The organism is Nitratidesulfovibrio sp. SRB-5 (assembly GCF_019931275.1).
GTDB lineage: Bacteria > Desulfobacterota > Desulfovibrionia > Desulfovibrionales > Desulfovibrionaceae > Cupidesulfovibrio.
Genome location: NZ_JAIOTY010000006.1, coordinates 1 through 57,671 on the forward strand (window position 1 = coordinate 1; position 57,671 = coordinate 57,671).

Sequence of the window (57,671 nt, forward strand, 5' to 3'; positions counted from 1 at the left end):
TTGAGGCACCCGTACGATTGATTACTATCGTAAAGGCTGATTCCTTCCCGACTCGCTATTTACTTGTCAAAGAACCGCAGCCTTGCGACCGTCGGCCGGGCCAGTGCCCGAACCATTCTGCCGTACACGCTGTGCGTGCGGGCGGACTTTCAGCTATGCTCCTTTCGGAGACATCCGTCAACACCCTTTCGCGTTTTTTTTCGCGATGGCCGTGTCGACCTTTTGCCCGCCCGGTCCTGCGCAGCCCCTTTGCAGAAGGCGTTGCCGGTTCCGTTCGGCGCGGAGGTGGTTTCTACGCGAAACCCGGATGAAGTCAACACCGTTTTTTCATTTTCTTGAAATTAACATACAACACACCGATAATTCAGACATAAAATCAGGCATGCATTACATCGGAATGTCCCCTTCCGGGGGCGCTCATGCCCATGCGGCGTTCGTGGTCGCCTTCGGGACCACCTGCAAGGGATGCTTTTCACCTTCGCACCGGGACATTCGAGCGGTCCCTGCCGTGCCATCTTCTTCTCGGCTCGCCACCCGCTTGCCGGTCCGCTGGCGCATTCACGCTACCCAATCCGTTTTGCCGACCGCGTCCTGCTTGGCGCTGCCCCTGCCCCCTATATATGTATGCACCAACGAAACGCCCCTTTCATCTCCCCCCCCCGGCTTTGGCGTGCATGCCCGTGCCGGACGTGCCGCCCCTGCCCTCCGGCCTTTCCGTCCTGCCCTGCCGTCCTGAATGGCCTGACTGGCCCGACTACTCCGGCTGGTCCGACTACTCCGGCTGCCTTGGCCGGCCCGCTCATCCTGACAGCCTTGCCCATCCTGGTTGTCCCGCCATCCCTGTTGGTCCGCCATCCTGACTGCCCCGGTTGCCCCGTCCGTCCCGTCCTGCGCACCATGGGGCACGGGGTGGCGCGCCACGGCAAGATAGGCTAGGTATGTGCCCAATCCGCAACCAAGGGAGACACCAATGGGTTTTCTTAACGCCAGCAGCAGCTTCACCCGGTTCCGCATCGCGGACCCGGTGCCCGCCACCCTCTGGCCCACCCTGCCCGACAAGCTGAAGCAGTTCTGCTTCCGCGACATCGACAACACTTCCGACGAACGTTCCTGGGGCTGGGTGTGCTTCGACGACATGCTCGACACGGCCTGGCGCACCGCACCGCCCGAAAAGGGCGGATACATTGCCTTTTCGCTGCGCCAGGACACCAGGCGCATTCCCGCCGCCGTGCTGAAGAAGCACCTGTCCCTTGCCCTGCGCGAGGAAGAGGCCCGCAACAAGGAACAGGGCAAGAAGTTCATCTCGCGCGAGCGCAAGAAGGAACTGAAGGAACAGACCCGGTTGCGCCTGATGTCGCGGTTTCTGCCCATCCCCGCGGAATTCAACGTGCTGTGGGCCATCGACACGGGCATCATCTATTTTGCGTCCACGCAGTCGAAAATGATCGACCTGTTCTCCGACTATTTCACGCTGACCTTCGACCTGCACCTGGAACCGCTGACGCCTTACGCGCTGGCCGCCTCCATGCTGGACGAGGCCGCCATGACCCGCCTGGACACGCTGGAACCCACCCGGTTCGCCGGGTAGGCGCGCCGGACAAGGACATACGATGAGCGACACCCCCTATCTCGGCCAGACCACCGACGTGATCCTGGGCCAGGAATTCCTGACCTGGCTGTGGTACCGCAGCGAAACCGCGCCCGGTTCGTTCCGCATGCCGGACGGCAGCCCCTTTGGCGTGCACATGGAACAGCGCATTTCGGTGCAGGGCGGCGAAGGCGAAAGCCTGGAAACCGCCACCGTCTCCGGCTCCATGTCGCCCCTGCGCGAAGCGCGCATGGGCCTGACCACCGGCAAGAAGGTGACTCGCGCCCTGCTGCGTTTCGAGCGCGAGGCCGATTCGTGGCAGGTCAGCCTGCGGGCCGAGGACTTTTCCCTCAACAGCCTGAAGACCCCCACCGTGGAAAAGGATGGCGAGGGCGGCGACGACGATCCCGACGCCCGTCTGCTGGAAAAGATCTACCTGATCGAAACCTGCCTTGGCTTCCTGGACGAGGTATACCGCCAGTTCATGGAGGTGCGCCTTTCGAAGCGCTGGGCAGAGGAAGTGCGCGACCTGCGCGGGTGGATGGAGCACGAGGCGTAGGGACGGCCCCCGCCCCCCGCCACCACAAGGCTTCAAGGACAATGACGACGTGACCAGCGATCTTCGCGATACCCCGCCAGCGCCGCCCGCCACCACAGACACCCCGGCGGACGGCCACCGCCATGCCGCGCCGCGCCCCGGCCGCATGGCCGCCATGCTGCGTCGCATGGCCCGCAAGCTGGCGTGGATGCTCTTCGTGTTCTGGGGCATCACGATCATCAGCTTCTGGGTCATCCATCTGGCCCCGGGTTCGCCCACGGACATGCAGACCACCATGAACCCGCTGGCCGGGGCGGAAACGCGCAAGCGGCTGGAAGCCCTGTACGGGCTCGATAAGCCGCTGCACGTGCAGTACGTGCAGTGGCTGGGGCGCCTGTCCCGGCTGGACTTCGGCAATTCCATGTCCAGCGACCCGCGCCCGGTGTGGGACAAGATCAAGGAACGGCTGCCGCTTACCGTGGGCATGAACGTGGCCTCGCTGGTGCTCACCCTGCTCTGCGCCATTCCCATCGGGGTGGCGTCCGCCCATTGGCAGGGCAGGCTGTTCGACCGGGCCATGACGGTGCTGGTATTCATAGGCTTTGCCATGCCCGGCTTCTGGCTGGCGCTGCTGCTGATGCTGCTGTTCGGCATCCACCTGCAATGGCTGCCGCTTTCCGGCCTTACATCGCTGGACCATGCCGCCATGTCGCCCTTGGGCAAGGCATGGGACATCATGGCGCACCTGGCCATGCCCATCTTCATTTACACCTTCGGCAGCCTTGCCGGGCTTTCGCGGTTCATGCGCGCCTCCATGCTGGAGGTGCTGCGGCAGGACTACATCCTTACCGCGCGGGCCAAGGGGCTGCCGGTGCGCACGGTGATCTTCCGCCATGCGCTGCGCAACGCGCTGCTGCCGGTCATCACCATCCTGGGGCTTTCGCTGCCGGGGCTCATCGGCGGCAGCGTGATCATCGAATCCATCTTCGCCCTGCCCGGCCTGGGGCAGCTGTTCTACCAGGCGGTCATGGCGCGCGACTACCCGCTGATCATGGGCAACCTGGTGCTGGGCGCGGTGCTGACGCTGGTCGGCAACCTGTTGGCGGACCTGTGCTACGGCCTGGCCGACCCGCGCATCCGGCTCACCGGAGGCTCGGGCGGTGACGGCGCGGGGAACGGCGACGGGGGCAACGCATGAGCGCCGCCGACCTGATCTCACCCCGCCGCTGGCTGCTTTTCTGGACGCGCCACCCCATGCTGGCCACCGGCCTGTCGCTGGTGCTGGCCATGTCCGCGGCGGCCCTGCTGGCCCCGTGGATAGCCCCGCACGACCCCACCGCGCTGAACCTGACGGCCATCCTGCAACCGCCGTCTTCCGCGCACCCGCTGGGCACCGACGCCCTGGGCCGCGACGTGCTTTCGCGCATGCTGCACGGGGCGCGGGTATCGTTGTGGGTGGGCTTCGTCTCGGTGGGCATCTCCGTTGCCATCGGCCTCGCGCTGGGGCTGGCGGCGGGCTATTTCGGCGGGTTGGCGGACGAACTTATCATGCGCTGCGTGGACATCATGCTGTGCTTTCCCTCGTTCTTCCTGATCCTTGCGGTCATCGCCTTCCTGGAGCCCAGCCTGCTGAACATCATGGCGGTGATCGGGCTCACCTCGTGGATGGGCGTGGCCCGGCTGGTGCGCGCGGAAACCCTGTCCCTGCGCGAGCGCGACTTCATCGCCGCCGCCCGGCTGGCCGGGGCGGGGCCCGTGCGCATCCTTTGCCTGCACGTGCTGCCCAACGCCGTGGCCCCGGTGCTGGTTTCCGCCACGCTGGGCGTGGCCGGGGCCATCCTGACCGAATCGGCCCTGAGCTTTCTGGGGCTTGGCGTGCAGCCGCCCATGCCCAGCTGGGGCAACATGCTGCTGGAGGGCAAGGACGTGCTGGAAATAGCCCCGTGGCTGTCGGTGTTTCCCGGTTGCGCCATCCTGCTCACCGTGCTCGGCTACAATCTGCTGGGTGAAAGCCTGCGCGACCTGCTGGACCCGCGCCTGAAGCGCTAGGCCATGCGCATCGCCTGCGTCGGCACGCACCTGGCCGCCAGCTTCCGGCGCATGGGGCACGAGGTGCTGGACCTGCACCCGCCCGGCGGCATCGTGGACATCGCCGCCCTGCTGGATGCGCACGGCTTCGCGCCCGATCTGCTGGTGCAGCAGGAAACGCTGGGCGCTCGGGTGATCCTGGCCGAGCTGGAAACCCTGCGCTGCCGCAAGGCGTACTGGGCCATCGACAGCCATCTGAACATGCACTGGCATCGCCACTACGCGCGGCTGTTCGACGTGCTGTTCACCCCCCACCTTTCGCTGTTCCGGGCGCTGCCGCCGCAGTGGCGCCATCCGCAGGCCGTGCACCTGGCCATGAGCGGGCACGCCCGCCCGTGGCAGCCCCACGCCGGGCGCGGCCACGACGTCTCCATGGTGGGCGTGCTGGACAAGCACCGCCCCCTGCGCGGCTGGCTGGCCGAACTTCTGCGGGGCCGGTTCGGCGTGCAGGCCCGACAGGGCGTGCCCTTTGCCGAAATGCTGGCCCTCTACGGCGATACGCGCATCATTCCCAATGAATCCATCGGGTTCGAGGTCAATTTTCGCCTCACTGAAGGGGCCTCGTGCGGGGCCTGCGTGCTCACGCCAGACGTGGGGCCGGACCAGGATGCGCTGTTCGACGACGGGCACGAAATGGTGGTCTACGCCGACGGTCTGGACCTGTTGGAAAAACTGCGCTTCCTGCTGCGCAGGCCGGATGTGGCCGAGCGCATTGGCCGGGCCGCCTGGGAACGGGTGCAGGCGCAACATTTGCCGGACCACCGGGCCGCCACCATGCTGGAGGCCGTAGGTTCGACGCCGGGCAATGCCGCCACCGGCATGGCGGGTGCCGAAGCCCTGTGGCTGACGCTGTTCCACCGCATGCGCACCGACGTGCTGGACCTGCCCCCGGACGCGGTGCCCAACGCCCTGGACGACTTGCCCGAAACGCCGGAAAGCATGGCCGCGCGGCTGCGTGCCGTGGCGGAACCGCCCAGAGGACAGACGCCGCTGCCGGTGCGCGAAACACCGGCCCTGGCCGACGTGCTCGACCGGCTGCTGGCCACCGGTGCCCACGCGGAGGATCTGGACGTCAACGTTGCCGCCGCCGGGGCAGCCCTGGTACGCGGCGACCTGAAGGCCGCCAAACCCTTCTGGTACCGCCTGCACCAGGCCCGGCAACTGCGCCAGCCGGACAAACCGCAGTCCGTCTACCACGCCTGCCTGCTGTGGGCGGAACTGCTGCGCCGCGAAGGCCGCGACGCCCAGCCGGGCTTCACCTATGATCCGGAGCGCCACTGCCCGGAAGCCGCCTTCGAGATGCTGGTGCTGGCGCAACGCCACAACGGCGGCGACCTTGAATGGATGCGGGGGGTTGAGCGCTTGACTTCGCGCCGCAAGGCGCTCACTTTTTACAGGCTCGGCATTCTGGCGCGCCTTGCGCTGGAACCCGGCGCGCCGTGGCGCACCCAGGCGGAGTACGGTCTGACCTGCCTGCGCGCCTACCGCGTCGAGCAGGGACTGCACGAACTGGCCGAGGCCGGACGCCGCGCCACGGCGGAAGGGCAGCAACGGGCCTTCCTGCGCCTGCTGGACGGGTACGCCCCCGGCGGGCACCTGCGCCGGGGACTGGATGTGGCCCCCGCCGCATCGCCGGCCATGCCATCCGCCACGCCACCGGACGCCGAAGCCGACATTTCACCGGACGCCATCGCCGCCCCCCCGGCGGACGGCGGCGACCGGACCTGAGCAAGGACACCTCATGCTGGAATACCTGCGCATTCGGGACCTCGCGCTCATCGAGGACATGGAACTGGATTTCGCCCCCGGCCTCAACGCCCTTACCGGCGAAACGGGCGCGGGCAAAAGCTTCATCCTCAAGGCGCTCAATTTTCTCATCGGCGACCGGCTTGCCTCGGACATGGTCCGCCCCGGCAAGGAAAAGGCCCACGTGGAGGCCCTGTTCGCCCTGCCCGACGGCGACATGGTGCTGCGCCGCGAACTGACGGCGGACACGGGCCGCAGCCGCCTGTTCATCAACGACCGGCTCAGCTCGCAGGACGCGGTGCGCGACATGCGCGCCTCGCTGGTGGTGCACACCAGCCAGCACGGTCAGCAGAAGCTGCTGCAACCCGCCTTCCAGGCCCGGTTGCTGGACGAATTCCTGAACCGGCCCGATCTGCTGGCCGCTCGCGACGATGCGGTGAAGGGGCTGCGCGAGGTGGCCGCCAGACGCGAGGAACTGGCCGCCCGCGCCCGCTCGCTGGAAGACCGGCGCGACGTGCTGGAATTCCAGCAGCGCGAGATCGACAAGGTGGCCCCCGAGGCGGGCGAGGAAGACCGGCTGGAAGAACGCCGCCGCGCCCTGCGCGACGTGGCATCTGCCCAGCAGGCGCAGGAACGCGCCCTGGCCGTGCTGCGCGGCGAGGACGGCCCCGGCGTGGCCGAGGCCCTGGGCCTGCTGGAACGGGCGCTGGACGGTCTGGCCCGCCTGCACGGCTCGGGCAGCGGCGACGCCACCACCGGGTCCGGCGACGCCTCCGGCTGGGCTGGCGACGTGGCCACCATCTCCGCCTTCCGGCAGGGGCTGTCCGACCTGGAACGCCGCCTGCGCCGCCGCCCCGCCCCCGCCGCGTCCGATGGCGACGACGACATGGACGTGGAAGCCATCGAAAAACGGCTCTACGAACTTGCCCAGCTGAAACGCAAACTTCGCCGCACCCTGGACGAAATCGTGGACCTGCGGCGCGAGATCGAGGAAAATCTTTCGTTTCTCGATGCATGCCGTCTGGACCTGCGCACCCTGGAGCGCGAGGAAGAGGCCCGGAAGGAAGAGCTGTGCGCCGTGCTGGCTGAACTGAATCCCGCCCGGCAAGAAGCCGCGATCCGGCTGGCCCAGGCGCTGGAGGGCGAACTGGCGGGCCTGGGCTTTTCCGAACATGTGCGCGTGACCTTCGACTTCACCCCGCACGAGCCGTGGCCCGGCTGCGTGGAGGACCGGGCGCGCCTGATGTGGGTGCCCAACCCCGGCCAGCCGCCGCAGCCGCTGGACCGCATAGCCTCCGGCGGCGAACTTTCGCGCTTTCTGCTGGCGGTGGTGGGGCTGATGGCCCGCGACGAAACCGCCACCCTGATTTTCGACGAAGTGGATTCCGGCGTGGGCGGGCTGACCCTGAACCGCGTCTCCGAGCGGCTGGCCGCGCTGGCCGGACGCAGGCAGGTGATCCTGATCACCCACTGGCCGCAACTGGCCGCCCGCGCTGGCCGTCACTTCCAGGTCAGCAAGGAGGTGGCGGACAATGCCACCTTCACCCTGTGCCGCAGGCTGGATGGCGAGGACATCCGCAAGGAGCTGGCACGCATGGCCGGGGGCGGCGGACAGGGCGAAGCCATGGCCCGGGAGCTGATTTCATGATATCGCTCGGCCATTAAGGCCATGATATCCGGTTGACAAGCCGCCCGCCAACGGACAGAGACGTGAACACCCCCACGTGCGAATGGGGGATTACACCCAGTTTCGTCCCCCCGCAGAATGCCGCCCGCAGGAACCTGCCATGACCGACGCGCGAAACCATGAACCGACGCAAGGCCTGCCGCCCGACGAGCGCCTGGCCGCCTACGTGGCCTGCCTTGCCGCCACCAAGGACCGCCGCGCCGTGCGCGAGGTGGTGGAGCGTGAGGTGCTGCTCTGCCTCATCCGCACCAACAGCGACCGCATCAACGAATACCCGCTGCTGGAAACGCAGCAGCGGTCCATCATCGAAATAATGGCCGCCCGCGGCGCCGTGGACCCGCTGCACGGGCACATCCGCAAGCTGGTGGGCGAATTCGTGGCCCAGTTGGGGCAGTATGCCAAGCCGGGCGGTGGCGATTCCAGCCAGGTGCGCACGCGGCTGGTGAACACCGAAACCCAGTTGCTGAAATGCGTGCAGGGCGTGGTGTACACCACGGCCCTGTGCACCGACAATTTCATCGAAACCCTGGTTCGCGCCTACGGCGAAGATGCCCTTGGCCCCTCGGACGCGGTGACAGAATCCACCGAACTGGACGAGCAGTTCTGGCGCAAGCACTTCGAGCATTTCGTGGTGCGCATGGTGGACGAGGCCTATGACGCCATCATGACGCAGGAAGCGTTCACCCTGTCCAAGGAACGTTCGCTGCTGGTCATCCGCTACCCCTTCGACGCCCTGCTGGAACGGCTGTGCCGCACGCCGAAACCGCTGGACAAGACGCGCGTGCAGACCCTGTTCGAGTTCGAGACGCGCGACTTCGCCAGCCGCAAGGCGCGCAAGCTGGTGCACGACATCCTGCAAGGCATGGCCGCCAGGCCCGACTATTCCTTTGCCTCGGGCGACATCGATTTCATCAGCCAGATCGTGTGCATAGACCCCGCAGCCCGGGAAATGGAAAAGCTGCAAACGCTCCTGCTGTCTGGCGGCCTGCCGGGTGACGCCACGAGCGGCGCGCCGGGCGAGGCCCCCGGCACGGAAGGCGAGGCCCCCGCGACACCCGCGCCAGAGGTCAACGCCGAGCAGGTGCAGTTCCTGCGTGAACAGGTGGTGGGCATGGCTTGCAGCGTGGCCATCACCCTGAACCTGCTGCGCGAGGACTTCTTGCGCGCGCTGGACGGTTTTTCGCCCAAGGAAACGGCCATAGTGCGCCGCACCCTGGGTGATTTTTCGCTGCCGTGCCTGGGCAGGGCCCTGCAATCGCTGCTGGAATTCCAGTTCGTCACCCTGTTGCGCCGCCGCGCGGGCGAGGACATGGGCAAGATCCACATCCGCACCCGCAAGGAACGGCGCACCTCGGTGGCAGCCGTGGAGACCCTGTTCGATTCCGGGCTGACGCGCATCCGGCGCAACAAATTGTGGCAGCCGGACCCCGGCAGGCCCACCATGCAGTTGTTCCGCCCGCAGACGGCCACGGAACTGGAATCGCTGCTGCACCTGTTGCAGATAGAGCCGCAACTGGCCCGTGAAATTGGTTCGCTGTGGACCGACGCCTCGTTCCGGGTGGAATTTGCCCTGTACATCAGCCTGGACCTGCTGTCGCGCTCCACCACAAACCTGAACCAGCGCCTGGCCGAACTGCTGTCCCGCTTCGGCATCACCCGGTTGTAGCCGGGCCATGGCGGCAGCCCGCCGCGCCCGGCATCCGCCCCCTTCCGCCCATTCCGCAATGCAATGCCGCCCCGGAGGTTTCCCTCCGGGGCGGCTGCTGTTCATGTCCGGGGACAAACGCGATCACGCGTTGCCGCTGCTCTCGGTGCCCTTTCCGGCCTTCCCGGATTTGGCGGGCTTGGCGGGCTTGGCGTCGCCCGTCTTCTTCGGAGCGGCCTTGGCCGCGCCGCGCTTTTCGGCTGCGGCGGCCTTGCCGGGCTTGGCGGTCGTATCGGATTTGGTGACCGTATCGGATTTGGCCGTCTGGCCGGAAGGCTTTTCCTTCGTGGGGGCATTGCCCTTGCCAGGCGTGGCGTTGCCGGTCTTGCCTTCCTTCGCCTTGGGGGATTTGCCCGGCGTGGCGGCCTTTTCCTCTCCCGCCTTCTTCGGGGCGGAGGTCTTTTTGGCGGAGGGCTTCGAGGCAGCGGGCTTCGGGGCCGCCCCCTTGCGGGTGGCGGGCTTTGCGCCTGCCTTGCCGCCCCGCCCCTTGCGCGGCGCGTTCTCGAACGGTTCCGGCAATTCCGTGGGCATGGGATCGTCCCAACCCGCGTCGGTGGTGGAACGCGCCCTGGCCTTGCGCGACGTGCGGTCGGCATGGGCGGCGGCAGACGGCACCGTGGCCGCCGCGCGGTCACCGCGACCGATGGCGTCACGCGTACCGCGTCCGGCATCACCACGCGTACCGCGTCCGGCATCATCACCAGATTCGCGACCCGCCCTTGGCTCTTCGCCACGGCCAGGGCCGCGCCCGCCGCGTGCCCCCCGGTCGCCACGGCCTGCACCGCCGGCACGACCGGCATTCCAGTCCCGCCCGCCCCGGTCACGCCCGGCGGGCCGGGGCTTCTTGGCCCCCGTGGACGCCACGGCGTCCGGACCGGCCAGCGCCAGATTCACTTCCAGCCGGGCCACGTTGACCTCGGCCAGACGCACGGTCACGGTCTGTCCCAGACGGAAGCTGCGGCCCGTGCGCTCGCCCACCAGTTCCTGCCGCTCCGGCAGGTAGCCGTAGTAGTCGTCGTCCAGCGACGACAACCGCACCATGCCCTCGGCCATCACCTCGTTGAATTCCACGAAGAAGCCGAAGTCGATGATGCCGGAAATGACCCCGGTGAACTCCTCGCCCACCCGTTCGGACAGGAACAGCACGGTGATGCGCTTGAGTATCTCGCGCTCGGCCTCCATGGCCACGCGCTCGTTGGTGTTCAGGGTGTCGGCGATGGTCAGCAGGGCCCGCTCGCCCGGCAGCGGCCCGTTCACCGGCAGTCCCAGGGTGCGCCGCAGGGCGCGGTGCACCACCAGGTCCGCGTAGCGGCGGATGGGCGAGGTGAAGTGGCAGTAGCACTCGGAGGCAAGGCCGAAATGTCCTTCGTGGTCGGGCGCATAGCGGGCCTGCATCATGGTGCGCAGGGCCATGCGGTTGACCAGGAACTCCTGGTCCGACCCCCTGGCCGCCTGCAACACGCCCTGCAACGCCTTGGCCGATGCCTTGCCGGGCAGGTGCTGGGCAAGCGAGGTGCGGCCCAGCACCTTGAACAGCCCTTCCAGCTTTTCGGTGTCCGGCTCCGGGTGCACCCGGTACAGGAAGCGGGCGTTCTTTTCGGTCAGGAAGCGGGCCACCGCCTCGTTGGCGGCGATCATGAACTCCTCGATGATCTGGTGGCCGAAGTGGCGCACCTTGCGGCCAATGTCCACCGTCTCGCCGTAGATGTTGAAGATCACCTCCGGCTCGGGCAGGTCGAAGTCCAGGCTGCCGCGTTCGCTGCGTTTGGCGTTCAGCAGGCGGGCCAGCGCTTCGGCGCGTTCCAGAAGGGGCAGCACCGGGGTGAGCAGGCGGCGCTCCTTCTCGTCCTTTTCGATGATCGCCCGGTTGACCTGCCCGTAGGTCAGGCGGGCCTTGGACTCGATGATGGCCGCATAGAACTTGCTGCGCCCGGGGGTGCCGTCGGCGTAGAAGAAGGTTTCCGCCACCATGGCCAGGCGGGGCACGCGCGGGTTCAGGCTGCACAGGCCGTTGGAAAGGGCCTCGGGCAGCATGGGCTCCACCGACTGCGGGAAATAGTACGAGTTGGACCGGGCCTGCGCCTCGCGGTCCATGGCAGAGCCGGGCCGCACGTAATGGGCCACGTCGGCGATGGCCACCCACAGGCGGTAGCCGGTGCCCTGCTCTTCCACGTACACGGCGTCGTCGAAGTCGCGGGCCTTGGCCCCGTCGATGGTGACGAACTCCAGATGGCGCAGGTCGATGCGGCCTTCCATGTCGTCGCGGCCGGGCACGGCGGGCAGGTCGCGGGCTTCTTCCAGCACCTCGGGCGGAAAGTCGGTGGGCACGTCGTGGTTGATCTTCACCAGCCGTTCCTGCACCAGCACGTTGTCGTCGGCGCCCAGCACGGCAAGCCCGGTGGCGGCCCACAGGCCGTCCTCCACCTTTTCTCCGGGTGCGGCCACCACAAGGTCGCCCTTTTCGGCCTTCTCTTCCACGGCGCTCATGTCCACCACGAAGCTGACGGCCATGCGCGGGTCAGCCGGGCGGCACAGCAGGCTGTGCCTGCCCATGCGGCGCACCACGCGGGCGGGTATTTCCTTGCGGCCCCGCTCCAGCACGCGCACGATGCGCCCTTCCGGGTTCTTGCCATGGCGGCCCGGCAGCAGGGCCACCACCACCTTGTCGCCGTGCCAGGCATCGCCCATCTGGTAGGGATGCACGTAGATGTCGTCGCGCCCCTTTTCCTCGGGCAGCACGAAGCCCATGCCAGAACGCTGGATGGACAGGGTGCCCGTGACCAGCCGCAGCTGTTCCACAAGGCCCCAGGCCCCGCCGCGCAGGCGGATGATGCGCCCCTGCCGGACAAGGTCGTCCAGGCGGTCTTCCAGTTCCTTCTTCATGCGGCGGTGCAGGCCCAGCATGCGCATCAGCGCGTCGATCTTCAGCGGGCGGTGCGCCTCGCGGAACAGGGTTGCCAGATCGTTGGCGTCGGGCAGCACGTAGCTTTCCTCGCGTTTCTTCTTTGTCATATGGATGTCCTTTCCGGGCATGCCGGAGTGAAAGATGTCGAATGCGGGCGGGCTGCCGGGGCGGCCAGGCGGTCTGCGAAGACCCGTGCCCATTGCCGCCGGTTGCCGTCAGCCTCGTCTTGCTGGTTCGCCCTGCCGGTTCGTTCTGCCGGACCGTCCTGACGGATCGTTCCGGATCGGCGCCCCCGGCAAGGGGCGACCAACCGTGACGGACGCGACAGGTCAGGCCGGACGGGCGGTATGGCGTCAGGCCCGGCGGGCGGCGGAAAGCCCGGCCCAGCGGGCGGCCCACCATTCGGAAAAACTGGTCGCGGACCACAATGCCGGTCCGAATTCGGTCACCAGGTCGAAGGCCCACAGGTCCGGCTGGTTGGCCCCCTCGTGCCCGGCACCTTCGCCGCACAACGGCGCCAGCTTGACGGCGTCCTTGGGGGTGCACACCACCGCGCACCCCTCTCCCGCCAACTGGCGCACATCGCCGGGGCCGTAGGGGTGATGGTCGGGAAAGATGCGGTGGCGCAGCGGCGGATAACCGAAAAAATGCGTGGCCGTGGCGTGCACCTGCGCCGGTTCGCCCACGCCGGTAACCAGCACGTAGGGCGCGCCGTCCAGATGCGCACGGGTGGCCGCCCCCTGTTCCGCCGGGCGCGGGTCCAGCCCCCGGCCCACCCGCATGAGGCCGCGCGGCGCAAGGCGAAAGCTGAACACCGGCATGCCGTAGCGGACCAGACGGCGTTCCAGCTGAGGCCCCAGTGCATTGAACAGGTCCGGCTCCGCCTTCACGCAGAAGGCGTGCGCCCTGCCCAGCGCGGATGTACCCTCGCGCCACGACCCCGCCGGAATGGTCCGGCCCCATTCACCGGTCAGGTCCACCGGACGCAGCACCACGATGTCCAGGTCGCGGCGTACCGCCAGATGCTGAAAGCCGTCGTCCAGCAGGTACAGGTGCGGGGCAAGGTGCGCCTCTGCCCAGTGCCCGGCGCGCCGTCGCACCGGGTCCACCAGCACGGCGGCATCGGGGTTCTGACGGGCCAGCATCAGCGGTTCGTCGCCCGCCTCTGCCGCCGTGTTGCCGGGGCGCACCAGCAGGGGAAGTTGCGGGGGCTTCGCCCCGTACCCGCGCGTGAGCACGGCGGCGGACAGCCCGTGCGCCCCGCACCAGCGCAACAGCCAGTGCACCAGCGGGGTCTTGCCCGTGCCGCCCCAGCAGATGTTGCCCACCGATACCACCGGACGCGGCGGGGCAAAGCGCGGCAGCACGCCCGCCTCGTACGCGGCGCGGCGCGCGGCCATGCAGGCGGCATAGGCCGCGCCCAGCGGGCGCAACAGGGGGGCGCAGGTTTTCTGCACGGCGGCGATGTTCATGACGCCGCCCCGATTGATCCGGGAAAGGGCAACGATGTGCGCATGCAAGCAAGTCTATCATGCGCGGGCGCGCTTGTCGCCGGGGGAATGCGGACGGAGGGCCGGGCGGGCTGCATCACGGCGAGGGCAGGGCAAGGGCGGGGCAAGGACTAGGCTAGGACCAGGCAAAGACCGGGCAAGTACGGGGCACGGCAGCCTGAACAGGCAGAGCCAGTTGGCGCGCTGTATCACGGGCATGGCACGCCGTGCCGTCATCATGCGAAGGGAGGCTTTGCGCCGCCCATGCAAAAGGGGGGCTTGCGGCCCCCCCTGGCAGTCACTGTCGATCAGGCAGGCGATGCCCGCCGCTAGTCGCGCGAAGAGCCGAACAAGCGCAGCAGCATCAGGAACAGGTTGATGAAGTCCAGGTACAGCGTCAACGCGCCCAGGATGGTGCCGCGCCGGATGGCGGTGGCATCGTCCATGGGGGCGGTTTCGCCCATCATGCGCAGCTTCTGGCTGTCATAGGCGGTCAGGCCCGTGAACACGATGACGCCGATGGCGCTGATGACCAGCGACATGGCCGAACTGCCCACAAAGATGTTCACCACGCTGGCGATGAGAATGCCGATGAGGCCCATGAACAGGAAGCTGCCCCACGAGGTGAGGTCCTTCTTGGTGGTCAGGCCGTAAAGGGACATGGCGCCGAACATACCCGCCGCCGTGGCGAAGGCCTGAAACACCGTTCCTGCGGTGTAGGCCAGCAGCACCGCGGAAAGGGTGATGCCGTTCAACGCGCTGTACAGCACGAAAAGCCCGGTGGCAGCGCCGCCGGAAAGGCGTGCGATGCCCGCGCTGATGCCCATGACCAGACCGAGTTCGGCAAGGATCAGGCCGATCAGCACGAAGCTGTTGCCGAACACCAGTTGCAGCATGGCCGGGCTCGACGCCGTGAACCACGCGGCACCAGCCGTCACGGCAAGCCCCACGAACATCCAGTTGTATACACCGCGCATGAAGGCGTTGACGGTTTCAGCCCGCGCCCTCGTGGGTGCGGAGACCGTGCGTCCGAGCATGTCGAAACCTCCTGTAACGTTTGTGCGGAACAGCCATTCCGGCGGGGCCGGGAAAACATCGAGATTCTACTACGCCGTTCCAGTTTTGCTAAATAACAATCCTTTCCCCCCCTGACAAGGGCACGGGCCGCATCTTCCTGCGGAAGCTTCCGGCACGCCGCATACCGTGGGCCCGCCACCATCCCTGCCCTTGCCCCGCATCCTTCCGGCACACCACGTGTTCTTCCGGCGTGGGCCAGCTGCTGTACGGCTCCCGCCCGTCCGGCAGGTGCACAGGCCGCCCCGCCCCGCCCCGCCCGGCCACGGCCACGGCGAAAAAGCGGACGCAGCGCCGGAGCGCCCACGCCAGACGCCGCGAAACCTTGGAGAGTGAAGGGAACGGACACGCCCGGACGGGGAGAGAAAAAGAGGGAAAACGCGAAAAAATGGTCGGACATACGCGGGCAACAGCGGCCCGGCATCAGCCCGACGGGGGACGGCTACGGCGCAACCTCCACCGGCACGCGGCGCTCCATCACGGTGCGGGCCTTGGCCCCGCCGCAACTGGAGCGGGCCACCAGGGTCACGGTCAGGTCCAGTTCGTAGCGGCCCGGCGCGCTGAAGCGCACTTCCGACTCCGGGTACCCGGTGGTGGAAGATACCCGCCCGCCCTCCGGCCCGGCGGCCTTGTCGATGTTCACCACCGGAAACACGCCGGAAGGCAGGGGCGGCCCACCCAGCGCCACCACCACCGCAAGGGGCGCGCCCACACGGGCAGTGGCGGAAGCAGCCCCCGGTTTGCCCAGTGCCCCCTGCCCTTCCGAATATCCCTGATCGGGCAGTACGGGGGCCACCAGCCGCGCGACATGTTCCGGAGAGGTGAGCGGGCACGGCTCGCCCACCGGGACGGCATCCCGCGCGGGCATCACGGCAGGGGCAGCCGCATCGGCCGCCACGACCGGAGCCGCCCCCGGCAATCCTGCCAACGTTCCGGCAAGCGATCCGGCCAACGTCCCGGCAAGCACAGCCGCCACCAGCCAGATGCGCGGCATCGTCACGGCGCACCGTTGCCCTCCGCCACGGCGCGCGACCGGCCAGGCGATGCGGAACCGCCAGAACGGCCCGACAGACGGGCATCCCCCCGGTTTCCCGGCTTTACGCCCGCCCCCGGCATATTGCCTGCGTTCGTCCACCACGACCTCCGCTCGCTTTCCGCCAGACACGCCCTTGTGCCCACGCGTGACTTGGGTAAAGAATACCACAGCCGCGCGGGGGCGCAACGCACCGGGTACCCATCGGGTATGCCGCAGCGGGTTGGCTTTCACCCCGCCCGCGCCCCCCTGCCCTGCCGATCATGCTTCGGGCATTCGCCGATCGTGCCCGCCAGTTTGCGCCCGCTCCCGATGGCCCCCTGTGGCTGCAAAACCGGGCGCACACCTTCCGGAGTTTCCATGACCAACCACCGCCACCGCACTCCCGCCGCATCCCCGGCCACCTCCAAGGCCGACGCGCATGCCGCCGACACGGCGCCTTTCACGGCGGCACGGCCCGTGCTGCTGGACATCGAAGGCCAGATGGAACTCTTCCTGGCCCGCTGGTCCGAGCGCATGCGCGAGGCGGGCTACCTGCGCCACACCACGGCCAAGCGGCAGGACTGCATCGATTCGCTGCTGGGGTTCCTGCACCCCCTGCGCGCCGCGCTGCACGCCGGGCTTGCCCCCACCTTCGGCGACCTGGTGCGCGAGATCGAAGACGGCATGCCCACCGCCGCCCCGCACGGCTGGGGCCATGAGTTGCTGGCCTCGGCCCGGCGCCACCGCATGCGCGGCGTGACCGAGGCCATGTTCCTGGGCTGCTTCCACACCCTCGTGCACGCGGTGCTGGACGTGGTGGAGGCCATGCCCGCACCCCGCCGCGCCCGCGATGCCGCCGCGCAGGTGGTGCGCCTGTACGGCGACGCCTTTGCGGTGCTGTTCACCCGCCACTGGGAATCACGCCGGGCAGAGGTGGACACCACCCAGCTTGACGAGGCCAACCGCCTGCTCACGCTTGAAAAATGCAAGGTGGAAAACTTTCTCGATTCCACCTCGGACATGGTGCTGGCCATCGACGCCGCGGGCATCATCACCAGCGTCAACCGCATCGCGCAGCAGCACCTGGCCGGGCGCGCGGTGCCGGGGCTGCCCATCTGGGCGGCGCTGGGGCTGGAGGGCGAAAGCATGCAGGACCTGCTGCGCTTCTACCCCCTGGGGGTCTCGTGCGAGATCACCCCCGCCGCCGCGCCGGACGTGGAGCTTGCCGCTGCCGCCGCCAACCGCCCCGAAGCGGGGCCGCCCCGTGCCGCGCAGGTGTTCCGCATGCGCATATCGCCGCTCAACGCCGTCAGTCTGGCCAGCGACGGGTATCTGGTCATGCTTACCGACGTGACCAGCCACGTGCACCAGCGCGAGGCGCTGGAACGGGTTGTGGCCGAACGCACCGAGGCCCTGCGCAATGAAAAGGCCCACCTGGAGGAAATGAACATCACCCTGCGTACCGTGCTGCGCAACATCGACGGCGAGCGCGCCGAAATCAACCGCGAGGTGGCCCGCAAGGTGCACGCCATGCTGCTGCCCGCGCTGGACCATCTGGAAGCGGACATGGAGCCGGAGGTGCGGCGCGGTTACCTGACCGTGATCCGCGACCAGCTGCTGCGCCTGGCTCCCGACGATGCCGGGCCGGATCCGCTGCTGCTGCGCCTGAGCCCGGCGGAAATGCGCATCTGCCAGTTCATTCAGGCGGGCAGCCCCACCAAGGACATTGCCAGCGCCCTCAACCTGTCCGTGGAAACGGTGCAGACCCACCGCAAGAACATCCGCCGCAAGCTGGGCCTGCACGGCAAGGACGCCAGCCTGTGCGTCTTCCTGCGCAACGCCCCCGGCCCGCGCCAGCCCTCCGGCGCTGAGGGATGAACGGATGATTTTCTCGCGTCGGGCATGATTTTCTTCGTCACTGCCTGACGCGCCCAAGGCCAGGCAATCCGCCCGTGCGGCCAGCATGGCCTGCCGTCCCTTTTGCCGTCTCCTGCTGGCGCAACCGACCGAACACCTGCCCGCGCAGGGGGTTGCCCCCTCCATTCCGGCCACGCCCTTGGCCACCCCCTTCCTCATCCGGACGCTTCCGCTCCGCATCGGGTAGTACCCCCTACCCATTATCACCCCATTTCATAGCCTTGTGACGTTACCGCTCCCGGACTAGCCTGCATATGTCCAAAAACAGGCCACTGTCCGCATCCGCCGCGTGCGGCCCGGACAACCGAGGAGACGCAATGGATCACATTTCCCTCACGCCCGGCACGCCCCGCGATGCGTGCCTGTTGCGCGCCCTGCGCGACCTGTTCTCCGCGCGGGGTGCGGACGACATACGCGCAGCCTCGCTGGCGCTGGATGCGTGCCGCACCAGATTCGGGTGTCCTCGCGCCGTGCGCGGCGCTCCCCCTTGCGCCCCCCCCGGCGTGGACACCATCGATGCCCCCGGCCACTGGCGCGATACCGAATACGCCTTCAACCGGCTGTTCGTGGGCCCCATGGCCGTGCCCGCCCCGCCGTACGCCTCTGCATGGCTGGAAACGGAACCCCGCCTGATGGGCGAGTCCACCATGGACGTCCGCAACCTGTACCACGCCCTCGGGTATGCCGTACCCGACGAAGGCGCCACGCCCGACGACCACCTGAGCTTCGAACTGGACGCCGCCCTGGCCCTGCTGACCCTGCGCGAAGCGGCAGGCACCGCGCCGTCTTCTTCCGCCCCGCAGCCTTCCCCCCCTGCGCTCGCCACCGAGGCGCAGGAAGCATGGCGCTGGCTTGTGGCGGAGCACATGGGGGCATGGGTGCCACGCTTCGTGCAGCACGCCCTGTCCGAACCCGACGTACCGCCCGCCATTGCCCGTGCGTTGGCCATGCTGCTGTGCTGGCAGGAAGATGCGGCCACGGCCTGCGCCCATCGTCACACCCCGGAAGCAACCGCCGAGGCGTCGGCACCTTCCCTGTAACCGACGCATCGGCACCTATTCCCGCAGATCATGCAACCCACGGAGGTCATCATGTCCAAAACGACTGGCCCGACCGGCCCGGCTGGCCCGACTGGCCCGACTGGCCCGACTGGCCTCAACGGCCCCGGCTGCCCCGATGGCACCCCCTCGCGCGGGGCGTCGTCCTGTTCCATGAGCAGGCGCAGCTTCCTCAAGGGGCTCATCGCATCCGGCGCGCTGGCCACGCTGCCCTGCGGGCTGCTGCTGCCCCGCAACGCGTCCGCCGCGCCCTTCAACAAGGCCGATTTCCAGATCTTTCGCAACGCCTGCCCGCGCAACTGTTACGACACGTGCAGCATCGTCACCTACGTCAGGGACGGGGTGGTCAGGTTCGTGGAAGGCGCGCCGGAATCCACCTACACGGCGGGCGGCCTGTGCGTGAAAGGCTACAGCTACCCCCGCCGCGTCTACAGTCCCGACCGCATCAAGTACCCCATGGTCCAGGACGGGCGCGGCAGCGGCAACTGGCGGCGCGTCTCCTGGGACGAAGCCATGGAACGCATCGCCCGCAAGCTGCTGGAGATAAAGGAAAGGGACGGCAACCTGCTGGGCCTTGCCCTTACCAAGTATTCCGGCAACTTCGGCATCACCAACTACGGGGTGGAGGGCATGATGTCCTCGCTGGGCTACACCACCCGCCTCGTGGGCACGCCCTGCTGGCCCGCCGGCATCGACGCCCAGAACTACGACCTGGGCGACATGTGGTGCAACGACCCGGAAGACATGGAAAAGTCGCGCTACGTCATCATCTGGGGCGCCAACCCGGCGTGGTGTTCCGTGCATTCCATGAAGTACGTCTACGCCGCCCGCGACCGGGGGGCCAAGATCGTGGTCATCGACCCGGTGCTGACCCAGACCTCCGCCAAGGGCGACGTGGCCTGGCAGCCGGAAACCGGCAGCGACGGCGCGCTGGCGCTGGGCATGGCCCGGCACGTGCTTGACCTGGGCCTGGTGGACCGCGACTTCGTGGCCAACAACGCCGTGGGCTTCGAGGAATTCGCCGCCTACCTGCGCCAAAACGTCACCGTGGAATGGGCGGCGGAAAAGTCCGGCATTCCCGCCGATGAAATCCGCCGCGTGGCCGAGGAATTCGCCACCGCCAGGCCCGCCACCATCTGGATAGGCTACGGCATGCAGCGCCACGTCAACGGCGGGGCCGCCGTTCGCGCCATCGACGCGCTGGTGGCCATGACCGGCAACGTGGGCAAGGTGGGCGGCGGCGCGCGTTACGGCCACCTGCAAACCTGGGGCTTCAACTACCACGCCATGATCCAGAAGGCCCCGGCGGGTTCCATCGGCTTCACGGGCAAGGCGGGCCCCAAGGGCGAATTCGACGTCACCGCGGGCGCAGCGGCAGCCGCCGCCTACACCGACCGCGCCCTGAACATCAACAAGACCGCCCAGGAACTGCTGGACGCCCAGAACCCGCCGGTGCGCGTGCTGTGGTCGTCGTGCAAGAACCCCTTCGCGCAGGACTTCGACCGCAACAAGCTGGAAAAGGCCTTCAACAAGCTGGAAATGGTGGTCAGCGTCGAACAGTTCTTCACCGAAACGGTGCGCCATTCCGACATCGTGCTGCCGGTAACCACCCTGTTCGAGGAATGGACCGTCAACGCATCCTACTGGCACTACTGGGTATCGCTGAACGAGCAAGCCATCGCCCCGATGCACGAGGCCAAGTCGAACATCGAAATCGCGGCGCTGCTTTCAAAGCACATGAACCGCCTGTCGCCCGGCTCCTGCACCTACCCGCAGGACATCGACACCAAGGAGTGGATGGAGAAGGAGTTCAACAAGGGCGTGTACGACCTTCTGGGCATCACCCACTGGCAAGACCTGCGCAAGGGCCCGGCCAAGGCGAAGATGCCGTCGTCCGCCTCGTGGAGCGACCGCAAGTTCAAGACGCCCTCGGGCAAGTACGAGTTCCGGTCCGACCTGTGCGCCAGCCACGGCCACAAGGCCCTGCCGGAGTACAAGGAAGGCCGCAAGCCCTACGCCCCCTACCGTCTGCTGACCCCGCACAGCAAGTTCGCCATCCATTCGCAGTTCGCCAATCTGGACTGGATGGAGGAATTCCAGACGGAACCCTTCGTCTACCTGAACCCCGCGCTGGCCAGGGCCAAGGGCATCGCCGACCTGGACACGGTGCGGGTGTTCAACCCCATCGGCGAGGTGAAGCTGCGCGCCAAGATCACCAACACGGTGCCCGGCGACTGCCTGCTGATGTACGAGGCGTGGTTCCGCAAGCTGAACTTCAACGTGCAGAACCTTGTGGACGACGAATCGGCGGACATGGGGGCCTACAAGACCGGCGCGCCCGGCGTGGCCATTCACGACCAGTTCGCCGACGTGGCGAGAGCATAGGAGGCCGCCCATGACCACACAAAAGACTTCCCTTCCCCGGCAGCGCGCGTTTCTGGTGGACGTGGAGCGCTGCATCGGCTGCTTCACCTGCGCCATGGCCTGCAAGAACTACTACCACCAGGAAACCGGCGTGGTCTGGCGGCAGCTGTACCCGCTGGACGAGGCCATCTACCCCCACCGGGAGCGGGCCTTCTTCTCGCTGGCCTGCAACCACTGCGAAAACCCCGCCTGCCTCAACGCCTGCCCGGTGAAGGCGTACGAAAAGCGCGAGGACGGCGTGGTGGTGCACCATCAGGACCGCTGCATCGGCTGCGGCAACTGCATCCGTTCCTGTCCCTACGGCGCGCCGCGCTACAATCCCGTGCTGAAGAAGGCGGAGAAGTGCAGCCTGTGCCACGAGAGGCTGGACGCCGGTAAACAGCCCGCCTGCGTGCAGAGTTGCCCGGTGCGGGCGCTGCGTCTGGTGGACATCGCCGCCCTGTCCACGACCGACGCCGCCAACGCCGTGCAGTACCCCGCAGGGTACCCGGAAATGCCGCAGGTCAATCCGTCCACCCGCTTCATCATGCCCAGAACGCCCCGCGTGGTGAGGAGGTAGCCATGCAGAACATCGAACTTCCCCTGGTGCTGTTCACCGTGCTGTCTCAGGCCGCCGTGGGCATGGCCCTGCTGCTGGCCGTTCGTTCGTGCGGCTGCGCTGGCGGAGCCTGCGCGACCACGCCGACCATAGCGGGCACGGGCGAAAACGCCCCCGGAAGCCGCACGGAATGGCTGACCGCCACCATCGTCATGGGCGTGGCCCTGCTGGCCTCGCTGTTCCACCTCGGCCATCCGGAAGGGGCGGTGCGCACCATGGCCCATCTGGAAAAGGCCTGGCTGAGCCGCGAGATACTGGCCTTTGGCGCGTTCGCCGCGCTGCTGGCCGTGGCCGCCCTTACCGGCAAGGCGGGCGCGGGCCTGCGCGCCGCCGCCGCGCTGGTGGGCCTTGTCGCCCTGTACACCTCGGGCATGACCTATGCCCCGCCCGCCATGCCCGCCGTGCACAACGCCGCGCCGCTGGGGTTCTTCCTGCTGTCGGCGCTGCTGCTGGGGGCCTCGTTCGGCAGCTGGTTCGCGGGCGAGGGCAGCCAGCCCATGCTGCGCGCCGTGCTGCTGGGCAGCCTTGCGGCGGCGCTGGCCGTGTACGTCATCGTGCCCTGCGTGTGGGCGTCGGGCGGCACGGTGATGCAGATGACCGCCCGCGCGTGGCTGGCGTCGCCCCTGTACTGGGCGCGGCTGGTGCTGGGCATCATCGTGCCGTTGGTGGTGATGATCCGCAGCCCGCGCATCCCCCGCTGGATGGGGCCGCTGGTGCTGCTGGGCGAACTGGCGGGCCGGGCGGTGTTCTTCGGGGCCACCGTGCATGCGGCCATGAATCTGGGCGCGCCCTACTAGGCCTGCTTCGGATTCTCCACTGCCTTCGCCCGAATGAAAACGGGGCGGCGTTCTTCCGAACGCCGCCCCGTGGTATTCTCGCAGGCCGCAACGCCCTTGCAGCTAATAGCTTTCGACGGAATCCGCCAACGCCTCCGGCACATCGCACGGATCGTTCAGCAGCAGTTCCTGCGGCATGTCCATGGGGTGCCCCACCTCGCGCCCCTTGCGCAAGGCGATGATCGCGCGCAACTGCTGTCCTTCTTCCAGCCGGGGGTTCAGGGCCAGGGCGCGGCACAGAAAGCCGTTGGCCTTCTCGTAGTCGCCGGATTCGAACAGGGTGCGGGCGATGTTGTACAGCAGGTGGTCATCCTTGGGCGCCAGTTGCGCGGCGCGGGCGTAGAAGCGCAGCGCCTCGCCGAACATCTGGTTCTTGCGCAGCTTGATGCCGAAATTGTTGAACATGTGCTTGTGGCGCGGGTCAAAGGCGCCGGGCAGGGCAATGAGCCGCTGGAACACCTCGCGCGCCTTGTCCAGGTCTTCGCGGGCAAGGTAGGTGAGGCCCAGCCCGAAGGTGGCGCGCACGTTCTGCTCGTCGATGGCCAGGGCGTTCTGGAACTCGAATTCGGCGCTCCAGGTCTCGCCGCGCTCGCGGTGGCGTTCGCCGCGCGCGATGTGCCCGGCCAGCTCGCGCATGGCCGGATAGACCTTCTCGTGGTAGACGCCGGGTTCGGGAATGTAGTCGAGGAGCAGATCCTCGTAGGTGAGGATGGTAGTCTCGCCGGTGGGCACGTGATTGTCGTTCAGCGCCTGGGCGTCGTAGCGGCCGTCCTCGCGCTGGTTCACGTAGATCATCACGTTCTGCTGCACGGTACGCCGCGTTCCGCCGAAACCGATTTTCATATCGGCCGTCGTGGAAAAGACCCCGCGTCTGGGTTTTTCACCCAGCACGGGGAAATCTTTCACCATTTCCGTATCGACGTTCACGGCGAACCCCCGGTTGGCTGCGGCGTGATGATAGCCTTGCATTGCGCCCCCGTAAACCCTGCTTGTGCCCCCATGGTCGGGTGGAGCACCTTTCCCCGTTGCGCAGGGCGGTGTATCCTGCCGGAAACCAGGAGGTTCCCATGCCCCGCAACCTGTGCATCCACGGCCATTTCTATCAGCCCCCCCGCGAAGATCCGTGGCTGGATGATATTTTGCCCGAAGGCAGCGCAGCCCCCGCCACCGACTGGAACACCCGCATCCTGCGCGAAAGTTACGCCCCGCTGGGATGGGCGCGCCGCCTGGACCGCGAGGGACGCATCGGCGACATCCTGAACTGTTACGAATGGACCAGCTTCAACGCCGGCCCCACCCTGCTGCGCTGGATGGACCGCCACGCGCCGGACACCCTGCGCCGCATGGTGGAGGGCGACCGCACAAGCGCGGCCCGCTGGGGGCACGGCAACGCCATGGCCCAGGTCTACCACCACGTCATCATGCCCCTGGCCACCCCGCTTGACCGCGAGGTGGAAACCGCGTGGGCCGTGGCCGACTTTGCCGCGCGCTTCGGCCGTGCGCCCGAAGGCATGTGGCTGCCCGAGGCCGCCGTGGATACCCCCACGCTGGAAACGCTGGCCGCGGCGGGCATCGCCTTCACCGTGCTGGCCCCGCGCCAGGCCCGTGCCGTGGCCGCGCTGGACGGCATCGACCAGGCCCATGCCGCATGGCAACCGGTGCACGAAGGCTCGCTGGACATCGGCCAGCCCTACCGGGCGGAACTGCCCTCCGGCCGGAGCATCGACATCTTCTTCTACAACGGCCCCATCTCGCGGGCCGTGGCGTTCGAGCAACTTTTGCGCGACGGCGAAATCTTCTGGCGCAGGCTGGCCGACGCGGCCCGTGCCCTGCCCGTGCCCCCAGGCGAGGAATGCGGCACCGATGGCGCGGGCGGCACCAACGGCGCGAACCGGAACTGCCTGCTGGCCGTGTGCACCGACGGTGAAACCTACGGCCACCACTTCACCTTCGGCGAAATGGCCCTGGCCCACGTGCTGGCCCAGGGCTACGCCGGGCGCGACGGTGTGGCGCTGACCAATTTCGCGGCCTTCCTGCATCGCAACCCGCCACGCATGCGGGTGCTGCTGCACGAACCCTCGTCGTGGAGCTGCGCGCACGGCGTGGAACGCTGGCGGTCCGACTGCGGCTGCACCGACGGCGGACATCCCGGCTGGAACCAGCGCTGGCGCGGCCCCCTGCGTCAGGGGCTGGATGCGCTCAAGCAGGGGCTGGACGCCCACTTCGCCGCCGCCGGGGCCGGGCTGTTCCGCAATCCCAAGGCCGCCCTGCTGGCCTACGGCCAGGTGCTGGCCCGCAGCGGCGATGCATCCGCGCGCGAGGCCTTTGCCGCCGCGCATCTGGCCCCCGGCATCGCCGGGCGGCAGGCCGACGCGGCGTGGAAGCTGCTGGCCATGCAGGAGGCGGGACTGGCGTCGTTCGCCAGTTGCGCCTGGTTCTTCGACGAAATTTCGCGCATCGAGCCGGTGAACGCCATGACCTGCGCCCTGCGCGCGCTGGACCTGTGCACCGCCACCGGCGGGCCGGACCTGTTGCCCCGCTTTGCGGAGCACCTGGCCCATGCCGTTTCCAACAAGCCGGAGGAAGGCTCCGGGGCGGACATCCTGTCCCGCACCGTGCTGCCCCGGCGCGGCACGGACGCCAGCCTGGTGCTTCAGGCCCTGTGGCGGCTGCGCGCGGAACACGGTCTGCCCGAGCCGGGAGCCACGGCAACCCACGCCTGGCCGGGCGCGGAGGTGGACGTGACCCTTGATGCCCTTGATGCCCTTGATGCCCATGATGCACATGATGCGCCCGAAAAGTCTGGCGGGATTGGCGGGATTGGCCCCGACAGCATTACCGGCACCGCCGCCCTGCGCCTGCCGCTGGAAACGGAAGGCCGCGCCGTGCGCTTCACCTGGCAACCGCCGGGACCGTCCACGTCCGCCCGCGCCTCGCGCATCACCGTGCGCCCTGCGGCGGAACCCCATGCGCCCGAAACATCCCTGTCCGTGGCCGATCTGCCCCTGAACGCCCGACAGGCCCTGCTGCTGGCCCTGCTGCACGGCGAGGAACGCAACCAGTCCCCCCGGCGCGCCGCGCTGGCGCGTCAGGCGCTGGCCCTCGTGGACCCGTGGGAAGAGGCCCAGCACGACATGCCCGCCAGCCACCTGTGGGCCGACATGGCCCCGCATCTGGGACTGGCGCTGGTGACGGAGCCACCGGCGGCCAGCCTGTCCGGCGACGAATCCGGCAGTGATGCCGCATGGCGGCAGGGGCTGGAGCTGCTGCGCTCGCTGCAACCGTCACCCCGGCAACGGCACGGGCTGCACCAACTGATACGGGACCACCTGCTGGAACTGCTGGCCGCGCCCGCGCCGGACTGGGACGGACTGTGCGGGGCCGTGCAGCGCACCCGCGAGGTGGCGCCCGACTTCGATTGGTGGGCCGTACAGAACCTGATGTGGGAACGGCTGCAAACCAACGGGGCTGCTGCCGGAACGCAGGCCCGGAACTGCGCTGCCCTGCTGGGCTTCAGGGTGTAGGACCGCAGCAACCGGATGCGAAAACGGCCTCGGGCGCGGGAAAACGCCACAAGGCCGTTCTGGTCTAAAATGATAACGAATGTCAATCGCGAACAACTTCGACCACGCCCGGAAAACGCCGCCAGAACGCCTGCAAGCCAAGGCGGCAAGAGGGCCGGGCACCAAAAGACGAACAGTGGAGAGCGGGCCTATACGGCGGTCTGGATCATGGGCGTGCCGTGCACGAGGGAAGCGGAGCGAGCATAGGCGCGAGCGCCTGCGGCGGGGGTGCGGGTGGGGGGCGTCTCTCCGGTCAGCGCCCCCGAGGCGGAGGAGGCGGCAGCTGCATCCGGGTTGGTTCCGAGCGGCGTCGTGGCCCCGGAGTCCCCGTCCGGCGCACCTTGCGCGGGGGCCAGTTCCGCCAGCAGTTGCTGCGTTTGCAGGCTGTCAGCGAAGTTGAACGCCCGCATGCGTTGCAGCGATTCGGCGGCCTGTACGGCTGCGTCCTGCGCCGTGGGCGCGGTTTCGGTCTCGTAGCTGACCGTCAGCGGGCCGAGGGAAAAGGCTGTCTTCGTACGCTTGGCGGAAAGCAGCCCCAGCGCATCGCCCGCATCGCGGGTGAGTGCGCGGCTGTACGCGGCAAGGCCGCGTGACGAGGTTGCGTCACCGATGTCCATGGTAGATTCCCGACTGCCTTATTCCTGACGCCTGCCCCCGGCACGTCGCAAGGCCCCGGTGCGAACCGGTGCATGCCGATACGTTTGCGGGTGGTCCGCCAACCCTATGTGGCCCCAAGAGCGATACACTAATTTACATGCGTCCCGGCGCCCGCGCAACCCGCATTTTTCTTGCATTGAGCGGGCGCAGAACTTACGAAGGTCCTTGACCGTTCAACCGGTTGCGGCCGTTTTTTCCGGACGCCCCGGCAACCGTCTCCGCCACGGCGCACCCCGTGCCTGCACGGCACCTGCGACAACGCCTGGCAGCCAGCCAATCCCGCAAGGAAGGAAGCACGCGCATGCCCTGCAAGATACTGGAAAAAGAGCGCCTGATCCCCGGCCAGACCAGCAAGCTGGTCATCGACGCGCCGCACATCGCCAAAAAGGCGCTGCCGGGCAACTTCGTCATCCTGCGCGTCTGCGAAAAGGGCGAACGCATCCCGCTCACCATCGCCGACGCCGATCCCGAACGCGGCACCATCACCATCGTCTATCTGGTCATGGGCAAATCCACCGCCCTGCTGGAAACCCTGGACGCGGGCGATTCCATCCTTGATCTGTGCGGCCCGCTGGGCAAGGCCACCCACATAGAAAAGGCGGGCACGGTCATCTGCGTGGGCGGCGGCACGGGCATCGCGGCCATGCACCACATCGCCAAGGGGCATCACAAGGCGGGCAACCATGTCGTGGCCGTCATCGGCGCCCGCAGCAAGGATCTGCTGCTGTTCTACGACGAACTTTCGTCCTTCTGCCCCGAAGTGCTGGTGTCCACCGACGACGGCAGCTTCGGCCACAAGGGCCTGGTCACCGACCTGCTGCGCCAGCGGCTGGAAACGGACAAGACCGTGTCCGAGGTGGTGGCCGTGGGCCCCGTGCCCATGATGGCGGCGGTGGCCAAAACCACCGAACCCTTCGGCGTGAAGACCACGGTCAGCCTGAACTCCATCATGGTGGACGGCATCGGCATGTGCGGTGCGTGCCGCGTGAGCGTGGGCGGCGAAACCCGCTTCGCCTGCGTGGACGGCCCCGAATTCGACGGCCACAAGGTGGACTTCAACGAACTGCGCCAGCGCCTTGCCGCCTTCAAGCCGCAGGAAAAGGCATCGTACGACCATCACTGCAAGTGTACCTGCGCGGGGGAGAAGTAAGACAATGACCGCCACCGCCGAACGCAAGCCCGCCGGGGGCCGGAAGATCGCCCCGCGCGTGGACATGCCCTGCCAGCCCGCCGGGGAACGCATCCGCAACTTCGAAGAAGTGGCCCTGGGCTACACGCAGCAGATGGCCACGGAAGAGGCCCTGCGCTGCCTGCAATGCAAGAACCCCAAGTGCGTCAAGGGCTGCCCCGTGGAAGTGCCCATCAGGGACTTCATCGGCCAGCTTGCCAAGGGCGACCTGGAAGGCGCCTACCGCACCATCAAGTCCACCAACAGCCTGCCCGGCGTGTGTGGCCGGGTGTGCCCGCAGGAAAACCAGTGCGAGGGCGCCTGCGTGCTGAACGCCAAGGGCCAGCCCGTGGCCATAGGCCGCCTGGAACGCTACGTGGCCGATACCTACATGGCCCTCGACGCCTGCGACCATCTTGCCGCCCGGCTGACCTGCCCGGCGGTGGACCCGGAACTGCGCGTGGCCTGCATCGGCAGCGGCCCGGCCAGCCTGACCGTGGCGGGGTACCTTTCCGCGCGCGGGATCAAGGTGACCGTGTTCGAGGCCCTGCACGAGGTGGGCGGGGTGCTTGTGTACGGCATTCCCGAATTCCGCCTGCCGAAATCGGCCATCGTGGAAAAGGAAGTGCAGGCCCTGCGCACCCAGGAAGTGGACTTCGTCACCAACTGGGTAGGCGGGCGCACCTTTTCGATCGACGACCTGTTCGCCGAAGGCTACCGCGCCGTGTTCATCGGCGTGGGCGCCGGGCTGCCGCGCTTTCTCGGCGTGCCCGGCGAGAACCTGACCGGCGTTTTTTCCGCCAACGAATACCTTACCCGCGTCAACCTGGGCCGGGCCTACGCCTTTCCCGACTACGACACCCCGGTCTACCAGGGCCGCAACGTGACGGTGTACGGCGGCGGCAACGTGGCCATGGACGCGGCGCGCACGGCGCTGCGCCTGGGCGCGGAATCGGTGCGCATCGTCTACCGCCGCACCCGCGACGAACTGCCCGCCCGGCACGAGGAACTGGAACACGCCGAGGAAGAAGGCGTGATCCTGGAACTGCTGGCCAACCCGGTGGCCTTCCACGGCGACGAAATGGGCCGCCTGACCGGCGTTACCCTGCAACGCATGCAGCTTGGCGAGCCGGACGCATCGGGCCGCCGCAGCCCCGTGCCGGTGGAAGGCGACACCTACGAACTGCCCACCGACCTTGCCGTCATTGCCGTGGGCACCCGCCCCAACCCCATCCTGCTGGAAGCCACGCCGCAACTGAAGCTGAGCAGGCGCGGCTACATCGAGGTGGCCGAGGAAACCGGCGAAACCTCCATCCCCAACGTGTTCGCCGGGGGCGACATCGTCACCGGCGCGGCCACGGTCATCCTGGCCATGGGCGCGGGACGCAGGGCGGCCAAGGAAATCCGCCGCCGCCTGAAGGGCGGGGAGTAGCGGAAAACGGCGGCTACGCGCGGCAGAACCCGAAAGGCGGGGTGCCCGCGCCGGGCCGCTTCCATGCTCGCAACGGCACGCGCATCCCCGCCGCACGCCGCATCGAACGCACATCATGGTGAACGCATGCCGCCGCCCTTTCGCCCGCACGGGCCGAAGGGCGGCGGTTTCACATTGCGCGCAAGGCCACGCGCGCTTGCGACCAGCCCGTGCCGTTGCTATGTTCTTCGGGGCGCGCATGCCGCACGCATGGCGAACCCGCGCCTTACGCCCGGACATCCATCCCCCACACCCAGGAGGCCCGCCCATGGCGCCCAGAAGCGAGAAGTACCGCATCGGCGACATCGACCTGACCGACATCCGCAACCGCAACGAACTGCGGGTCATCAAGGCCATTGAGCAGGTACTGCGCGAGCCCCCGGTGTACACCCCCGACCCCAAGGACATTCAGGACATCTACGCGCTGGCGCTGAACAACCTGACCCCGCGCTACGCCCAGACCGGCACCATCGTGCTGCGCGACCCGGTGCGCGACGACCAGATCGTCGAATCCGTGCGCAACGCCTTCGTGCGGGTGATGGAACGCCCCAAGGAATAGTCACCGCCCGCGCGGCCCGTTCCGCCGCACCGGTCAGGCGTACCGGGAAGCGTACCGGGAAGGCGCACCGGTGAGCAACACTGGTCAGGCACACCGGACAGGCGCCTGCCCCGTCCTCCCCTACTCCCGTACGCACGGAACATCCTTCCCCCTCACCGCAACCCGCCCCGCCACCACCGGGCGGCCATGGACACACCGCCGTGATCACCGTCGACCTGCACACTCACACCAGCCATTCCCACGGGCAGGCCACCGTGGAAGAAATGTTCGCCACCGCCATGGATCGCGGCATGGAAGTCTTCGGCTTTTCCGAGCACTCGCCACGTCCCCTCGCCTATTCCTATCCCAAGGACTACCGCGAAAAGCTGACGGCGGGCTTTCCCCGCTACGTGGACGAGGTGCGCGCCCTTGCCGCTGGCCGACAGGACGGCAGGACCGTGCTGCTGGGCCTGGAGATGGACTGGCTGCCGGGGCAGGAACCCTTCACGGCGGAAACCATTCACCGCTACCCGTTCGACTACATCATCGGGGGCATCCACTTTCTGGGCACCTGGGGCTTCGACTGCACCGTGGACGACTGGAAGGATCTTGCGCCGGAACAGGCCAGCGACGCCTTCGAGCGCTACTTCGACAGCCTGCGCCGCATGGGGGCATCGGGCATGTTCAACATCGCCGCCCACCCGGACATCATCAAGATATTCGCGGTGGATGCCTTTCATGAATGGCTGGACCGCCCGGAATCGCGCCAGCGGGTGCGCGACGCGCTGGCCACCCTGCGCGCGGCGGGAATGGCCATGGAAATTTCCTCCGCCGGGCTGCGCAAGCTGTGCAAGGAAATCTACCCCTGCCCCACCATCATGGAAATGGCCCGCGAACTGGAACTGCCCATCACCTTCGGCTCGGACGCGCACTGCACCTCCACCGTGGCCTGGGGCTTCGACCAGCTGGAAGAATACGCCCGCCGCTTCGGCTACACGCACAGCGTGTGGTTCCAGAAGGGTGTGATGCACCAACGTTCCTTCTAGCCGCCGCCACACGTTCCGCCCACAGCGCCGGGGCGCCCCATGGCCCCGGCGTGTGTTTTTTCATCCTCCAGCCCCCGGCCGGTTCCGCCGCCATTCCTCCATCATGACCACCACACCTTCGCACCATGCCGACCGTGCCGCCCCGCTGGCGGTGCTGGACAACGTCCGCGTCAGCTTCGGCGGGCGCCGCGCCCTGGACGGCGCAAGCTGGACCCTGCGCGCCGGGGAATGCTGGGCCGTGTTCGGCCGCAACGGCGCGGGCAAGTCCACCCTGCTGCGCGTGGTGCGCGGCACCACCCGGCCCGACCAGATCGACGGAGGCCAGGTGACCTGGTATCCGCCCGCGAACGACGACGCGCCCGCGTCACCCGGCGCAACGTCGCCCGGAGAAGCGCCCGCCAGCGAAGCATCCCCCGGAGAAACGTCCCCGCTGACCGGGCGCGCCCTGTGCGCCAGCGTGTCCTCGGCCCAGCAGGAACGCTACGTGCGCCAGGGCTGGCTGCTCACCGGCGAGGAATTGCTGCTCACCGGCTATTTCGACACCCCCCTGCTCTACGAAGACCCCGGCGCGGAACGCATTGCCGCCGCGCGCGACCTTGCCCGCCGCCTGGGGGCCGCCCACCTGCTGGACGTCAAGGTGCCCGCCATGTCGCAGGGCCAGCTGCGCCTGATGCTGGTGGCCCGCGCGCTGGTGCGCCAGCCCGCCGTGCTGCTGCTGGACGAGGTGTGCGAAGGGCTGGACGCCACGGCCCGCGCCGCAGTGCTGGGGGCCGTGGACCAGGCCGCCGCGCTGGGGGTGACCGTGCTGTTCGCCACCCACCGCACCGACCAGTTGCCCGCCTGCCTCAGCCGCGCCCTGCTGGTGCAGGGCGGGCGCATCATGGCGGAAGGCCCGCTGGGCGAGGTCATGGCCAACCTGCCCGCCGACTCCGGCGTGTGCGGGGGGGACGGGCTGGATATTCCGGACATGACCGTGCCCGCTGCATCCGGCGTGAATGACGTATCCGGCGTGCAGGCCGACCCGGCCTCGCCCCTGCCCCCGGTACTGGCCCGCATCGAACGGGCCGACGTGTACGTGGAGCGGGTGCACGTGCTGCACGCCATCGACTGGACCATCCGGCGCGGCGAGAACTGGTGCATCATCGGCCCCAACGGCTCCGGCAAGTCCACCCTGCTGCGCCTGCTGCACGGCGAGGAAAACGTGGCCGTGGGCGGCGACATCGTGTGGTTCGCGGACGAGGCGTCCTGCGGGGTGGCCCGGCGCGAGCCGCCGCAACAGGCATCCCTGCGCGACCTGCCCCTGCTGCACCGCCGGGTGGCCCTGGTGTCCGACCAGTTGCAGGCCACCTACGGGTATGACCTGACCGCCGAAGAACTGGTGCTGACCGGTTTTTCCGGCACCATCGGCCTGTACGACGAGCCGGACGACGACCAGCGGGCCGAGGCCGCCCACTGGCTGCGCATGCTGGGTGCCGCCGGGCTTGCCGGACAGCGCATCCGCACCCTGTCCACCGGGCAGTTGCGCCGGGTGCTGCTGGCCCGCGCCCTGGCGGGCGCGCCGGATCTGCTGCTGCTGGACGAACCCTGCTCCGGGCTGGATCCGGCCAGCCGCGCCGGTTTTCTGGCCCTGCTGGGGCAACTGGCCCGCGCGGGCGTGCAGATGGTGCTGGTCACCCACCACGAGGGCGACCTGATCCCGGAAATCAGCCACGTGCTGCGTCTGGCCGATGGCCGCGTCACCCGGTGCGTCCCGCGCGACGACGACGGCGTGGTGCGGGACGAATCCGAATGACCGGCGGCCCGCGTTTCGCTGCGCCCCGGCTGGAACACGGCGCACCTTTCGCCGGGCTGATCCAGGTGGCGGGCGTGCACGACATGACCGAGGCCCTGGCCCTGCGCCATGCCGGGGTGCACGCCATGGGCCTGCCCCTGCGCCTGCCGGTGAACGCGGAAGACCTGACGGAGGCCGATGCCGCGCGGCTGGTGGCCGAGGTGGAGCGCCTGCCCGCGCCACCCCTGCTGCCCGTGGGCATCACCTACATCGCCGACGGGGCCGAGGCGGCGGCGTTCTGCCGCGCGCTGGGGCTGCGCCGCCTGCAACTGCACGGCCCGGTGGCAGCCACCGAACTGGCCCGGCTGCGGCGCGAAATTCCGGACCTGTTCCTTATCAAGAGCCTGGTAGTGCGGGCAGACGGCAACCTGCCGGAACTGCTGGACACAGTGCGCGAACTGGCCCCGCTGGCCGATGCCTTCATCACCGACACCCACGATCCCGCCACGGGCGCGGACGGCGCCACCGGCCTCACCCATGACTGGGCCGTGAGCGCGGAACTGGCGCGCCGCTCGCCCCGCCCGGTAATCCTGGCTGGCGGGCTGAACCCGGACAACGTGCGCGCGGCCATCCTGCGGGTGCGCCCGGCAGGGGTGGACGCCCATACCGGCGTGGAAGGCCCGGACGGGCGCAAGTGCCCGGACCGGCTGCGCCGCTTCGTGGACGAGGCCCAGCGGGGCTTTGCGGAGGCGGGCTTGAATCACGCCCGGGCTGGGCTGCGCCAGGCCTGATCCTGGCGTCCCCTCCCCCCACGGGTTCGGCAACTTCCCTGGCCCCGCTGCCTCCGGACAGCCCCCGTCCCCGATGCCCCACGCCCGCCACACATCGCCTTCGATACATGTCGTGGAGCATGCCGTCCGGCGTGTGCTGCCCGACATATGCTGCCCGGAGCACACCCCCCGGATCCCACTGTCCGGCGCTCTCCGGCACTGTCCGGCACTCTCCGGCGCTCTCCGGCAGTCGCACGCTGCCGGTCGCGTGCGCCCTCTCTCCTGCTGCGGCAAGCCCCTTGAACTTCCTGATTCTTTCCGCTACACCTCGGACTGAGGATTGGGAAATTGCGCACAACCCGCGCGCGTTCCGCGCCGGGGCACCAGAAGGAGGCTGTCATGGATTTCGCATGGTTCATCGCGGGTATGCTGGGCGTGGCCATCGCTCTGCGCTACATCAAGTGCACCACCCCCAACGACCCGCACCACCACTAGTCACGCTTTTCGCCCTCACGGGCATGCGGCCTGCGGCGGGTTTTCCCGGCCACGGCGCCCGCAGGAAACGGACGGCCCTGGTCGTCCGTTTCGCATTTTCCGCCGCGCTGCTTCTTCTCGTCTTCCTGTCTGCCCCCGCACGGCGCACCAGCCGCCGTATTCCCCACGCTTGACGGCGTCCGCATTTGGCTGTTGGAAGAAGAGGGGTGAGTGCACACTGCCGTGGCACACGTCCGCCACGCATGGTCCGCGCATGTCCGGTGTCGATATCCGGTGCCCGGGTCCGATGCCGATGTCCGGTGCCTGGGTCCGATGCCGATGTCCGGGCCATATCGGGCGCATGTCGGGCGCAGGTCGGGCGCAGGCAAGGACAACATCCGGCGCAGTCCGCGCCAATCCACGTAGCAGGGGAACCTTCATGGAACCGCTGGTGTTCGCAGCCGTACTTTCGGCGGCCATGCTGCATGCCGGGTGGAACGCAGTGGTCAAGGTGGGTGCGGACCGCCTGCTGGGCATAACCCTGGTGGCCGTGTCCGGTTCGGCCACCGCGCTGCTGGCCGTGCCCTTCGTAACGCCCCCTCCGCCCGCGGCCTGGGGGTGGCTGGGCACCTCGCTGCTGTTCCACACCGGGTACAAGCTGTTTCTGGCCCAGGCCTACCGCACGGGCGACCTGGGGCAAGTCTATCCCATCGCCCGTGGCAGCGCGCCGCTGTTGGTGGCCGTGGTCATGGCCTCGGCCTTCGGCGAGGCTCTCTCGCCGGGGGCGGCCACGGGCGTGGGCCTGCTGGCTTCCGGCATCTGGCTCATGTCGCTGCGCGGCGGACGCGCCCAGGCCCGGCCCGACCTGCGCTCCGTGGCCTTTGCCCTGGGCACTTCGCTGTTCATCGCCAGCTACACCATCACCGACGGCATCGGCGCGCGCACCAGCGGGTCGCCGCACGGCTACACCGTGTGGCTGTTCCTGTTCGACGGCCTGATCATGCTGACCATCCTGCTGGCCATGCGCGGACGGGAGGGCCTGACGGCCATGCGTGCCCACTGGCGCGGCGGCTCGGCGGCGGGCGTCATGTCCGTGGGGGCGTACTGGATCGTCATCTGGGCCATGACCCTGGCCCCCATCGCCCTGGTGGCCACCCTGCGCGAAACAAGCGTGCTGTTCGCCGCCGCCATCTCTGTGGTGGTGCTGAAGGAACCCCTGACCCGCTGGCGCACCGTGTCGGCCTGCATCATCGTGGCCGGGGTGATCCTGACCCGCGCGGGGTAGACGGCCCTTTCCGGTAATCCTGACGCAAAAACCGGTGGATGCGACGGGCGGGATGGCATGTTCCGCCCGTTTGCCATGGCTCGCCTTGCAGGAACTCGACGGCAGGGGCCGCCCCGTCCGGCCCGCGCCTGCCCTGCGGTGCCTTTTCCCGTGGCTCTCCGGCCCTGCCGGGCCATGCGTCCCTCCTGATGCGGCATGGCGGTTTTCGCTGCCGCCACGGCATGGACGCAACTCCCCCGCGTGGTGCACCGTCCCCCCCGTGCCCCCGTGCCTCCGTGCTCGCTGTGACGCAGGTCACGGACGTATCCGCCGCCACGAACCAAGATGGCGGCGGGCATGCCGTGGCCTTGCCGCGCGCCGCCAGCGCCACTGCGGCGAATTCCGGCAGCGCGCGCCGCAACTGTCGCCTGCCCGACGGACAACGCCGCCCGCAGGGCGCAGATTCGGCACGTGGGCGGATGCGTCCCCGTCGCCACCCCGATGGCCCAGACAGGTCCCAACTGCGACGCGAACACGGCGCGAACACGGCGCAGACACCACCGATTCCGCCAGTGGCGTCGCAGCCATCCGTCAGTCCCAAGGCCCCCGGCCCCGTTTTGCCAGCCTGACAGCATGCTCAAACGTCACAAGGAGCATTCCGTGCCGCATTCCCCGTTCCGCCTGCCATCTCCCTCCCGCGTCCGCCTTGGCGTGCAGGCCGCCTACGCCCTGTTCCTGCTGTATGCCGGTTGGCGTTTTTTCCTCTACGTGCGCTGGGCCATGGGCGAATCCGAAGACTTCGTGCCCAAGCCCCCGTCCGTGGAAGGCTTTCTGCCCATCAGCGCGCTGATCGCCTTCAAACGGCTGCTGTTTACCGGCCAGTGGGATCCGGTGCACCCGGCGGGTCTGTTCATCTTCATCGCCGTGCTGGCCATGGCCCTGCTGCTGCGCAAGGGCTTTTGCGGGTACATCTGCCCCATGGGCTTCATTTCGTCGTTGCTGGCCCGGCTGGGCACGCGGCTTGGCATTGCCCGGCGCACCGGTCCGCGCGCAGCGCGCCTGCTCTCGCTGCCCAAGTACCTGCTGCTGGCGCAATTCGCCTGGATTTCCGTGGTGTCCATGGACGTGGAATCCATAGAAGGCTTTCTGCTTTCGCCCTACAACTTCGTGGCGGATACCCGGATGCTCCAGTTCTTTCTGGCGCCCAGCAACACCGCGCTGACCGTGTTCGCCGTGCTGGGCGTGGGGTCGCTGGTGCTGCCCTACTTCTGGTGCCGGGTGCTGTGTCCGTACGGCGCGCTGCTTTCGCTGCTGGCGCGCCTTTCTCCGGTGGCGGTGCGGCGCGACCCGGCAACCTGCGTGGACTGCGGGCGCTGCTCGCGCGCCTGCCCCGCCGCCCTGCCCGTACAGCGGCTGGAACGGGTGTCGTCCGGCGAATGCGTGGGCTGCACCGAATGCATCGCGGCCTGCCCCGTGCAGGGCTGCCTGTCGGTAACCCTGCCCGGCAAGCGCCGCCTGCCCGCGTGGTCCATCGTCGCCGGGTGCGTGCTGGTGCTGCTGGCGGCCTGGGGCGTGGCGCAGGCGCTGGGCATGTGGGATTCGCCCCTGCCGCAGTCCATGGCGCGCCGCTTCCACATGATGCTGCGGGCGGGCATGATTACCCACTAGAGGAGCCACTGCATCCCTGAGCCTTCTCCACTTTTGCATTGCCCACGCACGCGACGCACCATCCGTGACGCATCCCGGCGCCCCGTCCGAAAAGGATTTTGGGGGCCGGGATGCACGCGTTTCGCATCCGTTGCCGAAACTTTGCGCCGCCTCTCCCACACCGCAGCACAACGATGCAGGGTCGCCGCAACCCGGCAAGCCCCACCACGCTCGTTCCGCACGGCAAAAGCGCCGCCATCTTCCTTCACAGTCCCCTGACGCAGTATTGCGGCGTCACCCCCCTTGCCATCTCCCGCTGCGATATTACATAGTTGCGCAGGCGGACAGACGGAAAGACGTGCCGCGCGACCGCGCGGCCCCGTTTACCCGCGAACACGCACGCCCGGGCGTGCGCACCATCCGCCCGACACCAACCGCGCGGCCACTCCGCGCATACCCCACGCAAGGAGCACAGACCGTGACCAGTCAGATCAAGACCGCCATGCTGCTTGCCCTTCTTTCGGGCATCATCATCGTCCTTGGCGGGGCCATGGGCGGCAAGACGGGCATCATGATCGCACTGATCCTGGCCCTGGTGATGAACGTCGGCAGCTACTGGTATTCCGACAAGATCGTCCTTTCCATGTACGGCGCGCAGGAAGTGTCCCCGCAAGACGCCCCCATGCTGCACGCCATGGTCGAGGAACTGGCGGCCCACGCGGGCATTCCCAAGCCGCGCGTGTGCGTCATTCCCGAAGACGCCCCCAATGCCTTCGCCACCGGGCGCGACCCGGCCCACGGCGTGGTTGCGGTAACCCACGGCATCATGCGCATTCTCTCGCCGGAAGAACTGAAGGGCGTGCTGGCCCACGAAATCGGGCACATCGCCAACCGCGACATTCTGGTGCAGACCGTGGCCGGTGTGCTGGCCTCGGTCATCGTGTCCGTCGCCAACATGATGCAGTGGGCGGCCATTTTCGGCTTTGGCCGCAGCGACGACGAAGAGGGCGGCACCAGCCCGCTGGTGGCAATTCTGATGGCCATCGTGGCGCCCATCGCCGCCTCGCTGATCCAGTTCGCCATTTCGCGCTCGCGCGAGTACCTGGCCGACGAGACGGGCGCCAGACTTGCGGGCAACCCGCTGTACCTGGCCGGCGCCCTGGCCAAGTTGCAGGCGTGGTCGCAGAAGGTGCCCATGCAGCACGGCAGCCAGGCCACCGCGCACATGTTCATCGTGAACCCGTTCAGCGGGGCCAGCATGGCCAGCCTGTTCAGCACCCACCCGCCCATGGAAGAACGCATCGCCCGCCTGCAGGCCATGGCCGCACGGCGCTGACTCCCAACCCCGGCCAGCCGGACCAGCCAGCCAGACCAGCCAGCCAGACCAGCCGGACCGGTTGGGCAGAACAGGGCGGACACCATGGGCCGGAATGCCCGCGCAAGGCCGAATCCACGGCCCGACCTGCCCGATCTGCCTGACCTGCCCGACCTGCCTGACCTGCCTGACCTCCCAGACAGGCACCACCTCAGCACCGGCAGCGCAGGGACTACAGGCACTACAGGGTCCGCCAGTGGCGCCCGCGACATACATCGGCTATACAGAGGGGCGGGGCAATGTTCCCCGCCCCTTTTGCACGCAATACTCCGGGAGGCTCCGTGAGCACCGTCCATGAAGACCTTGTGCCCTTCGTCGAACAGCACGTGGACTGGCACCGCCACCTGGGCATCCGGGTGGAGGAGGTGCGCACCGGCTACGCCCGGCTGCGCCTGCCCTTCCGCGAGGAATTCGCGGGCAACAAGTCGCGCGGAGCCCTGCACGGCGGGGTCATCTCCACCCTGACGGACATTTGCGGCAACGTGGCCCTGTGGACCCACTTCGGCCCCAACGACATGGTCTCCACCGTGGACATGCGCGTGGACTTCCTGCGGCCCGCGCCCTTCGCCGACCTGATAGCAGAAGCCGAGGTGCGGTTGCAGGGCTACCGCATCGGCAACATCTTCGTGCGCATCGCCTCCGAATCCGCGCCCGGCGTGGCCGTGGCCGAAGGCCGCATCGTCTGCTACGTGAAGCGCGCCGAATAGCGCTTGCGCCCCCAGCCCCCCTTCCTTCCGGTCAACACACATCTCGCTCCGCACCCCTTCGGCACCCCTGCCCCCCGCAGGCAGCCTGTCACCCCAGACAGCCTGCCTCGCAGCCCCCTGCCCTGATCCGGCGTCCATAATCACCGACGCCAGTTCTCCTCCCTCGAACTCGTGCCCCGTCCTGCATCCGCCCCGGCGGCGCGGCACCACCGTACCCGGCCCAACCGGCCCCACAACATCCCGCAATCCCGTTCTTTTGCAGCGCCCGCAACTGGTAGCAATATTTGCACGCGTTGTGATTATCGTTGCTTTTTTCCAAAAATATAAATTAAACATGAAATTCTGCATGACCTCACGCACCACAGCATTCAAAACCATGTTTCCATCCAGAAACACAAAAGATAATAACCACTGAAACATACGCAAACATTTTCACAAGGAGCATGAAGATGTCCATGTTCAGAGCGATGCGTATCTTCTCCAAACTTGCCATATCGTTCGCTGCAATTATCTGCATCATGATTTTCATCAGCCTGTTTGGTGCAAACAGGATGTCTTCCGTCAATAATATTTCCACGGAAATGAACGACATTTTCATTCCATCCATCAGATATTCCAACCGCATGATCCAGTATGTGGCCATGTTCAGGCAGCTTCAATTCCAGCATAACATCTCTACCGATGCAGCAACCATGCGCGCGGCAGAAGACGAGATGAAGGAAATCACTGATGCCTTCGAAAAGACCATGCGCGAGTATGAAAAGTTGCCCCGCTCCCACGTGGAGCAGGACAGCTACGCGCTGCTGAAGGCCGACTGGAACCGCTATCTTTCGTTGCACGAAGGCTTTCTGCAACTTTCGCGCGCCAACAAGAACGAAGAGGCCCTGACCATGATGGGCGGGGAAATGCTGGTGCTGTACCGGAAGATAATCGCCACTGCCCGCAAGACCATAGAGGCCAACAACGCCAAGTCTGCCGCCGCCAGCGACGAAGGCGACCGCACCTACGCCACCGCGCGCAACGTCATGTACGGCCTGACCATTGGCGCCACGCTGGTGGCCGCCGCCATAGCCCTGTACATGGGACGCCTGATCGCCCGCCCCGTGACCGAACTGGCGTCCTCGGCGGAACGCATTGCCGGGGGCGCCTATGACACTCCGCTGCCGCCCGACGCGCTCTTTCACGGTGAACTGGTGACGTTGCACCGCTCCTTTGGCGAGATGGTCACCAAGATCGTTGCTGCGCTGAAGGGAGCGGAGCAGAAGTCGCGCGAGGCCGAACAGGAGGCGGAGCGCGCCCGCAAGGCCATGGCCGAGGCAGAGGTGGCCCGCAAGGACGCGGAGGCCAAGGGTGAAGCCATCCTGTCCGCCGTATCCCGCCTGGAAGTGGTCATGGAACAGCTTTCCAGTTCGTCCACCGAGCTTGCGGCCCAGGTCGAGCAGGCCAGCCGGGGAGCAGAGGAGCAGACCCGCCGCGTGAGCGAAACGGCCACCGCCATGGAAGAAATGAACGCCACGGTGCTGGAGGTGGCCCGCAACGCCACCGAAGCCTCGGACAACGCCCGCAACGCCCGCACCCGTGCCGAATCGGGCGCGCAGGTGGTCAACAAGGCCGTACTCGCCATCAACGCCGTGCGCCGTCAGGCGGAAGCCCTGAAGGACGACATGGGGCGTCTGGGCAGCCAGGCCGAATCCATCGGCCAGATCATGAACGTGATCACCGACATCGCCGACCAGACCAACCTGCTGGCGCTGAACGCCGCCATCGAGGCGGCCCGCGCCGGTGACGCCGGACGCGGATTCGCCGTCGTTGCCGACGAGGTGCGCAAACTGGCCGAAAAGACCATGAACGCCACCAAGGAAGTGGGCGACTCCATCCGGGCCATTCAGGACAGCGCGCGCACCAGCATGCAGAGCGTGGACGGGGCGGTGGACACCATCGGCGAGGCCACGACCCTGTCCGGCGAATCGGGCACGGTCCTTGGCGAAATCGTCAACCTGGTGCAGGTGGCGGCGGACCAGGTCAACGCCATCGCCACGGCATCGTCGCAGCAGTCCACGGCCAGCGACGAGATCAACCGCTCCATAGAGGACATCAACCGCATTTCCAGCGAGACGTCGCAGGCCATGCAGCACTCGGCGCAGGCCATCGGCGAGCTGGCCCAGCAGACCCAGGAACTGGAAAACCTGGTCCGCGCGTTGCGCAACGGCTGATTTGCAGGGGTGCAAAGCGGTTCGGGATTGCCCCGCCCGCACGCGGCAACCACCACACATGACAAGGGCGCCCATGCCGGAAGCGGCACGGGCGCCCTTGTCATGTGCGTCGAACAAGGCGCGAACAAGGCGGAGACGTGGCGGGGGGCCTGCCCCCAGCCCTCAGCGGTCGTCGCCCCGGTCGCGCTCCAGAATGCCGAGCATACGGGTTATCTCGCGGCGCTTCACCTGTTCCGGCGCGGCTTCCGGTTTGACGATGTCCTTGCCCTTGGCCCAGTCGCCGTCGGGCCGTTCCAGGCGGAAGGCCTGTTCAGCCCGCGCCTCGAAGGCTGCCAGCGCAGCCGGGTCGTCCAGCACCGCCGGGCGACCGAAACGGGGCGCGCCCTCTGCGGTCGTTCCCCCCGCCGTTACCAGCGGCTCCCGATACTCCACCACCAGCTTCACGTGGCGCATCTCCGCAAGTGCGGTAAACCTGCGCACCAGCGCGCCGGAACGCCACGGCGCCGGGTCGTCGCCAAAGGCCGGGGCCAGCGCGTCCCTGTCCGGGGGCAGCGCGAACGTGGCGGCGTGCACGTTCATGCCCGCCAACTGGCCGGTGGCGGTGCGCGCCTCGACCACTGCCACGCCAGGCTCCGGCGTCACATCGAGCGGCCAGCGGTATTCGCTGGAGGCTTCAGCCAGCAGGGCCGCCAGACGGACCGGAGCGCCGCCGCCCCCGCCACGGCCGGGGCTGGCGTGCAGGGCGTGGTACACCCTGGCCGAGCCGGTGGCGCTGGCCGTATCCGGCGCAATGTCCACCACGCCCGCCCCTGCGGGAACCAGTCCGGATGCCGGACGCACCAGCAGTGCGGGCCGTGCCGAAGAGGCCAGCATGTCACCTGCAAGGCCCCGCCGGACCGGGTTGCGGTGCATGAACGCGTAGACGAAACCGGCAAGCAGCAGGACAAGGGCAAGGGCGATCAGCTTGGGCATGGGTCACCTGGTGGTTGTGCGGGATGCGTACCGCACGGACTGTTGCGTGCGGTGTGCCAAACGAAAAGGCGTACGATCACGGAAACGCAGTCACCGTCAGTCCACCGGAGTGGGCGGACAGGGCTGATTGGGCGGATCGGGCACCAAGCCAGCCCTGTCCGGGCATCAAACACGCTGACCGGGCAACTACGTCGGACGCCCGCGCACCGGCGGACGGCCTGCGCTACTTGTCGTCGCTGGGCAGATTGCGAATGGGCTCCATGCGCCCGGCCATGCCAGCCAGGTTGCGCACGTGCACCCGGCTGGAGTCATGCGCGAATCCTTCCGCCGCCAGCCCGCCCTCCGGGTAGGCCAGCACGGAGAACGCCGCGCGCGACCGCGCCTCGAACTCGCCCAGCAGGGCCGCCGCGCGTCCGCCAGGCTGCTGCCCGGCGTCCAGGGCGTCGGCCAGTTGTTCTCCGACCCCGGCGGGTATGGGCTCGCGGTATTCCACCACCAGCTTCACCGCCCGGAAGTCGAACAACTGCGTGTAGCGCCGCACCAGCCAGCGCCACTGGCCCTCGTCGGCATGCTGCGCGGGCGGCGCGGGCAACATGAGGGCGAACGGATCGGCGGATGCGGGCATCAGGAAGGTCGCCCCGGCGAAAAGGGCGGGCCCGGTGGCGTACACGTCGCGCCGCACCTCTCGCCAAGGGCTGGAAACATCCAGTTCCCACTGCCAGCCGTCAGGCGTTTCAGCCAGTACGACGGCCAGTTGCCGTTCGCGCGCAGCATCGGCGTAAAAAGCCCAGCCCACGTCGGCATGGCGCAGTCCCAGCTCCGTATCCAGCATGGGGGAAGCGGCGCCGCTGCCCAGCAGGTCGAGCCCGGCTGCCGGGCGCACCACCACGGGCGGGCGCGATGACGACACAACATCCTTGCCGCTCACACCCCGGGTAAGGGGCGCGCAGGCACTCGCCAGCAGCGCCAGCAGAAGCAGCGGCAGGAACAGCAGATACCGTGGACCAGAGGGGATGACCCCCACCCCGTAACGACGCAACGTCAACATGGTTGTCTCCTTTGCGGACCACGCCCTCCGTCGATCGCCCGTGCATCTGCACGCGCAGGCCGGATCAGGAAAGTCGGCCTGATCGGGCTGATCGAAAATACGTCTTGCCGGGCCGTCCCTACGGCCGGAAGGCCGCCCCATCGTGCACGCGCACGCTTCGGGCTTCCCCCGCCATCTTTACGGCAAGCACGCTGGCAGCGTGCAGTCACGCACGGCATACAGCGTAACCACTGCCGCAGAAAAATCCAGCCCTGCAAACGAGAAAAGGCCGCCCCGTTGGGGGCGGCCCTCCCGTAAACCGTGCCGGGATGGAGAGGCGTCTTCTTCGTCCCTGGCGCGGGGTCTATCGTGCGCACATGGCGCGCAGCAAGCCAGCGCCTGCGGTGTACCCCCCCGGTTGTACGCCGGTTCCGCAGGGCCGGTGCCGCATCCGTCCCTGCCGCATGGGCAGGAAGGAAGTGCGGCCTGTCTTCCGTCCGCTAGTCCGCCTGCTTGCGAATGAAGGACGGAATCTCGAACTCGTCCTCGTCGAAGATGAAGTCTTCTTCGCCGGGGGCGTGGGTGTTGATGCGGTTCACCGTGGCCTGCACCTGGCCCTGCTTGCGCAGGTAGGCGGGAATGTTGCGGTCGTCGTCGGAAAAACCGCCAAGGCCGCGCGGCTGCACGGACTGGGGAGCGGGCTTGGCCTGCTGCACCTGTTCGGCGCGCGGCTGCACGGCGGAACGGGGAGCGGGCTGGGCCTGGCCCATGGAGCCGCCCTTGCGGAACGGGGTGACGGTGCCGGACTTGCCCGGGCCTTCAACGCCCACCATGTCGGCGTCGATGCCGGTGGCGATGACGGTGATGCGCATTTCCTCGCCCGCCGTGTCGTCGAACACGGTGCCGAAGAAGATGCGCGCGTCTTCATGCGCGGCTTCCTGGATGATCCCGGCGGCTTCGCTGACTTCGTCGATGGTCAGGTCGGGCCCGCAGGTAATGTTCATGAGCACGCCGCGCGCGCCGTCGATGGACACGTCTTCCAGCAGCGGGCTGGTGATGGCCTTCATGGCGGCCTCGCGGGCGCGCGATTCGCCCCGGGCGATGCCCGCGCCCATCATGGCCAGACCCGATTCGCCCATCACCGCCTTCACGTCCGCGAAGTCGAGGTTGATGAGGCCGGGCACCATGATCAGGTCGGAAATGCCCTTCACCGCAAAGTACAGCACTTCGTCGGCCTTCTTCAGCATTTCCACGAAGGTGGCCTTCTTGGGGGCCAGGGACAGCAGGCGGTCGTTGGGAATGGTGATCAGGCTGTCCACATGCTCGCGGAATTCGGAGATGCCCACTTCCGCCGCTTCAAGGCGCTTCTTGCCTTCGAAGAAGAACGGCTTGGTGACCACGCCCACGGTCAGCGCGCCAAGTTCCTTGGCCGCCTGCGCGATGACGGGGGCCGCGCCTGTGCCGGTGCCGCCGCCCATGCCCGCAGTGACGAAAACCATGTCGGCCTCGCCGATGGCGTCCTTGATGGCGCTCATGCTTTCAAGGGCGGCATCGCGACCGATGCCGGGGTTGGCGCCCGCGCCAAGGCCCTTGGTCAGCTTGTCGCCGAGCTGGATCTTGAGTTCGGCGGAAGACCGGCTGAGGGCCTGGATATCGGTGTTTGCCGCGATGAAGGTAACGCCCTTCAGCGCGGAGGATATCATGTTCTGGACCGCGTTGCCGCCACCGCCGCCGACGCCGATGACTTTGATCTTCGCAGTACTTTCGGCATCGATCTCGTGAAATTCCATACGCCTCTCCTTGTCCGAATGACTATTCCGTTGGACCCACGGTTTACGAGATGTCGGAGAACCATTTGCGCATGCGCGACAGCACGCGGTTGAACACGTTTCCGTCGCGAATGCGGAACTTGAGTTCAAGGCCCTCCTTTTCGGCGCCGTAGCGCAAAAGCCCCACGGCGGTGGCGAACTTCGGGCTGTTCACCACGTCACGCAGCCCGCCCACATTCCGGGGGTAGCCGATGCGGGTAGGCATGTTGAAAATCTGCTCGCCAAGTTCCTGGCACCCGTCGATGAGGGCCGTGCCGCCAGTCAGCACCACGCCCGCTCCGATCGTGTTCTTGAAGCCGGAGCGGACGAGTTCCTGATCCACCAGCGACAGGATCTCCTCCATGCGGGGTTCGCAGATTTCGGCAAGCACCTGGCGCGACAGGCGGCGCGGATCGCGCCCGCCCACGCTCGGCACCTCGATGAGGTCGTCGTTGCGCACAAGGTCGGCCATGGCGCAGCCGTACTTGACCTTGATCTTTTCTGCCGAAACCATGGGGGTGCGCAACCCGAACGCGATGTCGTTGGTCAGGTTCTGTCCGCCCAGCGCAAGCACGCCCGTGTGCTTGATGGAATCGTTGGAGAACACGGCGATGTCGGTGGTACCGCCGCCAAGGTCGACGAGGGCGACGCCAATCTCCCTCTCTTCCTCGGTCAGCACGGCCTTGCTGGAGGCCAGCGCCTCGAGCACGATGTCCGACACGTCGAGCCCGCTCCTGTGGCAGGAACGCACGATGTTCTGGGCGGACGTCACGGCGCCCGTGACGATGTGCACCTTGACCTCCAGCCGCACGCCCGCCATGCCGAGCGGGTCGGCAATGCCGCGCTGGTCATCCACGATGTATTCCTGAGGAAGGATGTGGATGACTTCGCGGTCCAGCGGAATGGCCACGGCTTTCGCCGCGTCAAGCGCGCGTTCCACGTCTTTGGGGCCCACCTCGCCGCCCTTGACGGCGATGACGCCATGACTGTTGAAGCCCTTGATGTGGCTGCCCGCGATACCCGCATAGACCGAACGGATTTCGCAGCCGGCCATCAGCTCGGCTTCTTCGAGAGCTTTCTTGATGGACTGGACGGTCTGCTCGATGTTGACCACCACGCCCTTGCGCAGGCCGGTGGAGGGACTGGTGCCGATGCCGACGATATCGACCCCGTCGGGCGTGGCTTCACCCACGACCGCGCAGATTTTCGTGGTACCGATATCAAGGCCGACAATCAGATCCGACTTGGGCATCTGCTACTCCTGTTTACGCGATGCCGAACGGGTGCCAGGGGGCTGCCCGTGCGGTTTCGCACTGCCGGGTCAGCCGCCGAGGGCGGCGTCCTTCTGTACCCAGACGTTGACGCCCCCCGCCTTTACCTCACGCACCTGCTTCAGTTCTCCCCGACGGGCAAGGTCGTCGAGCACCTTACCCAGCCTGTCGAGGTTGCCGCGCCAGTCTTCCAGCGCGATGCTGAGCCGCAGGTCACTGTTTTCCAGATACAGTTCCACGCCCTTGCCGGGGCTGAGGCGCACCCACGAAACCAGGGCGATGTCCACGGGCAGCCTGGCCCGCTTCAGATCGCCGGTTATCTCGGGCAGCCGCTCCAGCGCGTCCTCCGCCCCTGCTTCTACTTCCAGCGTGGGCAGCGAGGTGAACCGGCCCGCCCCCACAGGGGCGATGATGTTGCCGTGTTCGTCAGCGTAGAGCAGCTCCGCGCCGCGCTGTACCCAGAACTTCGGTTCCCGTTCAGCGACTTTTATCGCAAATCCGTCAGGAAGCAACCTTTTTACGGATACTTCCGTAATCCACGGATTGCGCAGCAGCCCGGACTCCATGTCCGCGATGTTCACCGCAAGACTGTTCGTGCCGGGGGCAATGCCCGCCAACCCCAGGATTTCCTCCTGTCTTAACCTCAAATTGCCGGAGACTTCAATAGTTTTGACTGCAAAATATTCAGATCTCGTCGTGTACCTGTAGATGTACAACAAGCCTACGCTTATACCGACAAGCAGCACGACAGAAAGAACCATGGTGAATATCCACTTGACGAAATGCAGCAGCCCGCGACCGGAACTAGTCGTGACCTTCTGAGGCTTCACGCTTTTCCTGCTGTACGCGTTCTTCACGCCTTTCTTTCCGCGTGACAACGCTATCGCCATGACCAGACCTTCACTTCAAGCTCAAGGTCAACTCCAAAACGTTCACTCACGGCAACTTTTGCATACTGTAATAAACTGAAAGCATCTTTTGCAACGCCATGGCCTTCATTGACCATGAAGTTCGCATGCATCGTGGAAAATGCCATATCCCCTATGCGGTACCCCTTAAGCCCTGCCGCGTCCAGCAACTTGCCAGCAGGGTTCAGTGGCGACGGATTGCGGAACACGCAACCCGCACTGTGGGACAGTACCGGTTGCGTCGCCTTCTTCTTCAGGTAGTTGCCGCGCATGGCGGCATGCACCACGGCGCTGTCGCACCGCGACAGCGCGAAGATGGCGGCGGTGACCAGATACCAGCCGCCCAGCGGCGCGCCAGCCTCGTCCAGCACCTCGAAATGCCGGTAACCGTACCGGAACCTGTCGCGGCCAAGCGTCACATGACCCAGCGCGGGCGAGAACACGGAAACGGCATGCAGCGCAGCGCCGCACTCGCATCCGTAGGATCCGGCGTTCATGGCCACCGCGCCGCCCACGGCGCCGGGTATGCCCGCCAGCCCCTCCATGCCGCACAGCCCCCACGCGGACAGGCGCGACACAAGGCGCGGCAGCCGTTGCGCCGCACCCACGCGCACCAGCACGCGACCGTCTTCCGTTTCACCGGTCACTTCCGGAGCGGTATCGAAGGGGCCGCCGCTGTCCAGCGCCACCACCACCACGGGCAGTTCGCCGTCATCGGCAAGGATGTTGCTGCCGCAGCCCAGCATGCGCGGCTCTCCGCCAAGGCGGGCCAGCGCACCGGGCAGCTCGTCCAGATCCCGCGGCCCTGCCGCGCGCACCTCCGCCAACGCCCTGCCGCCAAGGCGGAGCGTGGTGCGGTGCGCAAGCACGGGGCCGTCGAGAACCTTGAGCATGCTATTCCCTTTCCAGGTAGCGGGGGCCGATGGTGGTCACGTTGCCGGCGCCCAGCGTCAGCAGCAGATCGCCGGGTTGCAGCACTTCCGGCAGCGCCGCCAGCACGGAATCGAAATCCTGGTGGTAGGTCACGTCGGTTTTGGAAACTTGGCGGATGCCCTGGGCAAGGCTTTGCCCGCTCACGCCGGGGATGGGCTTTTCCGACGCGGGGTAGATTTCCGTCAGCAGCAGCTTGTCCACCCCGTCGAACACCTTGCAGAATTCCCCGAACAGGGCCTGGGTGCGGCTGAACCGGTGCGGCTGGAACACCACCACCAGCCGCCGGTGCGGAAAGCACTGGCGCGCCGTGGCAAGCGTTGCCGCGATTTCCGCCGGGTGGTGGCCGTAGTCGTCCACCACCAGCACGCCGTCGCGTTCGCCCTTGCGTTCGAAGCGCCGCCCCACCCCGCCGAACTTGGCAAGGCCCGCCACGATCTTCTCGGGCGCGATGTCGCATTCCAGAGCCACGCCGATGGCGGCCAGGGCGTTCAGGATGTTGTGGCGGCCCGGCTGGACCAGGCGCACCTGGCCTATGTCGTCGCCGTTGACGATGACGTTGAACAGGCTGGTATCCGCGCAGGCCAGCACTTCTGCCCGGATGGCGTTGCCCTCGCCGAAGCCGTAGGTGACCACCGGGCGCTTCACGCGGGGCAGCAGACGGCGCACGCCGGGGTCGTCGCCGCAGACCACGTTCATGCCGTAGAACGGCACCTTGTTCATGAAATCCACGAAGGCGTCGTCGATGGCCTGCTGCGAGGGGTAGTGGTCCATGTGGTCCATGTCCACGTTGGTGACCACGGTGACGATGGGGAACAGGCACAGGAACGAGCCGTCCGATTCGTCCGCCTCGGCGATCAGGTAGGCGCCGTCACCCAGGCGCGCGTTGGCGCCGTAAGCGTTCAGCCGCCCGCCGATGATTACCGTGGGGTCGGTGCCCGCCTCGTCGAAGATGGCCGCAGCCAGCGAGGTGGTGGTGGTCTTGCCGTGCGTGCCCGCGATGGCGATGCCCGTGCGCAGGCGCATCAGCTCCGCCAGCATCTCGGCGCGCGGAATGATGGGGATGCCCCGCTTGCGCGCCGCCGCCACCTCGGGGTTCTCGTCGCCGATGGCCGTGGACTTCACCAGCACCTGCGCGTCGGTCAGATTGCCCTCGCCGTGGCCGATGTAGATCTCGGCGCCCAGCTTGCGCAGGCGGCGCACCACCGTGCCGTCGGACATGTCCGAACCGCACACCTCGTAGCCCAGGTTCAGCAGCACCTCGGCAATGCCGCTCATGCCCGAGCCGCCGATGCCGACCATGTGTATTTTTTTTATCTTATTGTTATTCATAGCTTTTACTTCGCATTTCTCTGTATTGCTGTCGCTGGTGGAGGCAGGTTCTGTTTTTTTACGCCTCCGTCGGGCAAGGACGGCAGCCGTTAGACGAGCCTTCGAGTCTTACGGATGGCGATCGCAACGCGGCTTCGCCCCCTGCACCCCCATTTCAGTGGGGCTGTCTTACGTTGTTCTCTGCTGCATCACTGATGCGTGGTGCGCACCAAACAAAATACTTTTTCATAACGGGGGTGCAGGGGGCGAAGCCCCTTGCCCGCCGGAGGCAAACAAAAAATCTCAGCTCCCGCCGGAATCACACAAATAAATCCAACTTACTTCCCGCGCCCCGCGAGAATCGCTTCCATGCCGTCCACCACGGCGGCGGCGGCCTGCGGCCTGCCCATGGCGCGGGCGGCGCGGCCCATGTCGGCCAGGCGCTCGCGGTCGGCCAGCAGTTCCACCAGCACGCGGTCCAATGACACGGGCGCCACGGCGGGCCTGCCGTCAGCACCGGGGGCAACGTCCTTCTGCTCCACCACCAGCGCGGCCCCGGCGTCGGCAACGTGCCGGGCGTTGTGCAACTGGTGGTTGTGGGTGGCGAAGGGAAACGGCACCAGCACCGAAGGCTTGCCCGCCACGGCCAGCTCGGCCACGGAGGTGGCCCCGGCACGGCACAGCACAAGGTCTGCCCAGGTGTAGGCGCTGGCCACGTCGTCGATGAACGCCTCGACGCGGGCCTCGGAAATTCCGGCCTGCTTGTAGCCCGCGCGCACCCGCTCCCAGTCGGCCACGCCGGTCTGGTGCCACAGTTCCACCCCGGCATCGCGCAGGGCGGGCAGCGCGGCCACCACGGCCTCGTTGATGGCCCGTGCGCCAAGGCTGCCGCCCATAACCAACAGGCGACGCGAATGGGCGGAACGCGAAACGCCGCCCTTCTCCGCCGCGTCGGCGGCGCCAGCGGCGCCCGCCGCGACGATGGCCGCGCGCACCGGGTTGCCGGTGGGCACACAACGCCGCGCGGGGAACACCCCTGTGGTATCCGGCAGGGACAGGAACACCCGCTGCACCACGTGGCCCAGCAGGCGGTTGGTCAGCCCGGGAATGGCATTCTGCTCGTGGATGGCGGCGGGCCTGCCGCACAGCCGGGCGGCCAGCACGCCAGCAAAGGCGGCATAACCGCCGAAGCCCACGGCGATGTCCGGGTCGAACCGGCGCACCACGGAAACAGCGCGCCACACGCCAAGGCCCATGGCCCCGGCGGCGGCCAGCGCGCGCAGGCCGCGTCCCATCACCCCGCGCACCGGCAGGCCCACGTACTCAAGCCCGGCGCGGGCCGCAAGGTCGGCTTCCGGCCCGTACTGTCCGCCCAGGAACAGGATGCGGGCCTTGGGATAGCGGCGGGTGATCTCCTCTGCCACGGCCAACGCCGGGAAGATGTGCCCCCCGGTTCCGCCAGTGGTGAGGATGACGCGGCGCATGGTGTTTCCTCCGGTATCTTGAACGGTGGCGAAAACGTGCGAAGGCACGCCGTCAGCGTGCCGTCCGCGAATAGTTCAGCAACAGCCCCACGCAGGTCAGGGTGGTCAGCAGGCTGCTGCCCCCGTAGCTCAGGAAGGGCATGGGCACGCCCTTGGGAGGCGCCACGCCCATGACCACCGCCATGTTCAGCACGGCGCCCAGCAGCAGCACCAGGGTCACCCCGAAGGCGGTGAACCGGTCGCGCAGGTCTTCCTGCCGGGCGGCGATGCGAAAGCTGCGCCAGAACAGCATGCCCATCAGCACGAAGACCAGCGACATGCCGATGAAGCCCAGTTCCTCGCCCAGCACGGCGATGATGAAGTCGTTGTGCGCTTCCGGCAGGTAGAACAGCTTCTGGCGGCTGGCGCCTATGCCCACGCCGGTGATGCCGCCCGACCCCAGCGCGAACAGCGACTGCACCAGCTGGTAGCCGGAATCCTGCGCATCGGCGAAGGGATCGAGAAAGGCGGTGAACCGGCGGAAACGGTACGGCGAATGCACCACCAGCATGACGGCCCCGGCCACCGCCGCAGCGCCGGACACGGCCAGGTAGAAGAACCGCGTGCCGCCCACCAGGCACATGAAGAACAGGATCATGGCCAGCACCGCCGCCCCGCCGAAGTCGGGCTGGCGCAGCAGCAGCGCGCAGAACACGCCCGTCACCGCGAAGGGCGGTATGACCCCCCGGCTGAAGGTCTTGATGATGTCCTGCTTGGTGCTCATGAAGTAGGCCAGGTACAGGGCCAGGGCGATCTTGGTGAACTCCATGGGCTGCACGGCCACCGGCCCCACCTGGATCCACCGGCGCGCGCCGTTGACCTTGTTGCCCAGCGGGGTCAGCACCAGGATGAGCATGATCAGCACCCCGAACAGAATGGGGTATTGCAGGCGGTACAGCAGGTTGCGCGGCATCAGCGCCGCGGTGAACATGGCCACGCCGCCCACGCAGGCAAAGATCAGCTGGCGCTTGAAAAAGTAGTACTTGTCCGCGTTGAAGCGCTCGGCCACGATGCCGCTGGCGGACAGCACCATCAGCAGGCCGATGCCCAGCAGGGTCAGCGCGATGGCGAACAGCCACCAGTCCACGCCGTTCTGCGGGCCGTGGTCGCCGTGGGCAATGCCGCCGAAGCTGCCGCCGTGCCGCAGGTCCGCCAGTGCGGCGGAAGGATGGGCATCCGCTTGCGCGCCGAACCTCATGGCAGGGCCTCCACCGCGCGGCGGAAGGCGTGGCCGCGCTCCTTGTAGTTGGCGAAAAGGTCGAAACTGGAGGTGGCCGGGGCCATCACCACGGCGTCACCCGGCCTTGCCAGCGCGGCGGCCTCGGCTACGGCGGGTTCCAGCGCGGGATGCCAGGACATGGGAAAATCGCCCTGCCCCATCCAGGCCCCCTCGAAATGTTCGCGGCTGGCGCCAAACCCCACCACGGCCCGCACCCGCCCGCACAGCAGCGGCAGCAGGGACGCAAGGTCGCCCCCCTTGAACTTGCCGCCCACCATCAGCACCACGGGCCGGTCAAAGGCTTGCAGGGCCACGCGCAGGGCTTCCACCGTGGTGCACTTGGAATCATTCACCCACAGCACGCCGTTGCGTTCGGCCACTGCCTCCAGCCGGTGCTCCATGGGGGCGAAGTCCGCCACGGCCTTTTCCGCCGCCTCCGGCGTCACGCCGAACTCGCGGCAGGCCTGCCACGCGGCCTCGATGTTGGCCTGGTTGTGCCCGCCCAGCAGGCTGGTGCGCGGAAAGCGCCGGGCCGCCGCGTCGAAGAACAGCGTGCGGGGCTTCAGGTCACGCGCGGCAACAAGGTCGCGCACTCCCTGGCCGAAGATGGCCAGGTCACCTTCCTCCATGCAGCGGAACAGCCGGAACTTGGCGTCGATGTATTCCGCCATGTCGGCGTGGTAATCGAGGTGGTTCTCGCTGATGTTCAGCAGCATGGCCACGCGCGGGCGAAAGGTGGTGCAGGCCTGCAACTGGAAGCTGGAAATCTCGATGACCAGCACGTCGGCCCTGCCCTGCCCGTCCGCCCCACCATGCGCTACGGACAACACGTACTCGCTGAGGGGGGTGCCGATGTTGCCGCCGAGGAACACGGAAAGCCCCTGCGCGCGCAGCATGGCGGCGCACAGCGAAACCGTGGTGGTCTTGCCGCTGGTTCCGGTGACGGCCAGTACCGGCTCGCCGTCCAGTTGCCGCCAGGCAAGCTCCATTTCGGCCATGATTTCCGGAGCGTCCGGCCCCTGCGGCAACAGCGGGCGCAGCTTCGCCACGGCCATGCCGGGGCTGGGCACCACGGCCCGGGCGCCTTCGAACTGTGTCGGCACATGGTCGCCGGTGGCGATTTCCACCCCGGCTTCGGCGGCCCAGCGCACGAAGTCGGCGGGCACCCCGTCGGCGTTGCGTTCCAGCAGGCGCACGCGCGCCCCCATGCGGTGCAGCAGCCGCGCGGCAGCCATGCCGGAGCGGCCCGCGCCCACGACCACCACAAGGTCGCCCTTGCCGATGGTTTGCGCCGTGTGCTTGTCGCAGGTCATTGCCGTATCCTTCCGTCCTCAGGGCGCTGCTTCCGAAGCAGGATTTTCGTTCGCTGGCAAGGAAAACAAGCCCGCCATGAGGGAGTATACTCTTATGGTATTCGACCGTAATGGCTGGCGCAGTTTGACGCCGCCAGCGGACGAAAAGACAATTCGGAGCCAGCGTCCTAGCGCAACTTCAGGACAGACAGCGCCATCAGGCCAAGCAGCGCCGACATGATCCAGAACCTGATGATGATCTTCGACTCGGGAATGCCCTGCAATTCGAAGTGGTGATGCAGCGGGGCCATGCGAAAGATGCGCTTGCCCCCCGTGAACTTGAAGTAGCCCACCTGCAGGATCACCGACAGGGTTTCCACCACGAACAGCCCGCCCACGACGAGCAGCAACAGTTCCTGCTTGCACAGCACGGCCAGGAAGCCCAGCGCGCCACCAAGGGCCAGCGAGCCCACGTCGCCCATGAACACCTGGGCCGGGTAGGCGTTGAACCACAGAAAGCCCAGGCTTGCGCCCACCAGCGCCCCGCAGAACACGGTGACCTCGCCCACGCCGGGCACGTTGGGCACTTGCAGGTAGTTGGCCATCTGCACGTTGCCCGCCACGTAGATGAACACGGCAAAGACCATGCCCGCGATGATGGTGGGGCCGATGGCCAGGCCGTCCAGCCCGTCGGTAAGGTTCACCCCGTTGGAAGAACCCACCATCACCGTCACGGCGAAGGGGATGTACAGCCAGCCGAGATCGGGCGCGAGGCCCTTGAAGAACGGAAAGGCCAGCCGGGTGGAGTACACCGGCTCGCTGACCACCATGTACATGGCCACGGCCGCCACAATCACCTGCCCAAGAAACTTGGCGCGGGCGGACAGCCCCTTGTTGTTGCGGCGGCGGATCTTGATGTAGTCGTCCAGAAAGCCCACCAGGCCGAAGCCCAGAAAGATGAGCATGGTCAGCCAGACGTACTTGTTGGTCAGGTCTGCCCACAGCAGCACGCTGCACGTCAGGCAGAAGGCGATGAGCAGGCCGCCCATGGTGGGGGTGCCCGCCTTCTGCATGTGGCAGGTGACGTCCTCGTGGATGTGCTGGCCGCACTTGATGCGTTGCAGCCACGCGATGAAGCGCGGCCCCATGAGGATGGACAGCAGCAGCGCCGTCAGCAACGCCCACACCGACCGGAAGGTGATGTAGCGGAAGACGTTGAGGACCGTGAATTCGGAACTGAGGGGATACAGCAGGTTATACAGCATGGCGCCCCCCGGTGGCGGACCCGTTCAGGTGCCCTTCCGGCTGTACGGCCTTGCGCGCGCCCGACGAAACGTGGCAGCGCGCGCCCAGGCAGGCGCGACGGCAGAGCCCGGTGCGGGCGGAAAGGCCGGATACGCCTGCCACATGGGACACGGCGCGGCCCCGCGCTGCTTGGCGCGTGGCTGTGAACATCAGTTGCACCCCAGTATCTCCCGAATGACCTGTTGGTCGCTGTACGGCACCTTGCGGTCGCCGATCTGCTGGTAACTTTCGTGCCCCTTGCCCGCCACCAGCAACACGTCGCCGGGTTGCAGCAGCGCAAGGGCCTTGCCGATGGCCCTGGCCCTGTCGGCGTCGCTGACCACCTCGCGCGCCCCGGCAAGGCCGGGCAGCACGTCGGCCATGATGGCCTCCGGGTCCTCGTGGCGGGGGTTGTCGGACGTGAGCACGGCCACGTCGGCATGGCGCGCCACCGCCTGCCCCATCAGCGGGCGCTTGGTGCGGTCGCGGTTGCCGCCGCAGCCGAACACTGTGACGATGCGCGAAAAGCCCACCGCGCGCAGCGCGCGCAGCACGTTTTCCAGCGCGTCGGGGGTATGGGCGTAATCGACGAAAATGTCCAGCCCCCGCGGGTTCACGATGCGCTCCAGCCGCCCCGGCACGCCGGTGAAGTCGGCCAGGCTGGCGAAATCCTGCGGCGCAAGGCCCATACCCAAGCATACCGCCTGCACGGCCAGCAGGTTGGAGGCGTTGTGCGCGCCCACGAGGTGCGAGGAAAGCTCCCACTGCCGCCCTTCACAAGTCATGCGCAGCGTGAGGCCCGAGGTGGCGTTGCGCACCATCTCGCCGTGCAGGAACCGACGGCCCGAAACGGCATTGCCCGCATCCAGCCCGAAGCCGATGGCGTGCTCCACCTCGCCCAGCAGGCGGCGGCCCCAGGCGTCGTCGGCATTGACGGCGCAGGCCTTGTCCGCGTCGGGCAGTTCGGTGAACAGGCGGGCCTTGGCGGCATAGTAGTGTTCCATGTCGCCGTGGTAGTCCAGGTGGTCCTGCGTCAGGTTGGTCAGGATGGCCCCGGCAAAGCGGATGCCCGCCACCCGGCGCTGGTCCAGCGCGTGCGACGAGACCTCCATCAGCGCCACGTCCACCCCGGCGTCGCGCATGCGGCCCAGCATGGCGTGGGTTTCGATGCAGTCGGGCGTGGTCAGCGGCGCGTCCATGGCAAAGCCCGGCCAGCGGTAGCTGACGGTGCCCAGCACCCCGGCCCGGCGGCCAAGGGCGGAAAACACGTGCTCCAGCAGGTAAGTGATGGTGGTCTTTCCGTTGGTGCCGGTAACGGCCACCACCGGAAAGGGCAGCGCATCCGTGCCGTAGCGGGCCTGGCCCAGCAGGCCGATGGCCGCGCGCGGGTCGTCGTGGGCGGCCACCACCGCGCCCTCGGGCGCGCCGACAAGGGCTGCTTCCGCCCTGTCGGGCAGGCAGACCACCGCCCCGGCCCCGGCGGCCCATGCCTTCGCAATGAAGTCCGCACCGTCCACGCCCGCGCCGCCGTTGGCGGCAACGCCGGGCACGGCCACGAACACGTCGTCCCGGCCCACCTTGCGCGAGTCGGTGCGGATTTCCGGCGTGTTTTCACGAACACGGGCCAGAAGGCCATCAAAAGATATACGGGTCATCTGCCGATGCTCCTAGGAATTCTCGGAAAGCCACAGGACGCACTGCCCCGTGGGCTGGCCCTTGGGCCATTCGGTGCCCGGTTCCGGGGTCTGGCGGATCACGGTCTGCCCCGCGCCCTTGAGCACGGGCACCATGCCTTGCCGGGCAAACACCTCCACGGCGCGGCGCACCGACTTGCCCACCACGTTGGGCACCCCGTCGGGGGCCTCGCGCACGGCCTCGGCCACCTCGCGGCGCACTTCCACCGGCCCGGTCTTGCCTAGGGGCGTGGCGTAGGCCGGGGCCTCCGGGTCGGGCGCATCGGGCAGCAGGCCGTGGTAGGCCATGGTGCGCATGGCCACGTGCTTGAACACGGGCGCAGCGACCACGCCGCCGTACGAATTTTTCTGGGGTTCGTCCACCATGACCAAAATCAGGTACTTGGGCTTGTCGATGGGCGCAAAACCCACGAAGGAAGCCAGCCGTTCGTGACCGTAACGTCCCGTTTCGTCAGCCTTTTGCGCGGTGCCGGTCTTGCCGCCCACCATGATGCCGGGGATACGCGCGCGGGTGCCGGTGCCGTCTTCCTCCACCACTTCGCGCAGCATGGAGATGACCTGCTTCACCGTCTTGTCGTTGTACACCTTCTGGCTGGCCGAGTTGGCCGGGGCTTCGTCGTCCACCACCAGACGCAGCGGCTTGCGTTCGCCGCCGTTGGCCAGCGTCAGGTAGGCCTGGGCCATCTGTACGCCGGTGGCGGCAATGGCCTGGCCGAACGAGGTGGTGATCAGGTCCGGCTCGGACCAGTGGCGCGGATCGCGCAGGATGCCCTTGCTCTCGGTGATGGGCAGGCCGGTGCGGTCGCCAAAGCCCAGCTGGTTCAGGTATTCCCAATACCGCTTGGACCCGAGTTCCAGGCCTATCTTGGCCATGCCGATGTTGCTGGAGTAACGCAACACCTTGTTCACCGGCAGCACGTCATAGCTGTGGGTGTCGCGGATGGTGATGTAGCGGGTCTTCCAGCGGCCCTTTTCGCAGTTGAACGTGGTGTCGCCCTTGACCACGCCCTCTTGCAGGGCGGCGGCCACCAGAAACGGCTTGAGCGTGGAGCCGGGTTCCAGCGCGTCGGCGGCCAGACGGTTGCGCCAACGGTCGGCC

43 protein-coding genes (1 of these 43 running past the window's edge) are annotated in these 57,671 nt (G+C 67.6%); 24 read left to right on the forward strand and 19 right to left on the reverse strand.

Going from position 1 to position 57,671, the window contains the following annotated elements; translation table 11 throughout:
* The first annotated feature begins 970 nt into the window (after window positions 1-970).
* The 7 genes from rdgC to K6142_RS16045 all read left to right on the forward strand — a co-directional run bounded on the left by rdgC (window position 971) and on the right by K6142_RS16045 (window position 9,313).
* Window positions 971-1,588, forward strand: a complete 618-nt coding sequence (gene rdgC, locus K6142_RS16015; RefSeq protein ID WP_167123110.1) for a recombination-associated protein RdgC — start codon at window positions 971-973, stop codon at window positions 1,586-1,588.
* A 22-nt stretch (window positions 1,589-1,610) separates the two neighbouring features.
* Window positions 1,611-2,147 carry a hypothetical protein gene (locus K6142_RS16020; RefSeq protein WP_012612065.1) on the forward strand — a complete coding sequence of 179 codons (537 nt, stop codon included), beginning with the start codon at window positions 1,611-1,613 and terminating at the stop codon, window positions 2,145-2,147.
* A gap of 145 nt (window positions 2,148-2,292) precedes the next feature.
* Window positions 2,293-3,324 (forward strand): ABC transporter permease, encoded by a 1,032-nt coding sequence (locus tag K6142_RS16025; protein ID WP_190245987.1) that lies wholly within the window; start codon window positions 2,293-2,295, stop codon window positions 3,322-3,324.
* Complete coding sequence (locus K6142_RS16030; protein ID WP_190245986.1) at window positions 3,321-4,175, forward strand: ABC transporter permease; 855 nt, start codon at window positions 3,321-3,323, stop codon at window positions 4,173-4,175. Before K6142_RS16025 ends, K6142_RS16030 begins: the two co-directional genes overlap by 4 nt.
* A 3-nt stretch (window positions 4,176-4,178) precedes the next feature.
* Window positions 4,179-5,942, forward strand: coding sequence for a glycosyltransferase (locus K6142_RS16035; protein ID WP_190245985.1), 1,764 nt, complete (start codon window positions 4,179-4,181; stop codon window positions 5,940-5,942).
* Window positions 5,943-5,955: 13 nt separating this feature from the next.
* Window positions 5,956-7,608: a DNA repair protein RecN gene (locus K6142_RS16040; RefSeq protein WP_223380945.1), complete on the forward strand. Its 1,653-nt coding sequence runs from the start codon at window positions 5,956-5,958 to the stop codon at window positions 7,606-7,608.
* A 139-nt stretch (window positions 7,609-7,747) separates the two neighbouring features.
* Window positions 7,748-9,313, forward strand: a complete 1,566-nt coding sequence (locus K6142_RS16045) for a hypothetical protein (protein ID WP_190243735.1) — start codon at window positions 7,748-7,750, stop codon at window positions 9,311-9,313.
* A 123-nt stretch (window positions 9,314-9,436) separates the two neighbouring features.
* On the opposite strand, the gene rnr is transcribed toward K6142_RS16045, so the two are convergent.
* The 4 genes from rnr to K6142_RS16065 form a co-directional block, all read right to left on the reverse strand.
* Window positions 9,437-12,364, reverse strand: coding sequence for a ribonuclease R (gene rnr / locus K6142_RS16050; RefSeq protein WP_190243734.1), 2,928 nt, complete (start codon window positions 12,362-12,364; stop codon window positions 9,437-9,439).
* A 246-nt stretch (window positions 12,365-12,610) separates the two neighbouring features.
* Window positions 12,611-13,729 (reverse strand): tetraacyldisaccharide 4'-kinase, encoded by a 1,119-nt coding sequence (lpxK, locus tag K6142_RS16055; protein ID WP_190243733.1) that lies wholly within the window; start codon window positions 13,727-13,729, stop codon window positions 12,611-12,613.
* 347 nt (window positions 13,730-14,076) lie between these two features.
* Window positions 14,077-14,784 carry a Bax inhibitor-1/YccA family protein gene (locus tag K6142_RS16060; RefSeq protein WP_190243732.1) on the reverse strand — a complete coding sequence of 236 codons (708 nt, stop codon included), beginning with the start codon at window positions 14,782-14,784 and terminating at the stop codon, window positions 14,077-14,079.
* Window positions 14,785-15,263: 479 nt separating this feature from the next.
* Window positions 15,264-15,815, reverse strand: coding sequence for a hypothetical protein (locus K6142_RS16065; RefSeq protein WP_223290218.1), 552 nt, complete (start codon window positions 15,813-15,815; stop codon window positions 15,264-15,266).
* A 399-nt stretch (window positions 15,816-16,214) separates the two neighbouring features.
* On the opposite strand from K6142_RS16065, the gene K6142_RS16070 reads away from it, so the two are divergent.
* From K6142_RS16070 to K6142_RS16090, 5 genes are all read left to right on the forward strand, one after another.
* A complete protein-coding gene (locus K6142_RS16070; protein ID WP_190243731.1) occupies window positions 16,215-17,714 on the forward strand; it encodes a response regulator transcription factor in 1,500 nt (499 codons plus the stop codon).
* A gap of 356 nt (window positions 17,715-18,070) precedes the next feature.
* Complete coding sequence (locus K6142_RS16075; protein ID WP_190243730.1) at window positions 18,071-18,793, forward strand: molecular chaperone TorD family protein; 723 nt, start codon at window positions 18,071-18,073, stop codon at window positions 18,791-18,793.
* A gap of 171 nt (window positions 18,794-18,964) precedes the next feature.
* Complete coding sequence (locus K6142_RS16080) at window positions 18,965-21,196, forward strand: molybdopterin-dependent oxidoreductase (protein WP_190243739.1); 2,232 nt, start codon at window positions 18,965-18,967, stop codon at window positions 21,194-21,196.
* A 10-nt stretch (window positions 21,197-21,206) separates the two neighbouring features.
* Window positions 21,207-21,794, forward strand: coding sequence for a 4Fe-4S dicluster domain-containing protein (locus K6142_RS16085; RefSeq protein WP_190243729.1), 588 nt, complete (start codon window positions 21,207-21,209; stop codon window positions 21,792-21,794).
* Between the two features lie 2 nt (window positions 21,795-21,796).
* Window positions 21,797-22,630 carry a DmsC/YnfH family molybdoenzyme membrane anchor subunit gene (locus K6142_RS16090; RefSeq protein WP_223380946.1) on the forward strand — a complete coding sequence of 278 codons (834 nt, stop codon included), beginning with the start codon at window positions 21,797-21,799 and terminating at the stop codon, window positions 22,628-22,630.
* Window positions 22,631-22,732: 102 nt separating this feature from the next.
* Here the strand turns inward: K6142_RS16090 and K6142_RS16095 are convergent, their stop codons facing one another.
* Window positions 22,733-23,512 carry a tetratricopeptide repeat protein gene (locus K6142_RS16095; RefSeq protein ID WP_223290215.1) on the reverse strand — a complete coding sequence of 260 codons (780 nt, stop codon included), beginning with the start codon at window positions 23,510-23,512 and terminating at the stop codon, window positions 22,733-22,735.
* 224 nt (window positions 23,513-23,736) lie between these two features.
* On the opposite strand from K6142_RS16095, the gene K6142_RS16100 reads away from it, so the two are divergent.
* The gene (locus K6142_RS16100; protein ID WP_190243726.1) at window positions 23,737-26,193 is read left to right on the forward strand and encodes a DUF3536 domain-containing protein; all 2,457 of its coding nucleotides are present in this window, start codon (window positions 23,737-23,739) and stop codon (window positions 26,191-26,193) included.
* 188 nt (window positions 26,194-26,381) lie between these two features.
* On the opposite strand, the gene K6142_RS16105 is transcribed toward K6142_RS16100, so the two are convergent.
* Window positions 26,382-26,849, reverse strand: coding sequence for a hypothetical protein (locus K6142_RS16105; protein WP_190243725.1), 468 nt, complete (start codon window positions 26,847-26,849; stop codon window positions 26,382-26,384).
* Between the two features lie 341 nt (window positions 26,850-27,190).
* On the opposite strand from K6142_RS16105, the gene K6142_RS16110 reads away from it, so the two are divergent.
* From K6142_RS16110 to K6142_RS16160, 11 genes are all read left to right on the forward strand, one after another.
* Window positions 27,191-28,039 carry a sulfide/dihydroorotate dehydrogenase-like FAD/NAD-binding protein gene (locus K6142_RS16110; protein ID WP_012612083.1) on the forward strand — a complete coding sequence of 283 codons (849 nt, stop codon included), beginning with the start codon at window positions 27,191-27,193 and terminating at the stop codon, window positions 28,037-28,039.
* 4 nt (window positions 28,040-28,043) lie between these two features.
* Window positions 28,044-29,489 (forward strand): NADPH-dependent glutamate synthase, encoded by a 1,446-nt coding sequence (gene gltA / locus K6142_RS16115; RefSeq protein ID WP_190243724.1) that lies wholly within the window; start codon window positions 28,044-28,046, stop codon window positions 29,487-29,489.
* Between the two features lie 307 nt (window positions 29,490-29,796).
* Entirely contained in the window at window positions 29,797-30,087 is a 291-nt protein-coding gene (locus tag K6142_RS16120; protein ID WP_012612085.1) for a late competence development ComFB family protein, read from the forward strand.
* Between the two features lie 200 nt (window positions 30,088-30,287).
* The gene (locus K6142_RS16125) at window positions 30,288-31,112 is read left to right on the forward strand and encodes a histidinol-phosphatase (protein ID WP_190243723.1); all 825 of its coding nucleotides are present in this window, start codon (window positions 30,288-30,290) and stop codon (window positions 31,110-31,112) included.
* 103 nt (window positions 31,113-31,215) lie between these two features.
* On the forward strand, window positions 31,216-32,904 hold the full coding sequence (locus tag K6142_RS16130; protein WP_190243722.1) for an ATP-binding cassette domain-containing protein: 1,689 nt from the start codon (window positions 31,216-31,218) through the stop codon (window positions 32,902-32,904).
* A complete protein-coding gene (locus K6142_RS16135; protein ID WP_190243721.1) occupies window positions 32,901-33,674 on the forward strand; it encodes a phosphoribosylanthranilate isomerase in 774 nt (257 codons plus the stop codon). The genes K6142_RS16130 and K6142_RS16135 overlap by 4 nt, the downstream gene beginning before the upstream one ends.
* An 892-nt stretch (window positions 33,675-34,566) precedes the next feature.
* On the forward strand, window positions 34,567-35,412 hold the full coding sequence (locus K6142_RS16140) for an EamA family transporter (protein ID WP_190243720.1): 846 nt from the start codon (window positions 34,567-34,569) through the stop codon (window positions 35,410-35,412).
* A gap of 612 nt (window positions 35,413-36,024) precedes the next feature.
* A complete protein-coding gene (locus K6142_RS16145; RefSeq protein ID WP_190243719.1) occupies window positions 36,025-37,059 on the forward strand; it encodes a 4Fe-4S binding protein in 1,035 nt (344 codons plus the stop codon).
* Between the two features lie 457 nt (window positions 37,060-37,516).
* Window positions 37,517-38,374 (forward strand): zinc metalloprotease HtpX, encoded by an 858-nt coding sequence (locus K6142_RS16150; RefSeq protein WP_190243718.1) that lies wholly within the window; start codon window positions 37,517-37,519, stop codon window positions 38,372-38,374.
* 320 nt (window positions 38,375-38,694) lie between these two features.
* A complete protein-coding gene (locus K6142_RS16155; protein WP_223290214.1) occupies window positions 38,695-39,120 on the forward strand; it encodes a PaaI family thioesterase in 426 nt (141 codons plus the stop codon).
* Between the two features lie 518 nt (window positions 39,121-39,638).
* Window positions 39,639-41,333 (forward strand): methyl-accepting chemotaxis protein, encoded by a 1,695-nt coding sequence (locus K6142_RS16160; RefSeq protein ID WP_263284451.1) that lies wholly within the window; start codon window positions 39,639-39,641, stop codon window positions 41,331-41,333.
* 162 nt (window positions 41,334-41,495) lie between these two features.
* On the opposite strand, the gene K6142_RS16165 is transcribed toward K6142_RS16160, so the two are convergent.
* From K6142_RS16165 to K6142_RS16225, 13 genes are all read right to left on the reverse strand, one after another.
* Window positions 41,496-42,305 carry a DUF4851 domain-containing protein gene (locus K6142_RS16165; RefSeq protein WP_190243715.1) on the reverse strand — a complete coding sequence of 270 codons (810 nt, stop codon included), beginning with the start codon at window positions 42,303-42,305 and terminating at the stop codon, window positions 41,496-41,498.
* Window positions 42,306-42,528: 223 nt separating this feature from the next.
* On the reverse strand, window positions 42,529-43,353 hold the full coding sequence (locus K6142_RS16170) for a DUF4851 domain-containing protein (protein WP_190243714.1): 825 nt from the start codon (window positions 43,351-43,353) through the stop codon (window positions 42,529-42,531).
* A gap of 479 nt (window positions 43,354-43,832) precedes the next feature.
* Entirely contained in the window at window positions 43,833-45,122 is a 1,290-nt protein-coding gene (ftsZ, locus tag K6142_RS16175; RefSeq protein WP_190243713.1) for a cell division protein FtsZ, read from the reverse strand.
* A gap of 43 nt (window positions 45,123-45,165) precedes the next feature.
* Window positions 45,166-46,392 (reverse strand): cell division protein FtsA, encoded by a 1,227-nt coding sequence (gene ftsA, locus K6142_RS16180; protein ID WP_190243712.1) that lies wholly within the window; start codon window positions 46,390-46,392, stop codon window positions 45,166-45,168.
* A gap of 69 nt (window positions 46,393-46,461) precedes the next feature.
* Window positions 46,462-47,301, reverse strand: coding sequence for a cell division protein FtsQ/DivIB (locus K6142_RS16185; RefSeq protein WP_190243711.1), 840 nt, complete (start codon window positions 47,299-47,301; stop codon window positions 46,462-46,464).
* Window positions 47,292-48,212 carry a UDP-N-acetylmuramate dehydrogenase gene (murB, locus tag K6142_RS16190; protein WP_190243710.1) on the reverse strand — a complete coding sequence of 307 codons (921 nt, stop codon included), beginning with the start codon at window positions 48,210-48,212 and terminating at the stop codon, window positions 47,292-47,294. Before murB ends, K6142_RS16185 begins: the two co-directional genes overlap by 10 nt.
* A 1-nt stretch (window position 48,213) precedes the next feature.
* Window positions 48,214-49,581, reverse strand: coding sequence for a UDP-N-acetylmuramate--L-alanine ligase (gene murC / locus K6142_RS16195; RefSeq protein WP_190243709.1), 1,368 nt, complete (start codon window positions 49,579-49,581; stop codon window positions 48,214-48,216).
* 317 nt (window positions 49,582-49,898) lie between these two features.
* A complete protein-coding gene (murG, locus tag K6142_RS16200) occupies window positions 49,899-51,044 on the reverse strand; it encodes an undecaprenyldiphospho-muramoylpentapeptide beta-N-acetylglucosaminyltransferase (protein WP_190243708.1) in 1,146 nt (381 codons plus the stop codon).
* A 52-nt stretch (window positions 51,045-51,096) separates the two neighbouring features.
* Window positions 51,097-52,281 carry a putative lipid II flippase FtsW gene (ftsW, locus tag K6142_RS16205; RefSeq protein WP_190243707.1) on the reverse strand — a complete coding sequence of 395 codons (1,185 nt, stop codon included), beginning with the start codon at window positions 52,279-52,281 and terminating at the stop codon, window positions 51,097-51,099.
* Window positions 52,278-53,615: a UDP-N-acetylmuramoyl-L-alanine--D-glutamate ligase gene (gene murD / locus K6142_RS16210; RefSeq protein ID WP_190243706.1), complete on the reverse strand. Its 1,338-nt coding sequence runs from the start codon at window positions 53,613-53,615 to the stop codon at window positions 52,278-52,280. The genes ftsW and murD overlap by 4 nt, the downstream gene beginning before the upstream one ends.
* 167 nt (window positions 53,616-53,782) lie before the next feature.
* Window positions 53,783-54,859 (reverse strand): phospho-N-acetylmuramoyl-pentapeptide-transferase, encoded by a 1,077-nt coding sequence (gene mraY / locus K6142_RS16215; protein ID WP_190243705.1) that lies wholly within the window; start codon window positions 54,857-54,859, stop codon window positions 53,783-53,785.
* Window positions 54,860-55,048: 189 nt separating this feature from the next.
* Window positions 55,049-56,533: a UDP-N-acetylmuramoyl-L-alanyl-D-glutamate--2,6-diaminopimelate ligase gene (locus K6142_RS16220; protein WP_190243704.1), complete on the reverse strand. Its 1,485-nt coding sequence runs from the start codon at window positions 56,531-56,533 to the stop codon at window positions 55,049-55,051.
* Between the two features lie 12 nt (window positions 56,534-56,545).
* On the reverse strand, window positions 56,546-57,671 hold the 3' portion of the coding sequence (locus tag K6142_RS16225; RefSeq protein WP_223290213.1) for a penicillin-binding transpeptidase domain-containing protein. 989 nt of this gene lie beyond the right edge of the window; the window shows 1,126 of its 2,115 coding nt (coding positions 990-2,115); its start codon lies beyond the right edge, outside the window; the stop codon is at window positions 56,546-56,548.

Coding starts and splice junctions, on each gene's coding strand:
- rdgC (WP_167123110.1), top strand. CDS start 971: ATGGGTTTTCTTAACGCCAGCAGCAGCTTCACCCGGTTCCGCATCGCG.
- K6142_RS16020 (WP_012612065.1), top strand. CDS start 1,611: ATGAGCGACACCCCCTATCTCGGCCAGACCACCGACGTGATCCTGGGC.
- K6142_RS16025 (WP_190245987.1), top strand. CDS start 2,293: ATGGCCGCCATGCTGCGTCGCATGGCCCGCAAGCTGGCGTGGATGCTC.
- K6142_RS16030 (WP_190245986.1), top strand. CDS start 3,321: ATGAGCGCCGCCGACCTGATCTCACCCCGCCGCTGGCTGCTTTTCTGG.
- K6142_RS16035 (WP_190245985.1), top strand. CDS start 4,179: ATGCGCATCGCCTGCGTCGGCACGCACCTGGCCGCCAGCTTCCGGCGC.
- K6142_RS16040 (WP_223380945.1), top strand. CDS start 5,956: ATGCTGGAATACCTGCGCATTCGGGACCTCGCGCTCATCGAGGACATG.
- K6142_RS16045 (WP_190243735.1), top strand. CDS start 7,748: ATGACCGACGCGCGAAACCATGAACCGACGCAAGGCCTGCCGCCCGAC.
- rnr (WP_190243734.1), bottom strand. CDS start 12,364: ATGACAAAGAAGAAACGCGAGGAAAGCTACGTGCTGCCCGACGCCAAC.
- lpxK (WP_190243733.1), bottom strand. CDS start 13,729: ATGAACATCGCCGCCGTGCAGAAAACCTGCGCCCCCCTGTTGCGCCCG.
- K6142_RS16060 (WP_190243732.1), bottom strand. CDS start 14,784: ATGCTCGGACGCACGGTCTCCGCACCCACGAGGGCGCGGGCTGAAACC.
- K6142_RS16065 (WP_223290218.1), bottom strand. CDS start 15,815: ATGCCGCGCATCTGGCTGGTGGCGGCTGTGCTTGCCGGGACGTTGGCC.
- K6142_RS16070 (WP_190243731.1), top strand. CDS start 16,215: ATGACCAACCACCGCCACCGCACTCCCGCCGCATCCCCGGCCACCTCC.
- K6142_RS16075 (WP_190243730.1), top strand. CDS start 18,071: ATGGATCACATTTCCCTCACGCCCGGCACGCCCCGCGATGCGTGCCTG.
- K6142_RS16080 (WP_190243739.1), top strand. CDS start 18,965: ATGAGCAGGCGCAGCTTCCTCAAGGGGCTCATCGCATCCGGCGCGCTG.
- K6142_RS16085 (WP_190243729.1), top strand. CDS start 21,207: ATGACCACACAAAAGACTTCCCTTCCCCGGCAGCGCGCGTTTCTGGTG.
- K6142_RS16090 (WP_223380946.1), top strand. CDS start 21,797: ATGCAGAACATCGAACTTCCCCTGGTGCTGTTCACCGTGCTGTCTCAG.
- K6142_RS16095 (WP_223290215.1), bottom strand. CDS start 23,512: ATGAAAATCGGTTTCGGCGGAACGCGGCGTACCGTGCAGCAGAACGTG.
- K6142_RS16100 (WP_190243726.1), top strand. CDS start 23,737: ATGCCCCGCAACCTGTGCATCCACGGCCATTTCTATCAGCCCCCCCGC.
- K6142_RS16105 (WP_190243725.1), bottom strand. CDS start 26,849: ATGGACATCGGTGACGCAACCTCGTCACGCGGCCTTGCCGCGTACAGC.
- K6142_RS16110 (WP_012612083.1), top strand. CDS start 27,191: ATGCCCTGCAAGATACTGGAAAAAGAGCGCCTGATCCCCGGCCAGACC.
- gltA (WP_190243724.1), top strand. CDS start 28,044: ATGACCGCCACCGCCGAACGCAAGCCCGCCGGGGGCCGGAAGATCGCC.
- K6142_RS16120 (WP_012612085.1), top strand. CDS start 29,797: ATGGCGCCCAGAAGCGAGAAGTACCGCATCGGCGACATCGACCTGACC.
- K6142_RS16130 (WP_190243722.1), top strand. CDS start 31,216: ATGACCACCACACCTTCGCACCATGCCGACCGTGCCGCCCCGCTGGCG.
- K6142_RS16135 (WP_190243721.1), top strand. CDS start 32,901: ATGACCGGCGGCCCGCGTTTCGCTGCGCCCCGGCTGGAACACGGCGCA.
- K6142_RS16140 (WP_190243720.1), top strand. CDS start 34,567: ATGGAACCGCTGGTGTTCGCAGCCGTACTTTCGGCGGCCATGCTGCAT.
- K6142_RS16145 (WP_190243719.1), top strand. CDS start 36,025: ATGCTCAAACGTCACAAGGAGCATTCCGTGCCGCATTCCCCGTTCCGC.
- K6142_RS16160 (WP_263284451.1), top strand. CDS start 39,639: ATGATTTTCATCAGCCTGTTTGGTGCAAACAGGATGTCTTCCGTCAAT.
- K6142_RS16165 (WP_190243715.1), bottom strand. CDS start 42,305: ATGCCCAAGCTGATCGCCCTTGCCCTTGTCCTGCTGCTTGCCGGTTTC.
- K6142_RS16170 (WP_190243714.1), bottom strand. CDS start 43,353: ATGTTGACGTTGCGTCGTTACGGGGTGGGGGTCATCCCCTCTGGTCCA.
- ftsZ (WP_190243713.1), bottom strand. CDS start 45,122: ATGGAATTTCACGAGATCGATGCCGAAAGTACTGCGAAGATCAAAGTC.
- ftsA (WP_190243712.1), bottom strand. CDS start 46,392: ATGCCCAAGTCGGATCTGATTGTCGGCCTTGATATCGGTACCACGAAA.
- K6142_RS16185 (WP_190243711.1), bottom strand. CDS start 47,301: ATGGCGATAGCGTTGTCACGCGGAAAGAAAGGCGTGAAGAACGCGTAC.
- murB (WP_190243710.1), bottom strand. CDS start 48,212: ATGCTCAAGGTTCTCGACGGCCCCGTGCTTGCGCACCGCACCACGCTC.
- murC (WP_190243709.1), bottom strand. CDS start 49,581: ATGAATAACAATAAGATAAAAAAAATACACATGGTCGGCATCGGCGGC.
- murG (WP_190243708.1), bottom strand. CDS start 51,044: ATGCGCCGCGTCATCCTCACCACTGGCGGAACCGGGGGGCACATCTTC.
- ftsW (WP_190243707.1), bottom strand. CDS start 52,281: ATGAGGTTCGGCGCGCAAGCGGATGCCCATCCTTCCGCCGCACTGGCG.
- murD (WP_190243706.1), bottom strand. CDS start 53,615: ATGACCTGCGACAAGCACACGGCGCAAACCATCGGCAAGGGCGACCTT.
- mraY (WP_190243705.1), bottom strand. CDS start 54,859: ATGCTGTATAACCTGCTGTATCCCCTCAGTTCCGAATTCACGGTCCTC.
- K6142_RS16220 (WP_190243704.1), bottom strand. CDS start 56,533: ATGACCCGTATATCTTTTGATGGCCTTCTGGCCCGTGTTCGTGAAAAC.